Source organism: Phyllobacterium zundukense (genome assembly GCF_025452195.1).
GTDB classification, from domain to species: Bacteria; Pseudomonadota; Alphaproteobacteria; order Rhizobiales; family Rhizobiaceae; genus Phyllobacterium; species Phyllobacterium zundukense_A.
On sequence record NZ_CP104973.1, the window covers coordinates 3,332,176 to 3,388,717 of the forward strand.

At 55.8% G+C, this 56,542-nt stretch carries 56 protein-coding genes, 2 tRNA genes and 2 pseudogenes (2 of these 60 running past the window's edge); 16 read left to right on the forward strand and 44 right to left on the reverse strand.

The window, feature by feature from the left end:
* The 27 genes and pseudogenes from N8E88_RS28690 to N8E88_RS28815 all read right to left on the reverse strand — a co-directional run.
* Positions 1–648: the 5' portion of an ABC transporter ATP-binding protein gene (locus N8E88_RS28690; protein ID WP_114429312.1), read on the reverse strand. 36 nt of this gene lie to the left of the window's left edge; the window shows 648 of its 684 coding nt (coding positions 1–648); it begins with the start codon at positions 646–648; its stop codon lies beyond the left edge, outside the window.
* Between the two features lies 1 nt (position 649).
* On the reverse strand, positions 650–1,936 hold the full coding sequence (locus tag N8E88_RS28695; protein WP_112530907.1) for a lipoprotein-releasing ABC transporter permease subunit: 1,287 nt from the start codon (positions 1,934–1,936) through the stop codon (positions 650–652).
* The gene (gene proS, locus N8E88_RS28700) at positions 1,933–3,273 is read right to left on the reverse strand and encodes a proline--tRNA ligase (RefSeq protein ID WP_262293504.1); all 1,341 of its coding nucleotides are present in this window, start codon (positions 3,271–3,273) and stop codon (positions 1,933–1,935) included. Before proS ends, N8E88_RS28695 begins: the two co-directional genes overlap by 4 nt.
* Before the next feature lie 581 nt (positions 3,274–3,854).
* Entirely contained in the window at positions 3,855–4,124 is a 270-nt protein-coding gene (locus N8E88_RS28705; protein ID WP_262293505.1) for a DUF1467 family protein, read from the reverse strand.
* Between the two features lie 2 nt (positions 4,125–4,126).
* Complete coding sequence (gene mce, locus N8E88_RS28710) at positions 4,127–4,531, reverse strand: methylmalonyl-CoA epimerase (protein WP_262293506.1); 405 nt, start codon at positions 4,529–4,531, stop codon at positions 4,127–4,129.
* A 10-nt stretch (positions 4,532–4,541) separates the two neighbouring features.
* Positions 4,542–6,215, reverse strand: a complete 1,674-nt coding sequence (locus N8E88_RS28715) for a ribonuclease J (RefSeq protein WP_262293507.1) — start codon at positions 6,213–6,215, stop codon at positions 4,542–4,544.
* Between the two features lie 20 nt (positions 6,216–6,235).
* Entirely contained in the window at positions 6,236–7,075 is an 840-nt protein-coding gene (locus tag N8E88_RS28720) for a biotin--[acetyl-CoA-carboxylase] ligase (protein WP_262293508.1), read from the reverse strand.
* Positions 7,076–7,082: 7 nt separating this feature from the next.
* Positions 7,083–8,520 (reverse strand): annotated as a pseudogene (nuoN, locus tag N8E88_RS28725) (NADH-quinone oxidoreductase subunit NuoN).
* Positions 8,521–8,539: 19 nt separating this feature from the next.
* Positions 8,540–10,045 (reverse strand): NADH-quinone oxidoreductase subunit M, encoded by a 1,506-nt coding sequence (locus N8E88_RS28730; RefSeq protein ID WP_262293509.1) that lies wholly within the window; start codon positions 10,043–10,045, stop codon positions 8,540–8,542.
* The gene (gene nuoL / locus N8E88_RS28735) at positions 10,045–12,036 is read right to left on the reverse strand and encodes an NADH-quinone oxidoreductase subunit L (protein ID WP_262293510.1); all 1,992 of its coding nucleotides are present in this window, start codon (positions 12,034–12,036) and stop codon (positions 10,045–10,047) included. Before nuoL ends, N8E88_RS28730 begins: the two co-directional genes overlap by 1 nt.
* Positions 12,037–12,043: 7 nt before the next feature.
* Positions 12,044–12,352, reverse strand: a complete 309-nt coding sequence (gene nuoK, locus N8E88_RS28740; protein WP_112530899.1) for an NADH-quinone oxidoreductase subunit NuoK — start codon at positions 12,350–12,352, stop codon at positions 12,044–12,046.
* Entirely contained in the window at positions 12,352–12,984 is a 633-nt protein-coding gene (locus N8E88_RS28745) for an NADH-quinone oxidoreductase subunit J (RefSeq protein WP_112530898.1), read from the reverse strand. Before N8E88_RS28745 ends, nuoK begins: the two co-directional genes overlap by 1 nt.
* A gap of 205 nt (positions 12,985–13,189) precedes the next feature.
* Positions 13,190–13,693, reverse strand: a complete 504-nt coding sequence (nuoI, locus tag N8E88_RS28750) for an NADH-quinone oxidoreductase subunit NuoI (protein ID WP_112530897.1) — start codon at positions 13,691–13,693, stop codon at positions 13,190–13,192.
* Positions 13,690–14,736: an NADH-quinone oxidoreductase subunit NuoH gene (nuoH, locus tag N8E88_RS28755; RefSeq protein WP_262293511.1), complete on the reverse strand. Its 1,047-nt coding sequence runs from the start codon at positions 14,734–14,736 to the stop codon at positions 13,690–13,692. Before nuoH ends, nuoI begins: the two co-directional genes overlap by 4 nt.
* An 18-nt stretch (positions 14,737–14,754) precedes the next feature.
* Positions 14,755–16,836 (reverse strand): NADH-quinone oxidoreductase subunit NuoG, encoded by a 2,082-nt coding sequence (gene nuoG / locus N8E88_RS28760; protein ID WP_262293512.1) that lies wholly within the window; start codon positions 16,834–16,836, stop codon positions 14,755–14,757.
* Positions 16,836–17,147: a pentapeptide repeat-containing protein gene (locus N8E88_RS28765; protein WP_262293513.1), complete on the reverse strand. Its 312-nt coding sequence runs from the start codon at positions 17,145–17,147 to the stop codon at positions 16,836–16,838. Before N8E88_RS28765 ends, nuoG begins: the two co-directional genes overlap by 1 nt.
* Positions 17,147–17,782: a helix-hairpin-helix domain-containing protein gene (locus tag N8E88_RS28770; protein WP_262293514.1), complete on the reverse strand. Its 636-nt coding sequence runs from the start codon at positions 17,780–17,782 to the stop codon at positions 17,147–17,149. Before N8E88_RS28770 ends, N8E88_RS28765 begins: the two co-directional genes overlap by 1 nt.
* A 9-nt stretch (positions 17,783–17,791) precedes the next feature.
* A complete protein-coding gene (nuoF, locus tag N8E88_RS28775; RefSeq protein WP_114429299.1) occupies positions 17,792–19,093 on the reverse strand; it encodes an NADH-quinone oxidoreductase subunit NuoF in 1,302 nt (433 codons plus the stop codon).
* A gap of 64 nt (positions 19,094–19,157) precedes the next feature.
* Positions 19,158–19,478, reverse strand: a complete 321-nt coding sequence (locus N8E88_RS31620; RefSeq protein WP_315975271.1) for a helix-hairpin-helix domain-containing protein — start codon at positions 19,476–19,478, stop codon at positions 19,158–19,160.
* Positions 19,454–20,326, reverse strand: coding sequence for an NADH-quinone oxidoreductase subunit NuoE (gene nuoE, locus N8E88_RS28780; protein ID WP_315975272.1), 873 nt, complete (start codon positions 20,324–20,326; stop codon positions 19,454–19,456). Before nuoE ends, N8E88_RS31620 begins: the two co-directional genes overlap by 25 nt.
* Positions 20,326–21,516 carry an NADH-quinone oxidoreductase subunit D gene (locus N8E88_RS28785; RefSeq protein ID WP_262293515.1) on the reverse strand — a complete coding sequence of 397 codons (1,191 nt, stop codon included), beginning with the start codon at positions 21,514–21,516 and terminating at the stop codon, positions 20,326–20,328. The genes nuoE and N8E88_RS28785 overlap by 1 nt, the downstream gene beginning before the upstream one ends.
* 43 nt (positions 21,517–21,559) lie before the next feature.
* Complete coding sequence (locus N8E88_RS28790) at positions 21,560–22,168, reverse strand: NADH-quinone oxidoreductase subunit C (RefSeq protein ID WP_262293516.1); 609 nt, start codon at positions 22,166–22,168, stop codon at positions 21,560–21,562.
* A gap of 9 nt (positions 22,169–22,177) precedes the next feature.
* On the reverse strand, positions 22,178–22,759 hold the full coding sequence (locus N8E88_RS28795) for a NuoB/complex I 20 kDa subunit family protein (protein ID WP_114429295.1): 582 nt from the start codon (positions 22,757–22,759) through the stop codon (positions 22,178–22,180).
* Positions 22,750–23,115, reverse strand: coding sequence for an NADH-quinone oxidoreductase subunit A (locus tag N8E88_RS28800; RefSeq protein ID WP_112530887.1), 366 nt, complete (start codon positions 23,113–23,115; stop codon positions 22,750–22,752). The genes N8E88_RS28795 and N8E88_RS28800 overlap by 10 nt, the downstream gene beginning before the upstream one ends.
* Before the next feature lie 407 nt (positions 23,116–23,522).
* On the reverse strand, positions 23,523–24,734 hold the full coding sequence (locus tag N8E88_RS28805) for an MFS transporter (protein ID WP_262293517.1): 1,212 nt from the start codon (positions 24,732–24,734) through the stop codon (positions 23,523–23,525).
* Between the two features lie 369 nt (positions 24,735–25,103).
* Positions 25,104–25,490, reverse strand: coding sequence for a hypothetical protein (locus N8E88_RS28810; protein ID WP_262293518.1), 387 nt, complete (start codon positions 25,488–25,490; stop codon positions 25,104–25,106).
* Positions 25,491–25,648: 158 nt separating this feature from the next.
* Entirely contained in the window at positions 25,649–26,086 is a 438-nt protein-coding gene (locus N8E88_RS28815; RefSeq protein WP_262293519.1) for an SRPBCC family protein, read from the reverse strand.
* 123 nt (positions 26,087–26,209) lie between these two features.
* On the opposite strand from N8E88_RS28815, the gene N8E88_RS28820 reads away from it, so the two are divergent.
* Positions 26,210–27,280 (forward strand): adenylate/guanylate cyclase domain-containing protein, encoded by a 1,071-nt coding sequence (locus N8E88_RS28820; RefSeq protein WP_262293520.1) that lies wholly within the window; start codon positions 26,210–26,212, stop codon positions 27,278–27,280.
* 49 nt (positions 27,281–27,329) lie between these two features.
* Here the strand turns inward: N8E88_RS28820 and N8E88_RS28825 are convergent.
* Positions 27,330–27,406 (reverse strand) — tRNA-Asp (locus N8E88_RS28825).
* A 190-nt stretch (positions 27,407–27,596) separates the two neighbouring features.
* Between N8E88_RS28825 and N8E88_RS28830 the strand changes: the two genes are divergently transcribed.
* Positions 27,597–27,672: transfer RNA gene (locus N8E88_RS28830), tRNA-Val, on the forward strand.
* A gap of 142 nt (positions 27,673–27,814) precedes the next feature.
* Here N8E88_RS28830 and lon read toward each other — a convergent pair.
* The 3 genes from lon to N8E88_RS28845 all read right to left on the reverse strand — a co-directional run bounded on the left by lon (position 27,815) and on the right by N8E88_RS28845 (position 32,678).
* The gene (gene lon, locus N8E88_RS28835; protein ID WP_262293521.1) at positions 27,815–30,235 is read right to left on the reverse strand and encodes an endopeptidase La; all 2,421 of its coding nucleotides are present in this window, start codon (positions 30,233–30,235) and stop codon (positions 27,815–27,817) included.
* A 329-nt stretch (positions 30,236–30,564) separates the two neighbouring features.
* Positions 30,565–31,839 (reverse strand): ATP-dependent Clp protease ATP-binding subunit ClpX, encoded by a 1,275-nt coding sequence (gene clpX, locus N8E88_RS28840; RefSeq protein WP_114429271.1) that lies wholly within the window; start codon positions 31,837–31,839, stop codon positions 30,565–30,567.
* A 209-nt stretch (positions 31,840–32,048) separates the two neighbouring features.
* Positions 32,049–32,678 carry an ATP-dependent Clp protease proteolytic subunit gene (locus tag N8E88_RS28845; protein ID WP_262293522.1) on the reverse strand — a complete coding sequence of 210 codons (630 nt, stop codon included), beginning with the start codon at positions 32,676–32,678 and terminating at the stop codon, positions 32,049–32,051.
* A 178-nt stretch (positions 32,679–32,856) separates the two neighbouring features.
* Between N8E88_RS28845 and N8E88_RS28850 the strand changes: the two genes are divergently transcribed.
* Entirely contained in the window at positions 32,857–33,267 is a 411-nt protein-coding gene (locus N8E88_RS28850) for a UCP034077 family protein (RefSeq protein WP_262293523.1), read from the forward strand.
* Between the two features lie 76 nt (positions 33,268–33,343).
* Here the strand turns inward: N8E88_RS28850 and N8E88_RS28855 are convergent, their stop codons facing one another.
* The 5 genes and pseudogenes from N8E88_RS28855 to N8E88_RS28875 all read right to left on the reverse strand — a co-directional run bounded on the left by N8E88_RS28855 (position 33,344) and on the right by N8E88_RS28875 (position 37,535).
* Positions 33,344–34,492, reverse strand: a complete 1,149-nt coding sequence (locus N8E88_RS28855; protein ID WP_262293524.1) for a hypothetical protein — start codon at positions 34,490–34,492, stop codon at positions 33,344–33,346.
* Between the two features lie 139 nt (positions 34,493–34,631).
* Positions 34,632–34,976, reverse strand: a complete 345-nt coding sequence (locus tag N8E88_RS28860; protein WP_262293525.1) for a cupin domain-containing protein — start codon at positions 34,974–34,976, stop codon at positions 34,632–34,634.
* A 4-nt stretch (positions 34,977–34,980) separates the two neighbouring features.
* A complete protein-coding gene (locus N8E88_RS28865) occupies positions 34,981–36,264 on the reverse strand; it encodes an O-acetylhomoserine aminocarboxypropyltransferase (protein WP_262293526.1) in 1,284 nt (427 codons plus the stop codon).
* 265 nt (positions 36,265–36,529) lie between these two features.
* Positions 36,530–36,963: pseudogene (locus tag N8E88_RS28870) on the reverse strand (CoA-binding protein).
* Positions 36,964–36,986: 23 nt separating this feature from the next.
* A complete protein-coding gene (locus N8E88_RS28875; RefSeq protein ID WP_262293527.1) occupies positions 36,987–37,535 on the reverse strand; it encodes a hypothetical protein in 549 nt (182 codons plus the stop codon).
* Between the two features lie 90 nt (positions 37,536–37,625).
* Between N8E88_RS28875 and N8E88_RS28880 the strand changes: the two genes are divergently transcribed.
* Positions 37,626–38,054, forward strand: coding sequence for a PaaI family thioesterase (locus tag N8E88_RS28880; RefSeq protein ID WP_262293528.1), 429 nt, complete (start codon positions 37,626–37,628; stop codon positions 38,052–38,054).
* A gap of 9 nt (positions 38,055–38,063) precedes the next feature.
* Here N8E88_RS28880 and N8E88_RS28885 read toward each other — a convergent pair whose 3' ends face one another.
* The 4 genes from N8E88_RS28885 to N8E88_RS28900 all read right to left on the reverse strand — a co-directional run bounded on the left by N8E88_RS28885 (position 38,064) and on the right by N8E88_RS28900 (position 41,640).
* Positions 38,064–38,495 (reverse strand): hypothetical protein, encoded by a 432-nt coding sequence (locus tag N8E88_RS28885; protein WP_262293529.1) that lies wholly within the window; start codon positions 38,493–38,495, stop codon positions 38,064–38,066.
* Positions 38,496–38,526: 31 nt separating this feature from the next.
* Entirely contained in the window at positions 38,527–38,964 is a 438-nt protein-coding gene (locus N8E88_RS28890) for a hypothetical protein (protein WP_262293530.1), read from the reverse strand.
* Between the two features lie 47 nt (positions 38,965–39,011).
* Positions 39,012–41,054, reverse strand: coding sequence for a S10 family serine carboxypeptidase-like protein (locus N8E88_RS28895; protein WP_262293531.1), 2,043 nt, complete (start codon positions 41,052–41,054; stop codon positions 39,012–39,014).
* Between the two features lie 154 nt (positions 41,055–41,208).
* On the reverse strand, positions 41,209–41,640 hold the full coding sequence (locus N8E88_RS28900) for a winged helix-turn-helix transcriptional regulator (protein WP_262293532.1): 432 nt from the start codon (positions 41,638–41,640) through the stop codon (positions 41,209–41,211).
* An 89-nt stretch (positions 41,641–41,729) separates the two neighbouring features.
* Here N8E88_RS28900 and N8E88_RS28905 point away from each other — a divergent pair, with 89 nt between their 5' ends.
* Positions 41,730–42,545: an oxidoreductase gene (locus N8E88_RS28905; RefSeq protein WP_262293533.1), complete on the forward strand. Its 816-nt coding sequence runs from the start codon at positions 41,730–41,732 to the stop codon at positions 42,543–42,545.
* Positions 42,546–42,605: 60 nt separating this feature from the next.
* A complete protein-coding gene (locus tag N8E88_RS28910; protein ID WP_262293534.1) occupies positions 42,606–43,607 on the forward strand; it encodes an NADP-dependent oxidoreductase in 1,002 nt (333 codons plus the stop codon).
* Positions 43,608–43,714: 107 nt separating this feature from the next.
* On the opposite strand, the gene N8E88_RS28915 is transcribed toward N8E88_RS28910, so the two are convergent.
* Positions 43,715–44,632, reverse strand: coding sequence for an MBL fold metallo-hydrolase (locus tag N8E88_RS28915; protein ID WP_262293535.1), 918 nt, complete (start codon positions 44,630–44,632; stop codon positions 43,715–43,717).
* Positions 44,633–45,074: 442 nt separating this feature from the next.
* Here N8E88_RS28915 and rplM point away from each other — a divergent pair, with 442 nt between their 5' ends.
* The 7 genes from rplM to N8E88_RS28950 all read left to right on the forward strand — a co-directional run bounded on the left by rplM (position 45,075) and on the right by N8E88_RS28950 (position 49,937).
* The gene (gene rplM, locus N8E88_RS28920) at positions 45,075–45,539 is read left to right on the forward strand and encodes a 50S ribosomal protein L13 (RefSeq protein WP_112551331.1); all 465 of its coding nucleotides are present in this window, start codon (positions 45,075–45,077) and stop codon (positions 45,537–45,539) included.
* A gap of 2 nt (positions 45,540–45,541) precedes the next feature.
* On the forward strand, positions 45,542–46,021 hold the full coding sequence (gene rpsI / locus N8E88_RS28925; RefSeq protein ID WP_112530868.1) for a 30S ribosomal protein S9: 480 nt from the start codon (positions 45,542–45,544) through the stop codon (positions 46,019–46,021).
* Between the two features lie 247 nt (positions 46,022–46,268).
* Entirely contained in the window at positions 46,269–47,225 is a 957-nt protein-coding gene (gene speB / locus N8E88_RS28930) for an agmatinase (protein ID WP_262293536.1), read from the forward strand.
* A 231-nt stretch (positions 47,226–47,456) separates the two neighbouring features.
* Positions 47,457–48,392, forward strand: coding sequence for an N-acetyl-gamma-glutamyl-phosphate reductase (gene argC / locus N8E88_RS28935; RefSeq protein ID WP_262293537.1), 936 nt, complete (start codon positions 47,457–47,459; stop codon positions 48,390–48,392).
* Positions 48,385–49,236, forward strand: a complete 852-nt coding sequence (locus tag N8E88_RS28940; RefSeq protein ID WP_262293538.1) for an aminoglycoside phosphotransferase family protein — start codon at positions 48,385–48,387, stop codon at positions 49,234–49,236. The genes argC and N8E88_RS28940 overlap by 8 nt, the downstream gene beginning before the upstream one ends.
* A gap of 72 nt (positions 49,237–49,308) precedes the next feature.
* On the forward strand, positions 49,309–49,548 hold the full coding sequence (locus N8E88_RS28945) for a type II toxin-antitoxin system Phd/YefM family antitoxin (RefSeq protein WP_262293539.1): 240 nt from the start codon (positions 49,309–49,311) through the stop codon (positions 49,546–49,548).
* Positions 49,548–49,937, forward strand: coding sequence for a type II toxin-antitoxin system VapC family toxin (locus tag N8E88_RS28950; RefSeq protein WP_262293540.1), 390 nt, complete (start codon positions 49,548–49,550; stop codon positions 49,935–49,937). The genes N8E88_RS28945 and N8E88_RS28950 overlap by 1 nt, the downstream gene beginning before the upstream one ends.
* Here N8E88_RS28950 and N8E88_RS28955 read toward each other — a convergent pair.
* Positions 49,934–51,031 carry a COX15/CtaA family protein gene (locus N8E88_RS28955; protein WP_262293541.1) on the reverse strand — a complete coding sequence of 366 codons (1,098 nt, stop codon included), beginning with the start codon at positions 51,029–51,031 and terminating at the stop codon, positions 49,934–49,936. The genes N8E88_RS28950 and N8E88_RS28955 overlap by 4 nt on opposite strands.
* 167 nt (positions 51,032–51,198) lie before the next feature.
* On the opposite strand from N8E88_RS28955, the gene N8E88_RS28960 reads away from it, so the two are divergent.
* A complete protein-coding gene (locus tag N8E88_RS28960) occupies positions 51,199–51,414 on the forward strand; it encodes a DUF2842 domain-containing protein (protein WP_262293542.1) in 216 nt (71 codons plus the stop codon).
* 306 nt (positions 51,415–51,720) lie between these two features.
* On the opposite strand, the gene N8E88_RS28965 is transcribed toward N8E88_RS28960, so the two are convergent.
* On the reverse strand, positions 51,721–52,737 hold the full coding sequence (locus N8E88_RS28965; protein WP_262293543.1) for a polysaccharide deacetylase family protein: 1,017 nt from the start codon (positions 52,735–52,737) through the stop codon (positions 51,721–51,723).
* Between the two features lie 168 nt (positions 52,738–52,905).
* On the opposite strand from N8E88_RS28965, the gene N8E88_RS28970 reads away from it, so the two are divergent.
* On the forward strand, positions 52,906–54,033 hold the full coding sequence (locus N8E88_RS28970) for a GNAT family N-acetyltransferase (RefSeq protein WP_262293544.1): 1,128 nt from the start codon (positions 52,906–52,908) through the stop codon (positions 54,031–54,033).
* On the opposite strand, the gene N8E88_RS28975 is transcribed toward N8E88_RS28970, so the two are convergent.
* Positions 54,030–56,237: a GumC family protein gene (locus N8E88_RS28975; protein WP_262293545.1), complete on the reverse strand. Its 2,208-nt coding sequence runs from the start codon at positions 56,235–56,237 to the stop codon at positions 54,030–54,032. The genes N8E88_RS28970 and N8E88_RS28975 overlap by 4 nt on opposite strands.
* 270 nt (positions 56,238–56,507) lie before the next feature.
* Between N8E88_RS28975 and N8E88_RS28980 the strand changes: the two genes are divergently transcribed.
* On the forward strand, positions 56,508–56,542 hold the 5' end (the start) of the coding sequence (locus tag N8E88_RS28980; RefSeq protein ID WP_162701976.1) for a polysaccharide biosynthesis/export family protein. It continues 487 nt past the right edge of the window; 35 of the gene's 522 nt are visible here — the first part of the coding sequence; its start codon is at positions 56,508–56,510; the stop codon falls past the right edge of the window.

Below are 56,542 nucleotides of genomic sequence, written 5' to 3' on the forward strand. Positions count from 1 at the left end.
CCGCCTGTCCATGCGGCGTGCCAACTCAAAATTATGTGTGGCTATCATGGCTGACAGTCCCGACTGTCTAACAAGTGCTTCAAGTGCTTCGAACACATAAGAAGATGTCACCGGATCAAGATTGCCTGTCGGTTCGTCAGCGAGGAGCACCAAGGGTGCGTTCGCCACAGCACGGGCAATAGCCACGCGCTGCTGCTCGCCGCCGGAGAGTTCGCTGGGGCGGTGTGAGGCACGCGCGCCAACCTTCATATAATCGAGTAGCTGCTGGGCCCGCTCGGACGCCACAGCCGGCTTCATTCCACGAATCAACTGCGGCATCATAACGTTTTCGAGTGCCGTAAATTCGGGCAGAAGGTGATGGAACTGATAGACGAAGCCGATATCGTTGCGACGGATTGCGGTGCGTTCTTCATCGGAAAGCGAACCACAGGACCTGCCATCGAGAATGACATCGCCGCTGTCTGGCCGCTCCAGCAATCCAGCTGTATGAAGCAACGTCGATTTGCCGGCCCCGGAAGGCGCGACAAGCGCCACCATCTCGCCTTTGCCAAGCGAAAAGCTGGCGTCGTTGAGAATGACCAACTCACGGCCAATCTCATCATAACGGCGGCCGACATTCATCAGCTGCAAAATTGGCCCTGCCACCATGTTATTCGTACCTCAAGGCTTCAACGGGATCGAGCTTGGCTGCGCGCCATGCCGGAAACAGCGTTGCCAGAAATGACAGGACCAATGCCATCAGAATGACCGAGAAGGTCTCGTTGAAATCCATTTTGGCGGGCAAGGTGCTCAAGAAATAGAGTTCAGGATTGAACAGCGTGGTTCCGGAAATCCAGGAAAAGAATTCTCTGATTCGTTCGACGTTGAGACATACAACGACACCAAGAACCACACCTGCAATCGTTCCGGTCACACCGATCGCAGCACCCGTCATAAGAAAGATGCGCAAGATCGAATTTCGCGTCGCCCCCATGGTCCGAAGGATGGCAATGTCATGCCCCTTATCCTTCACCAGCATTATCAGTCCCGAGATGATATTGAGAGCCGCGACGAGAACGATCAGCGTCAGAATCATGAACATGACATTACGCTCAACCTGAAGGGCGGAAAAGAACGTCTGATTGCGCTGACGCCAGTCGGTAAGCATGATCGACCGCTGTGCCGCATCCTCGATCGGCTTCTTCAATGCATCGATATTGTCCGGATTATCGGCGAATATCTCGATCGATTGAACCTTGTTTTCCTGGTTGAAATACAGCTGCGATTCATCGAGCGGCATAAGTACAATCGATGCGTCATACTCGGACATGCCGATCTCGAATATAGCTGTAACCGGATAGGATTTGACACGCGGAGCCATGCCAAGCGGCGTCACATCCCCATCCGGAGATATCAGGGTAAGTTTATCACCGAGACCGAGACCCATATTTTCGGCCATACGCGTCCCGATAGCGACGCCGCCAGCCGTGTTGAATCCCTGAAACGTACCCTGGCGCACGTTTTTGGAAACAAGCTGAAGTTTGGCGATATCTTCCTCGCGCAAGCCGCGCACCAAGGCGCCAGCCCCTGCCCCGACATTACCTTTGGCCAGCACCTGACCCTCGACAACCGGAATGGCAAAGGAGACGCCGGGAACAGCGTCGACGCGCTTGATGACCGCATCGTAATCGTCGAAAGGCCGATCCATCGGCTGCATGATAACATGGCCATTGATGCCGAGGATGCGCGTCAAGAGTTCAGCACGAAAGCCATTCATCACTGCCATAACAATGATCAACGTCGCGACACCGAGCATGATCCCGGTAAAAGAGAACCCGGCAATCACGGAAATGAACGTTTCCTTGCGCCGGGCGCGCAAATAGCGCCAGGCGATCATACGTTCATAGGCTGAGAACGGCTTGGAACCGTTCGGCGCGGTGACTGCCTTTTCGCTCATAAAATTCCTGCCTGAACGCCCGCGAGCTTGTTGAGCGCAGCTTCGACACTCAAAGTCTCGCGCTCGCCGGTTGCACGGTCCTTGATCTCGACTTCGCCGGCCGCAACGCCGCGCGGGCCGACTATGACCTGTGTGGGGAGACCGATCAGATCCATGGTGGCGAATTTGGCACCCGGGCGATCATCTGTATCGTCAAGCAGAGGTTCAAGGCCGGCATTGGTCAACGCATCATACAATTTAGCCGAAACAGCGTCGCAGGCTGCATCGCCAGGTTTCATGTTCACGATGCCTGCACCGAATGGCGCAACGGCTTTCGGCCATATAATGCCGTTCTCGTCATGCGACGCTTCGATGATTGCAGCGACTACACGTGACGGCCCGATACCGTAGGAGCCCATTGAAACCGGATAGTCCTTGCCATCGGGTCCGGTTACTTTGGCGCCCATTGGCTCGGAATACTTTGTTCCAAAGTGGAAAATGTGGCCCACTTCGATACCGCGAGCAGCGAGTTGCTCCGAAGCACCGACCTTTTCCCATGCCGCCTCATCATGCATTTCGTCGGTGGCAGCATAAGGCGTGGTCCAACGCTTAACGATATCAGCAATCTGTGCATCATCATTAAAGTCGGTATCGGGACCGGGCACGGGCAAATCGAGATAGGCGCGATCGCAGAATACCTGGCTCTCTCCTGTATCGGCGAGGATAATGAATTCGTGGCTGAGGTCGCCGCCGATCGGACCCGTATCGGCCCGCATGGGAATGACTTTGATACCCAATCGCGAAAACGTGCGCAGATAGGCAACGAACATACGATTATATGCCGCTTTCGCGCCCTCAAAATCCAGATCAAAGGAATAGGCATCCTTCATCAGGAATTCGCGCGACCGCATGACCCCGAAACGCGGGCGGCGCTCATCGCGAAACTTCCACTGGATATGATAAAGATTGAGCGGCAAGTCTTTGTAAGATCTGACATAGGCGCGGAAAATCTCGGTGATCATTTCCTCATTCGTCGGACCAAAGAGCATGTCGCGATCACCACGATCCTTGATGCGCAACATCTCGTCGCCATACGCGTCATAACGCCCGCTTTCGCGCCAAAGATCAGCAGACTGGATTGTCGGCATGAGGAGTTCGATTGCACCGGAACGATTCTGCTCCTCGCGAACAATAGCGCTCACCTTGTTCAGAACCCGCAGACCTGCCGGCAACCAGGCATAGATACCCGCCGATTCCTGGCGTATCAGACCTGCACGCAACATCAGGCGGTGGGAGACGATTTCCGCCTCCTTGGGGTTTTCTTTCAGGATGGGTAAAAGGTAACGGGAAAGCCGCATGGAGAATCACCAAATTGAACATCGCCTGAGTGCTTTAAGAATCAGGCAAAACCAAGTGCAAAGTGATGTTTCTTTACCGGCTTCCCGGTGGATTGGGAACCCGTAACGCCAAATGAAACGGGCAGGTATTTATAAGAGATTCACTGCCTTGCCGGATTTGTAAGCAAAAAATGACAAGAACGAATATTTTTCGTGACATTTCGCAGGCAGTCCGCTATTTTTTTAATCATAAGGAGAAAGTAAGAATATTTCTGCTTTCCTACGCGGTCAAAGTCTTGGGAGGATGTGACCTAGGCGCGGTTTTCCGCAGCCGCCACGCAAGTGGATTTGGTCAGACGCGATCTTTAAAATGCAAGGTGAAAGCCTTGCATTTTTTTTGTCTGATTTTGTCGAATCAATACGTTGCTGTATTTTCTTGAAGTAACTTATCACTCGCCTCTTGGCGCTTCAGCTTCCAACACTGCATTGTAAATAAAATAGCGGCAGGAACGATGTGAGAGATTACTGGCGCGCGCCGTATCCAATTTCATTAGCAAGCTAATCTGATTTTTTTCGTGGCGGGTAATTCTAGCGGGCGAAATTCAGTCCAGTTGCGGAAAAAAAACTGGCAGATCGTTTACTCCGTAACCCAGGATCTCATTCACCACATAGAAGATGGCAAATATGATTGTAGACACAATCGTCGTCAGCAGGAAAACCCGGCCCATGCGGTGCTTGTGCGGTGCGCTCGGCGTTGTTCCCAGTGTCACATCGTCTTCGTCTGCCTGCGTGCGAAGGCCAATTGGCAGCATTGTGAAAAGTGTGAGCCACCAAAATATGAAATACACCGCCATTGCGGTCGCGATTGGCATTCTTATTCTTGCTCCAGTTCAATCAGCGTCCCGTTAAAATCCTTCGGGTGAAGAAAAATAACGGGCTTGCCGTGCGCGCCGATCTTCGGCTCACCATCACCGAGAATGCGCGCACCCTGCTTTTTTAGCCGATCGCGCGCAGCGTGGATATCGGGCACTTCGTAGCAGACATGGTGCATACCGCCTGAGGGGTTTTTGGCCAGAAATGCGGCAATAGGCGAGTCCGCACCCAAAGGTTCCAGCAATTCGATCTTGGTATTGCCAACATCGATGAAGACGACGGTGACGCCATGTTCCGGCAAAGCCTGCGGCTGCGTCAGTTTTGCGCCAAGTGTATCGCGATAAATCACGGACGCTGCCTCCAAATCAGGCACGGCGATCGCGACGTGATTGAGACGTCCGAGCATGGGCGTTTCCTTATGGGCGGGTCACGAAAACCGTAACCACCGGCTTTTTACCCCAGACCTCATTGGCCGCGGCACGAACTGCCCTGCGCACTGCTTCGCGTACCATGGCAATATCCTTGCGTTTTTCGCGGGGAATACTTTGGACCGCACTCACCGCCGCATCGTACAGCAGATCCTCGAGCAGCTCACCTTCGGCGTCATTTTCCGGAAGCCCGATCGGAACGATTTCAGGGTCTTCCATGATATTAAATTTCTCGTCAAGCAGCATCGAAACCGCAACATGCCCGACATAGGAAAGCTTGCGGCGATCGACGATACCAACTTCTTCCTCGTCACCAATCAGCTTGCCGTCCTTGTACCAACGGCCAATCGGAGCTTGATCAATGATTTCCGCCCTACCCGGCGCAAGTCGCAGTACGTCACCATTACGCACCTGTGGCACTTCCGGAATTCCCGCCATCGCCGCCAGCGAACCCTGTCCGACCAGATGCGCGGCCTCGCCGTGCACAGGTACGAGGATGCGCGGACGCACCCACTCGTACATGCGCTTCAATTCATTGCGGCGCGGATGCCCGGAGACGTGCACCAATTGATCGCCATCGGAAATGATGTGGATGCCCTGCTCGATCAACAAGTTTTTCGTGTCGATGATTGGCTTTTCGTTGCCGGGAATCGGGCGCGAAGAATAGATCACCGTATCGCCCGCCGATAATGCAACATTGCGCATTTCGTCGCGCGCAAGCTTGGCAAGCGCCGCGCGTGGCTCGCCTTGGCTGCCAGTCAAGACGATCACCATGTTTTCGCGCGGTATATAGCCGTAGTCATCTTCGGACAGGAATTCGGGGACTCCATCGAGATAGCCAAGCTCGCTCGCCACATCGATCATGCGCTTCATCGACCGGCCAAGAACCAGGGTTTGCCTGCCGGCGTCGCGCGCTGCCAAAGCTATCGAGCGAATGCGCCCGACATTCGATGAGAAAGTCGTTACCGCAACGCGGCCGCGGGCATTTTCTATGATCTCGCGCAGGCTTTCGCCGACTTCCCGCTCGGACGGCGACTCACCATCGCGCAAAGCATTGGTGGAATCGCACATCAACGCCAGCACGCCCTCGTCGCCGAGTGCGCGAAATCGGGCTCCATTGATGAGTGGTCCGAGCGATGGTTCCGGATCCATCTTCCAGTCGCCCGTGTGAATGACAGTACCCAACGGTGTCTTGATCGCCAGCGAAACCGGTTCGGGAATCGAATGGGTAACGGCGATGGCTTCGAACTCGAATGGCCCCACGTTAAACGTCTCACCTGCACGGTAGATCGTTACAGGAATATTCGGCGCTCCGGGTTCCGACTGGCGCTTGGCAGCAAGCAGACCTGCCGCGAAGGGCGTCGCATAAACAGGAACGTTCAGTAAGGGCCAAAGGTCAAGCAACGCGCCGTAATGATCCTCGTGGGCATGCGTTATGACGATGCCCTTGAGATTGTGGCGTTCCGCTTGCAGGAAACGAATATCCGGCAACACCAGATCAGCGCCTGGAAGATCCGGGCCGGCAAAGCTCACCCCCATATCGACCACAACCCATTCGCGTTTATGCGCAGGACCATAGCCATACATGGCCAGGTTCATCCCGATCTCGCCGACACCACCTAGGGGCAGGAAAACAAGTTCTGCTTGGTCGGAACTAGCCATTTATACTCCTAAACTAAAATCTACTCAGCACGTGCCGACGCCACCGCACCAAAATGAACGTCGCCAGCGGCAATCTTTATCCGTTCGCCTTCATTGTCGCGAATGACAAAACGGCAATCTTCATCGATAGTTTCGAATATACCACGCAGCACAGCTCCGTCGACTCGGACGGCAACTTCGCTACCCACGCCCGCCGCCCGTGCGAGCCAGCGCTTGCGAATCTCGGCTAGCCCTCGGCCTTCACGCCAGATCCTGCTGTTTTCTTCCCATGCATCTGACAAAGCCAGAAAAAGTGTTTCCGCGTCGCAATTTGCGCCGAGCTTCATCAGCGAAGTGGCCGGGTAAGGAACATCATCAGGGTAGACGACTACATTGACACCGATACCAACAACGATCGCCAAACGATTGTCTGGCAGTTGTGTCGATTCCAAAAGAATGCCCGCAAGCTTTGCACCGTCTGCCAAAAGATCATTCGGCCATTTCAGCTCGACGCGCATAGGGGATTTGCCGCCCCGGCTATCTCCCGCTCCATCGATTCCTACTTTGAAGGCCGCCGCTGGACAAACAGCATCCAGGGCATCGGCGAGGGACAGCCCAGCGACGAAGCCAAGTGTGGCGGCGGTTTTCAGCTCGAAGTTTCCGGTCAAGAGCAGCGAAGCAGCGAGATTGCCATGCGAGGTTGTCCAGGCTCGGCCGCGTCGTCCACGACCGCTCTCCTGCTGTTTGGAGACGATCCAAAGTTTTCCGGGATCGCCCGCCTGCGCACGTTCCAATGCCACGGCGTTGGTTGAGCCGATCGTATCGAATGCCTCCAGCCGAAAGCCGTCTTGCTCTGCCAGAGGCGAAAGTGAGAATCCCATCGGGCTCCTAGAAAAACGTCTTGGCGGCAGCGTTAGCAAACGTGCTGACCGGGCCGCCCACCAGGACGTAGAATAGCACCAGCAGGCCTGACACTCCAAGGACCAGGCGCAACTCGCCCGCCATGGGAACGAAAGCGCCGACGGGTTCGTCGAACCACATGATCTTGATGATGCGCAGATAGTAAAACGCACCGACGACCGAAGCCACGATACCAATAATAGCCAGCGCATAAAGATTGGCCTGCATTGCTGCAAGGAAAGTATACCATTTGCCCCAGAACCCAGCGAGCGGCGGAATACCGGCCAACGAGAACATCAGGATCGTGAGGATGGTCGCCATGATCGGATCTCGTCCGTGACAGGCCGGCAAGATCACCGATCGACTCGACATTGCCCTCCTTGCGACGCATGGCAAGAATAAAGGCGAATGTGCCAAGTGTCGTGACCAGATAGATCAGCATATAGATCGCAACACCCCGCACACCGACGAGTGTACCGGCTGAGAGCCCGACAAGGGCGTAGCCCATGTGGCTGATCGAGGAGTAGGCCATGAGACGCTTGATATTCCGTTGGCCAATGGCGGCGAATGCCCCAAGGACCATGGATGCGATCGCGATAAACACGATGATCTGTTGCCAATCATGGGTGATGGGCTGGAAAGTCTCAACGGCAACACGTGTAAACAATGCCATGGCTGCCATTTTCGGCGCAGTCGCGAAGAAAGCGGTGACCGGCGTAGGCGCCCCCTCATAAACGTCCGGCGTCCACATGTGGAACGGCACCGCCGAAATCTTGAAGGCAAGACCCGCAAAGATGAATACGAGACCAAACACAACGCCAAGCTGCCGCTCGGAACTGCTCAGTGCCTGTGCAATTGCTTCGAAACCGGTGTGGCCGGTAAAGCCGTAGACCAAGGAAATTCCGTATAGCAGCATGCCCGAGGAGAGCGCGCCTAGAACGAAATATTTGAGGCCAGCTTCCGTCGAGCGCGCGCTGTCACGGTTGATGGCAGCGACGACATAAAGCGCAAGCGACTGTAGTTCCAAACCGAGATAAAGCGACAAGGTATCATTGGCAGAAATCATCAGCAGCATGCCGAGCGTCGCCAAAAGGGCCAGGATCGGGAATTCGAACTTGTCGAACTTCTCTGATTTGGCAAAACCGACCGACATGACAAGCGTCACTATAGATCCGACCAAGGTCAGGACCTTCATGAAGCGAGAGAATGGATCGGTGACGAAAGCGCGACCGAAGACATGACCGTCCTGCGGGAACAGAACGACAAGCGCCAGCGCCACGAGCAAGATGGCTACCGTTAGACTGTTGACAAGCGAATAGGCCCGCTCCCCAGAAAACGCCCCGATCATCAGTAGCGCCAGTGCGCCCACCGTGATCAGGAGTTCAGGAGCCATGAGCGTCAGGTTGGCAATCATATCGGTTTGCATCGGCCTTGGCCTCTTCCTGCTATTTCAACGCCAGTGTGGCCGCTGAGGACAGCGCGTTATTATATTGGTTGATCAGAGCGTGTACGGAGCTTGCCGTCGCATCAAAGATCGGCATCGGATATACGCCGTAGAAAATGGTGAGGATTACCAACGGGTAGATGACAGCCTTTTCACGCGGCGACATATCCAGAAGCGACTTCAGGCTTTCCTTGTCCAACGATCCGAATATGACGCGCCGATAGAGCCACAGCGCATAGGCCGCCGAGAAAATAACGCCGCTGGTCGCGAAAAGGGCAACCCAGGTGTTCACGCGGAAAACACCAAGCAATGTCAAAAACTCACCGATAAACCCCGAAGTGCCAGGAAGACCAACGTTGGCCATGGTGAAAATCATAAACACAACTGCATATTTCGGCATGTTGTTGACAAGACCGCCATAGGCAGCGATTTCGCGCGTATGGGTCCTGTCATAGACGATACCGACGCAGAGAAACAGCGCGCTGGATACCAGGCCGTGCGACAGCATCTGGAATATTGCGCCCTGAATGCCCTGCTCGTTGGCTGCGAATATGCCCATCGTGACATAGCCCATATGAGCAACGGATGAATAGGCAATCAGCTTCTTTATGTCTTGCTGCGCCAGCGCAACCAGCGAAGTGTAGATGATGGCGACGACTGAAAGCGTATAGATCAGCGGTGCAAAATCGGCCGATGCGATCGGGAACATCGGCAGCGAGAAACGAATGAACCCATAACCGCCAAGCTTCAACAGGATGCCGGCCAGGATGGCCGACGCTGCTGTCGGCGCTTCAACGTGGGCATCCGGCAACCATGTGTGCACCGGCCACATTGGCATCTTCACCGCAAACGAGGCGAAGAAGGCGAACCACAACCAGGTCTGCATCGACGCGGGAAACTTGTAGGCAAGCAAGGTCGGAATATCCGTCGTACCGGCCTGCCAGTACATCGCCATGATGGCAAGCAGCATCAGCACGGAGCCGAGCAAGGTATAAAGGAAGAATTTGAAGCTGGCATAGACGCGCCTCTTACCACCCCAGACGCCGATAATGATAAACATCGGCACGAGAACGGCTTCGAAGAACACGTAGAACAGCACGATATCGAGCGCGCAGAACACGCCAATCATCAGTGTTTCGAGAACCAGAAACGCGATCATATATTCTTTGACGCGTGTCTGGATCGCTTCCCAGCTCGCCAGAATGCAAAGCGGCATCAGGAACGTGGTGAGGATGACGAACAGCATGGAAATGCCGTCGACGCCCATGTGGTAGGAAATTCCGGAGTCGAGCCAGTCAGCCTTCTCGACAAACTGGAAGCCGGCTTGGCCGTTATCGAAATAGTACCAGATCGGCAGTGAGAGCAGGAACGTGATGATCGTCGTCCATAGGGTCACATTGCGGATGTTGCGGCGTGCAGCATCGCTGTCGTCCCGGATCATCAGAACGAGAAGGGCACCGACCAATGGCAGGAAGGTAACAGTCGAGAGAATTGGCCAGTCGGTCATCAGAAATTGCTCCCGAGCATCATCCACGTGACGAGTGCGGCGACCCCGATGAGCATCGCGAACGCATAGTGATAAAGGTAACCGGACTGCAGGCGAACCACCCGGTTGGTGACGTCAACCACGCGTGCGGAAATTCCGTCCGGCCCATGCCCATCGATCAGCCAGCCATCCCCCTGCTTCCAAAGGAAGCGACCAAGAGCCTTTGTCGGACGTACGAACAGGAAGTCATAGAGTTCGTCAAAGTACCACTTGTTGAGCAGGAACTGATAAAGGCCAGGATGCTGTGCAGCGAGCCGCCTCGGTGTCTCGGGCGAGCGAATATAGAAGTACCAGGCAACGATGAATCCAACGGCCATCGCCAGGAAGGGTGACATTGCAACGAGGAACGGCACGTGATGATGTTCTTCAAGGATTTCGTTCTCCGGCCCCGTGAAGATCGCGCCCTTCCAGAATTCCGCATACTCATGCCCGAAGAAATATTCGCGGAATATGACACCGGCGAACAGTGCTCCGGCAGCCAGAATGAACAGCGGAACCAGCATGACATAGGGCGACTCATGCACATGATGCATTACGTCGTGGCTGGCGCGCGGCTTGCCATGAAAAGTCATGAAAATCAGGCGCCATGAATAGAAACTCGTGAAGATCGCGGCCACGACAAGAAGGATAAACGCGTAACTGGCCATTGGGCTGTGCGATGCGAACGCGGATTCGATAATCATGTCCTTCGAGAAGAAGCCTGCCGTGCCGATAAGTGTTCCTGGAATACCCAACCCTGTCAGGGCAACAGTCCCGACGATCATCATCCAGTAGGTTTTGGGGATCAACGTGCGCAAACCGCCCATGTGGCGCATGTCCTGTTCATCGGAAACGGCGTGAATGACGGAACCCGCACCAAGGAACAGCAGCGCCTTGAAGAATGCGTGTGTGAACAGGTGGAAGATGCCAGCACCATAAGCACCAAGACCCAAGGCAACGAACATGTAGCCGAGCTGCGAACAGGTTGAGTAAGCGATCACGCGCTTGATGTCGTTCTGCACGAGGCCAACAGTTGCGGCAAAGAACGCTGTCGTCGCGCCGATGAATGTCACGAAAATCAACGCCGTATGCGACAATTCGAAGATTGGCGATAACCGCGCAACCATGAAAACGCCGGCCGTCACCATCGTCGCCGCATGGATCAGTGCCGAGACCGGTGTCGGGCCCTCCATGGCGTCCGGCAACCAGGTGTGCAGCAAAAACTGCGCGGACTTGCCCATCGCACCCATAAAAAGCAGCAGGCACGCAATGGTGATCGCCCCCTGTTTGTCGAGGGTGTAGCCAAGGAAATTTAGTACGGTCTGACCACTCTCTGCGACGCCCTCAGCCGGAAGATACTGCGCAGCGGAAGCAAAAAGCGTGTCGAATTGCACCGTATCGAAAAGCACGAACAGCGCGAAGATGCCGAGCAGGAAGCCAAAATCGCCGACGCGGTTGACCACGAAGGCCTTAATGGCGGCTGCATTTGCGGAGGGTTTCTTGACCCAAAAGCCGATCAGAAGATAGGAAGCAAGGCCAACACCTTCCCAACCGAAGAACATCTGGACCAGATTATCACCGGTCACCAGCATCAACATGGCGAAAGTGAAGAGCGAGAGATAGGCAAAGAAGCGCGGTCGATTCGGATCATGATGCATGTAACCGATCGAATAGGTATGAACCAGCGCCGAGACAGTATTGACGACAACCAGCATTACCACGGTCAGTGTATCGATACGCAGCGCCCAGTCGAAGCTTAATGAACCCGACTCGACCCAGTGCGCTACTGGAACCTTGAACGCTTCACCATGACCGAGTGCCACGGTTGCAAAAGCAATCCAGGAAAGGACCGCGCAAACGATCAACAGTCCAGTCGTAACATACTCGCTCGCCTTCGCACCGATCGATGAGCCGAAAAGGCCAGCAATCAAAAAGCCAAGCAGCGGAAGGAAGACAATCGCCAGATACAGCATGCCCCCGTCAACCTTTCATCATGTTGACGTCTTCCACGGCAATCGACCCACGATTGCGATAGAACACGACGAGAATAGCAAGACCGATCGCTGCTTCTGCAGCGGCAACGGTCAAGACAAACAGTGCAAACACCTGGCCGACCAAATCGCCCAGTGCAGCGGAGAACGCCACGAAGTTGAGGTTAACGGCAAGCAGGATCAATTCGACCGACATCAGAATGATGATGACGTTCTTCCTGTTGAGGAAGATGCCGAAGATCCCGAGCGTAAACAGCAGGGCAGAAACAGTCAGATAATGTGCGATACCGATTTCCATCATGACACCTCTGTCAGGCCCTTGCCTGTTTCAACCTGTTTGACCTCGATGGCCGTGGCCGGCGTACGTGCGACCTGTTCTGAAACGTTCTGTCGCTTGATGTTCGGTTTGTGACGAAGCGTCAATACAATCGCGCCAATCATCGCAACCAGAAGGACGAGACCAGCAATCTGGAAAAAGTAAACATAGTCCGTATAGAGAATATCGCCGAGCGCGGCTGTATTGGTGCGCGTCGCCACGTCGGGCGTTGGCTGGAATGCCACAGTCCCAAGTTTCGGTGCAAACACCGATCCGCCCAGAACGATAATCAGTTCAGCAGCAAGGATCAAACCGACGAGCGCGCCAATGGGCGCATACTGCAGCGCGCCGCTTTTCAGTTCAGCGAAATCGACATCGAGCATCATGACAACGAAGAGGAACAGAACCGCAACCGCGCCGACATAGACGACCAAAAGGATCATCGCCAGGAACTCGGCGCCGGTCAAAAGGAACAAACCTGCCGCATTGAAAAATGCGAGGATCAAGAACAGTACGGAGTGCACGGGATTGCGCGCCGCAATCACCATGAACGCACTGGCGACGGTTATGAAGGCGAAGAGATAAAAAAACGCCGCCGCGATACCTGTCAGCATGGGTTCCCCCGATTTCCATTTCCGGCAGGACTTCCCTGCCAATTTCTAACTTCGTCTTGCAGCAATTTTGGGCGGGAAACCGGTTCCCACTTTCCCTGAAATTGCTCTGATGCAATTCACGCGATTTCCGCGCGTTCGCAGCCTCTTAGCGCATGTTCCGGTCCGATAGAAGCTATCGTCCAAGGACACAAGCGCGCACGCATTTTTACCGGTAAGGCGCGTCCATGGCGATGTTGCGCGCCAGTTCCCGCTCCCAGCGATCGCCGTTAGCAAGCAGCCGGTCCTTGTCATAGTAAAGCTCCTCACGGCTCTCCGTGGCGAACTCGAAATTCGGCCCCTCGACAATGGCATCAACCGGGCACGCTTCCTGGCAAAAACCGCAATAGATGCACTTCACCATGTCGATGTCATATCGCACGGTGCGGCGCGTTCCGTCGTTGCGGCGCGGGCCTGCTTCGATCGTGATAGCCTGCGCAGGGCAGATCGCTTCGCAGAGCTTGCAGGCGATGCAACGCTCTTCCCCATTGGGGTAGCGACGCAGCGCATGCTCACCGCGAAAGCGCGGGCTGAGCGGACCCTTCTCGTATGGATAATTCAACGTTGCCTTCGGAGCAAAGAACTGCCGCATCGACAGAAAGAAGGCCCCGACAAATTCCAGAAGCAGGAGGGATTTGGCAGCTTGTGCCAAGGAACCAGTATTAGAACTCATGGCGTAAGACCCGTGATTTTAAGGAAGGCCGCCGTCGCAATGACCATGAAGAGCGAGATAGGCAGGAACACCTTCCAACCCAGGCGCATCAATTGGTCATAGCGATAGCGCGGAACGAATGCCTTCACCATGGCAAACATGAAGAAGCAGAAGAACAGCTTGAGTAGAAACCAGACTACCCCCGGCACCCAATTAAGGAACCACACATCAACTGGCGGCAGCCAACCGCCCAGGAACATGATGGTCGTCAGCGCGCACATCAATGTAATCGCAACGTATTCGCCAAGGAAGAACAACAGGAAGGCAGTAGACGAATATTCGATCATATGACCGGCGACCAGTTCCGATTCCGCTTCAACGAGATCGAAGGGCGGACGGTTGGTTTCTGCCAGTGCCGAGATGAAAAAGATGATGAACATCGGGAACAGACCGAGCCAATGCCAATCCAGAAATGAACTCGGCAGCCCGACGATCGTGCCCAAGCCGTCCCTCTGTGAATTGACGATATCGGTCAGGTTCAATGAACCGACGCATAGAAGAACAGTGACGATGACGAAGCCGATAGAAACCTCGTAAGACACCATCTGCGCCGCGGAGCGTAAAGCGCCAAGAAACGGATACTTCGAATTCGACGCCCAGCCGGCCATGATCACGCCGTAAACTTCAAGCGAAGAGATGGCGAGGACATAAAGAATGCCAACGTTGACGTTGGCGACCGCCCAGCCCTCGTTGACCGGGATGACCGCCCACGCTGCCATGGCAAGTACCGACGAAACCAGCGGCGCCAGCAGGAAAATTCCCTTGTTGGCGCCGGATGGAATGATCGGCTCCTTGACGACGAACTTCAGCAGATCGGCGAACGACTGCAGCAAACCAAATGGCCCAACAACGTTTGGGCCCCGACGCAGCTGAACTGCTGCCCAGATCTTGCGATCCGCATAAAGCAGATAGGCGATGATCAGCAGCATCACGACCAGCATCAGAAGTGATTTTCCAAGAATGATCAGCAGCGGCAGGATATAGGTTGCGAAAATTTCTTCCATGTCAGTTTTCTTCTCCGCCTACTCGGCCGCCTGCTTGAAGCCACTCTTGGCAAGCGCGGAACATTCGGCCATGACGGCTGAAGCGCGTGCTATCGGATTGGTCAAGTAGAAATCCTTCACCGGCGATACAAAGGCAGTTTTCTCGATGGAACCAGATGCATTTGCCAGCTTCCTGATGTCTGCAGGATCGCCGGCCTCGATCTGATCGATCGCGGCGAGATGCGGATAATCCGTGTAGAGGACGGAACGCAAGGCTGCCAGCGAGTCGAATGACAATTTCTTGCCGAGAACATCCGACAACGCCCTCAGGATGGCCCAATCTTCCTTGGCGTTACCCGGAGCAAAGCCAGCACGATTGGTCATCTGCACGCGGCCTTCCGTATTGACGTACGTACCAGACTTCTCGGTATAAGCCGCACCTGGCAGGATCACGTCGGCGTTATGTGCACCTTGATCGCCATGAGTACCAATATAAACTGTGAAGGCCTTGCTTCTCTTTTCCCAATTCAGTTCGTCAGCGCCAAGAAGGAACAGCACGTCGAGCGCACTCTTCATCTCGGCTACTGTCTTGCCGTTTGTCCCCGGCACAAACCCGATGTCGAGCGCACCAACCCGGCTGGCAGCCGTATGAACAACACCAAAACCGTTCCATTCGACGCTGAGTGCGCCTGTGTCGGCGGCAATCTTGGCCGCAAGACCGAGCACGGATGCGCCGTCGGCACGGGATAGAGCGCCCTGCCCTATGATAACCATTGGGTTCTGGGCTTTCTTCAGTACAGACAGGAACTTCAGGGAACCATTGGCGAGATCTGCCAATGTTTCGGGTCCGCTTCCGAGATACTCGTATTTGTAGCGAAGGTCAGCTTGCTCTCCTATCACGCCAATTGGCGTCCCAGCAGCCCGCCAATGCTTGCGGATGCGAGCATTAAGCAACGAAGCTTCGAAACGTGGATTGGAGCCGATAATCAGAATCGCATCAGCGAGTTCGATGCCATCGATTGACGGGTTGAATATATAGGACGCGCGTCCATTGGCGGTATCGAGGACAGAACCTTCTTGCCGTGCATCAATGTTTTCGGATCCAAGCGATTGCATCAACAGCTTTAGAGCGTACATTTCCTCGACAGTTGCCAGATCACCGGCAATAGCGCCGATCTTGCTGCCCTTCGTCTTGGAGACGGCGGCTTTGATGGCCTCAAAGGCTTCTGGCCAACTTGCAGCAACAAGGCGGCCGTCCTTGCGGACGTAGGGTCGATCAAGACGCTGGGTACGCAAACCGTCCCAAATAAAGCGAGTCTTGTCGGAAATCCATTCCTCGTTCACCTGTTCGTTGACGCGCGGTAGGATGCGCATCACTTCTCGGCCCCGCGTATCGACCCGGATAGCTGAGCCAACGGCATCCATCACATCGATGGACTCGGTCTTGTTCAGCTCCCATGGGCGCGCCTGGAAGGCGTATGGCTTGGAAGTCAGTGCGCCAACCGGGCAAAGGTCGATCACATTACCCTGTAATTCCGACGTCATTGCATGTTCGAGATATGTGGTGATCTCGGCGTCCTCGCCGCGACCGATCAGGCCAAGCTCGGAGATACCTGCAACCTCTGTCGTAAAGCGGACGCAGCGCGTGCAGTGAATGCATCGCGTCATGATCGTCTTGACGAGCGGCCCAATGTACTTGTCTTCAACGGCACGCTTGTTTTCCTTGTAGCGCGATGAATCGACGCCGAAGGCCATTGCCTGATCCTGCAGATCGCATTCGCCGCCCTGATCGCAGATCGGGCAATCAAGCGGATGATTGATAAGCAGAAACTCCATCACGCCCTCACGGGCCTTCTTGACCATCGGTGTATTGGTGAAAATCTCCGGCGTCTCACCATTGGGACCAGGACGCAGGTCGCGCACGCCCATCGCGCAGGATGCAGCCGGCTTGGGCGGCCCGCCCTTCACTTCGATCAGGCACATGCGGCAGTTGCCGGCGATCGACAAGCGTTCATGAAAACAGAACCGTGGCACCTCTGAACCCGCCGTTTCCGCAGCCTGCAGAAGCGTGTAGTGATCCGGTACCTCGATTTCTTTACCGTCGACTTTGATCTTCGCCATTATTCTTCTCCGGCACGGTTGGCCGATTCATAAGCTTCAAACAGGTCTTTTACAGAAACACCATTGATGACCATTCCTGCGAGCAAGGCGCCCTCAATCTTCACATTGCTCATGTTAACATTTCGGAGCAATGTATTGGAAAGATTGGCATCTTCAATCTTTGAATTGCTCAAATTCACTTTTTCGACCACGGCAGCCGACAGATTGACGTTATGAAAACGGGTATTCGATAGATTCACGTCGTCAAATGTGGAACTGGCAACACTTGCGTCGCGCACGTCAAGTACGTCACGTGTCGCATGGATCTCCATCACTCACCTGCCCCGTTGGACATCACAAGAACATTTGCCTGTCCCAGCCAGTCGTCACGAGAAATCCGCCCGCCAAGTTTGAGTTGATCATCAACCTTGGCTAAATCGTCGGCCGTCCACGCCGCTATTTGATCATAAGTCCTAATACCCATGGCATTCAGAACCTGCTCAAGCTTGGGGCCTATGCCGGAGATGCGCTTTAGATCATCCGTTGCAATCTCTGACGCGGTCGCGACGGTATGATCCAATGAATTGATTGCGACCGAAGTGTTGATTTCCGTTGCGGGCATTTTCTTAGCGGCGGGCATTTTGCCGGTCAGAACGGGTGTCTTTTTTTCAACCGCTCCAGCATTCTTGCGGATAATCGCCTTCAGCGCATCTAAATCAGGCGAAGGTTGCGGCTCAACTACACGCGAGTGGCTGGATACAGACGTCAACCTCGTATTCATGTCGAACGCACTTGCCATTGCACCGGCCCAGAAACCCCACATCTGACTGGCAACACCGAGGCCAAGCGCGGAAGCCGCTGCCACAGCGCCGAGCTGAGGTGTCAGTAAATTCGCCGCTGGCAATACGTGCTTCGGCATCAGTGCCGCCAAATCAGCGCTGGAGTTCTTGGTGCCGCTATCTGACATCGCTTTCACCTATTCCGCAGCGACAAGCACTGGGCTTGCCGCAGCGTTGCGTGAAAATTCATCGATCCGGCGTTCGATCTCCGGACGGAAATTGCGAATGAGACCTTGGATAGGCCATGCAGCCGCATCACCAAGGGCGCAGATCGTGTGACCTTCGATCTGCTTGGTAACGTCAAGCAGCATGTCAATTTCGCGCTTCTGAGCGTTGCCTGTAACCATGCGTTCCATCACGCGCCACATCCAGCCAGTTCCTTCACGGCACGGCGTGCACTGACCACAGCTCTCATGCTTGAAGAAATAGGACAGACGCGCAATTGCGCGGACAATATCGGTGGATTTATCCATGACGATGACAGCGGCGGTGCCGAACGACGATTTGACGTTGCGCAGTCCATCGAAATCCATTGGGCAATCCATAATGTCTGCCGCTGTTACCACAGGGCAGGATGCGCCGCCGGGAATAACCGCCAGCAGATTGTCCCAGCCGCCGCGAATGCCGCCCGCATGCTTCTCGATCAGCTCACGGAACGGAATGCCCATGGCCTCTTCGACGGTGCAGGGGTTGTTGACGTGTCCGGACACCATGAACAGCTTGGTACCGACATTGTTCGGACGACCAATGCTGGAGAACCACGCCGCACCGCGGCGCAGGATCGTCGGAGCCACTGCAATGGACTCGACGTTATTGACTGTCGTCGGACAACCATAAAGGCCCATATTGGCCGGAAATGGCGGCTTCAGGCGCGGCTGGCCTTTCTTGCCTTCAAGGCTTTCGAGCAGCGCGGTTTCCTCACCGCAAATATAAGCGCCAGCTCCATGATGGACGAAAATATCGTAGTCCCAGCCATTCTTGTTATTCTTGCCGAGAAGACCGGCGTCGTAGCATTCGTCGATAGCGGTCTGCAGTGCTTCACGCTCGCGAATATACTCGCCGCGCACGTAGATGTAGCAGGTATGGGCAGCCATGGCGAAACCGGCAATCAGGCAGCCTTCGATCAGCGTATGGGGATCGTGCCGCATTATATCGCGGTCTTTACAGGTGCCGGGCTCGGATTCGTCGGCATTGATGACGAGATAATGCGGACGGCCGTCGCTTTCCTTGGGCATAAACGACCATTTCAGACCCGTCGGAAAGCCGGCGCCACCGCGCCCGCGCAGGCCCGAGGCCTTCATTTCGTTGATGATCCAGTCGCGGCCCTTGGCAATGATACCCGCTGTGCCATCCCAATGGCCGCGTGACATCACGCCCTTCAACGACTTGTCGTGAATGCCGTAGATATTATTGAAGATGCGGTCCTTATCAGCAAGCATTTCGCACCGGTCCTACTCTCTTCGTCCATTCTTGCGGATGCGAAATCTGCATCCACCAATCCATTTATCTCGGCTTCTTGCCGAAAACCTTGATGTACTCGGCTTCGCCGCCCTTGGCCAAGGCTTTGGCTTGCTTGACCCAGTCGTCACGTTCGATACGGCCGCCGAATTTCATATAGCTGTCGACCCAGTCGCGCTCGGCCTTCTTCCACGCCGCAACCTGTGCAAAGGTGTAGATGCCAAGCTCGTGCAAGAGGATTTCTAACCTTGGGCCGACGCCGGAGATCATCTTGAGGTCATCGACAAGCGCCGGCTTTTCGATACCCGCGGGGCGATCTTTGTCCTCCAGCGAAACCAGATTCACCGGAGCCTTGATCGTCTGCACTGAAGGTTTCTCGCCCGGCGAACCCTCCGCCAGGGGGGATTCTTGATTGACCGCGCGGCAGGTGCCGCAGCAGCTGCTGGTTTCGAAGTCACCTCTTCAGCCACTTTGGTCGTCTTCACCTTGGAAGGTGATTTGATCGCGGCATTGGTAGCTTCATCATGCGTAACAGGTTTAGCGGCATTCGAGGGCGGAACAGTTGCCTTGTCCGAATTGGCAGCTTTCGCGCGCTTGGGTTTTTCATCGCCATTCAGTGAAGTCAGACCCGTCTGCGGTGCAGAGAAAATACGCTTGATCTGCGGGCCAACCGGAATGGAATCGCCCTTCCCGGCATCGAATGCATCGATGATTTCCTCGAGCCGTTCGGGTGTCAAATCCTCGTAAGTATCCTTGAACACCATGATCATCGGCGCGTTGACGCAGGCGCCGAGGCATTCGACTTCTTCCCAGGACAGAGTGCCGGACTCGTTCAGCTGAAATTGTTCATGATGGATCTTGTGCTGGCAGACCTTCTTCAGATCTTCCGAGCCACGCAGCATGCAGGGCGTCGTGCCGCATACCTGGATATGGGCGCGGGTACCGACCGGCTTCAGCTGAAACTGCGTATAAAAAGTCGCGACTTCAAGCACCCGGATCAGGGGCATATCGAGCATGGTCGCGACATGTTCAATTGCTGCCTTGGTAACCCAACCATCCTGCTCCTGTGCGCGCATCAACAGTGGAATAACCGCGGACTGTTCACGGCCCTTTGGATATTTCTTGATTGCAAGCTTTGCCCAAGCGCTGTTTTCGCGATTAAACGCGAATGCAGCTGGCTGAATGTTATCTTCTGCGAGACGGCGGACGGACATTAACGATCAACCTCACCAAATACGATATCGAGCGAGCCGAGGACTGCAGAGACATCGGCAAGCATGTGGCCACGGCACATGAAATCCATGGCCTGAAGATGGGCAAAGCCCGGAGCGCGCAACTTAACCCGGTAGGGTTTGTTGGAACCATCCGAAACGAGGAACACGCCGAACTCGCCCTTAGGCGCTTCGACGGCGGCATACACTTCGCCCGCTGGCACGCGATAGCCTTCTGTGTAGAGCTTGAAGTGATGGATCAAAGATTCCATCGAACGCTTCATCTCGCCGCGTTTTGGCGGCACGATCTTGGCGGAGGTGTTCGAAACGGGTCCTATACGCTCTTTCCCCAGCAATTGCTCCACACATTGGCGCATGATGCGAACGGATTGGCGCATTTCTTCCATACGGATCAGATAGCGATCATAACAATCGCCATTCTTGCCGATCGGAATGTCGAATTCCATTTCTGAGTAGCACTCATAGGGCTGCGACTTGCGCAAGTCCCATGCGGCACCGGAACCACGAACCATGACGCCGGAGAAGCCCCAAGCCCACGCATCTTCCAGCTTCACGACGCCGATATCGACGTTACGCTGTTTGAAAATGCGGTTCGGCGTAATCAAGTCATCGAGATTTTTGACCGTCTGCAGGAATGGATCGCACCATTTGCCGATATCCTCGATCAGTTGGTCCGGCAGATCCTGATGGACGCCGCCCGGACGAAAGTATGCGGCGTGCATACGAGCGCCGCAAGCGCGCTCATAGAACACCATCAACTTCTCGCGCTCTTCGAAACCCCAGAGCGGTGGCGTCAGCGCACCAACGTCCATGGCCTGCGTGGTCACGTTCAAGAGATGCGACAAGATACGGCCGATTTCCGAAAACAAGACACGGATTAGCTGTCCGCGCTTCGGCACTTCTATCTCAAGCAGTCGTTCGATCGCCAGTGCATAAGCGTGCTCCTGGTTCATCGGCGCGACATAATCGAGGCGGTCGAGATAGGGCACAGCCTGCAAGTAGGTCTTGGCTTCCATCAACTTCTCTGTGCCGCGGTGCAAGAGGCCGATATGCGGATCGACACGCTCGACAACTTCGCCATCAAGCTCGAGCACAAGACGCAAAACGCCATGCGCCGCGGGATGCTGCGGGCCGAAATTGATATTGAAGTTGCGGACGCTATGTTCAGTCATTGTTCGCTTCCTGGCGTGATGCCGATAGGGACATCATCAACGCTCAATTCACCTTTGCCTTTTCATCACCCGGTAGCACATAGTCGGTGCCCTCCCAGGGGGACTGGAAGTCAAAATTGCGGAACTCCTGCCTCAGTTCGACCGGTTCATAGACAACGCGTTTGACCTCGTCGTCATACCGAACCTCAACGAAGCCGGTAAGCGGAAAGTCTTTACGCAACGGATGACCCTCAAATCCATAATCTGTGAGGATACGGCGGAGATCCGGGTGGCCCGAGAATAATACGCCGTAGAGGTCATACGTCTCGCGCTCGTACCAATCAGCGCCCGGATAAACCGGCGTTGCCGAGGGGATCGGCGTATCCTCATCGGTTGCTGTCTTGACGCGGATACGTAAATTCTGGCGCGGCGAAAGCAGGTGATAGACGACGTCAAAACGGTTGAGGCGCGAGGGGTAATCGACACCACTTATATCGATCAGCGAAATGAATTGGCATTTCGCATCGTCACGCAAGAACGTCAGCGTTTCCAGCAAGGCGTCACCTTCGACCTCGATCGTCAACTCGCCATAGGCAATGGCGACGGATTTCAAGGTCAAATTCGGATTCTCCTTGAGATACCCGAAGAGCTCGTCCAATGCTTCAACAGACATCGCCCTCTCCTATCGTTCGATCGTGCCGGTGCGGCGGATTTTCTTCTGCAGCATCAAGACACCATACAAAAGCGCTTCTGCAGTTGGCGGGCAACCCGGGACATAGATATCGACGGGAACCACCCGGTCGCAGCCCCGGACCACGGAGTAAGAATAGTGATAGTAACCGCCGCCGTTGGCGCAGGAACCCATAGAGATGACATAGCGCGGCTCGGGCATCTGGTCATAGACCTTGCGCAAAGCTGGCGCCATCTTGTTGGTCAGCGTGCCGGCAACGATCATCACGTCCGATTGCCGCGGTGAAGCGCGCGGGGCAAAGCCAAAGCGTTCGCCATCATAGCGCGGCATGGAAGTATGCATCATTTCGACCGCGCAGCATGCGAGGCCGAAAGTCATCCACATCAGCGATCCGGTTCGCGCCCAGGTAACCAGTGCATCAGCCGAGGTGACGAGAAATCCCTTGTCGGCGAGCTCATTGTTGATCTCGCCGAAGAAAGCATCGTCGGAACCAACCGGCTTGCCGGTGTTCGGATCAAGAATACCCTTTGGTTGTGGTGCTACGAGGGTAGTGTTGCTGTCGGTCAATCCCATTCCAGCGCTCCCTTTTTCCACTCATAAATAAAGCCGATCGTCAGGACGCCCAAGAAGGCCATCATCGACCAGAAGCCAAACCAGCCAATCTTGCCGAAAGAGATTGCCCACGGGAAAAGGAAGGCCACTTCCAGGTCGAAGATAATGAACAGGATCGAAACGAGATAAAAGCGTACGTCGAACTTCATACGAGCGTCGTCGAAGGCGTTGAAGCCGCACTCATAGGCCGACAATTTCTCAGGGTCCGGTGCACTATATGCGACCAGAAAAGGCGCAACCAACAGTGCCAGACCGATTACCAGCGCTACCCCGATAAAGATAACGATGGGCAGGTAGGAACTCAACAACTCGTTCATGATCCGTCTTTTTCCGCCTTGTGAACTCAGGCTGACAAGAATGCCATGTTATGCACATGACTGCCACAAATACGCGACAGATCACACCATTCTTGAAGCGGGTGCGACAGGCCGAGGGTTAGCGCGTTAGCGCCATGCGCGCAAGTGCAACAAAAATCGTGACAACGTCCATATATTGACTTCATGGGCTACCTGATTTGTCTGCAAACTGCCAAAATATGGCGTTTTTTCCCGTATTACTCTTCAAAATCGCGTCGATTTGCTCTTTAGAACGATATTAATCTGCAGTAGCCATGCGGAGACCTCCGACACGAGCCTCGACTGCGACATTCGGTCCTACAAACGATTTAGGTAGAGAATTGCGTGCCTTTCAGCGCCACTCGTTTTGGCTGAGCAATGCCATCGCATCAGAGACCAGCGAGCGGCTCGAGGCTGAGCCTTTCCCCTTCGTCGAAGGCGAGCCTGGCTTGCCCCGCCCTGCGGTCCAAAACCCACGAGCCAACAGCAACCAGAACGGCAATCACGGCGAGCGCCGATCCAACAAAAGGCAGGTTCTGGTAAGACACGCCCCAAGTCAGCGCCGCCCCGCCAATCCATGCGCCGGACGCATTGCCAACGTTGAACGCTCCCTGATTGAGTGTTGCCGCCAGATTTGGCGCCTCTTCAGCCGTCTCGACCACCCGCATTTGCAGCGGCGGAACGATGACAAAGGTCAAGACACCCCAAACGAATACAACAACGATTGCTGCAACGGCATTCCCGCTGACTTCGGCAAAAATTGCGTGGATGAACATGAGCGCGACGAGCGTGCCGATTACAGTCGGCATAAGTTTCCAATCAGCAAGTTTTCCACCGATGATGTTGCCAACCGTCATACCTGCGCCAAAGAGCAAGAGCACCCACGTGACCGCCGATGTCGAAATGCCTGAGACGTCAGTCAGGATCGGCTTTATATAGGTGAACACGGCAAAGAGGCCGGCGGATGCCAATGCCGAGATAAGCATGGCCAGCCAGACCTGCAATTTCCCAAGCACCCTGATTTCACTTATGAAGCCCCCGCCCTTCTGTTCTTCTCTGGTCGCGGGGACAAGCAAAACGATAGCTATTACAGCGGCAATACCAATCGCAACTACCGCGTAGAACGTTGCGCGCCAACCGTAGATCTCCCCAAGCGCAGTTCCTGCTGGCACGCCGAGGATGTTGGCCAGAGTCAAGCCTGCAAACATCAATGCAATAGCGCTGGCCCGCTTATGGCGGGGAACAAGATTTGCAGCCACCACCGAACCAATTCCGAAGAACGCACCATGGCCAAACGCGGTCACCACTCGTGCAACCATGAGCATCCAGTAATTGGGCGCAATCGCGCAGAAGAGATTGCCGACGACAAACAGCATCGCCAACCCGATCAGCACTGATTTACGCGGCAACGATGCCGTGGCGATCGCGATGATCGGGGCTCCGATGACAACGCCGAGCGCATATCCGGTAACCAGGAGGCCCGCACCTGGAATGGACACGCCGAGATCGGCCGCTACTTCCGGTAGCAAGCCCATGATCACGAACTCGGTTGTACCTATACAGAATGAGGCTATGGCAAGGGCGAGAATCGGTAGGGGCATGAGGCGACCGCGCGTCTGGAGAAAAAACGATGCTGCATAGAGTTGAAATGTTTCACAAATGATTTTTGTGCAACGCAGCAATGCATTTACGCGGGTTCTCGCTGATGGGATATGAATGCGTTTTAGTTATGATCTTAGCAAAATCCTCATCCTTCAGATGGACACTCATGTTAATCTAACAGCCAGGTGCTCCATGACCCGTTACTTGCTGCCATGCCTAGTGTCGTTTTGCCTGACGTATGTGCTGCTCTATCTCGTGAGCACATACGGCAATTCCCTGTCCGGCAAAAACGGCAAAAGGTGAACCGTTACGGAAAAGCCGTAGTTCCCTCGAGGAATGGCACCGCAATAGCGCAACAGCGCCGCGATCTATGGCTTTGATCCGCAATATTCCATGAGTACGCGCTTATCCTGCAACTCTGCGTTCATGATGCCTTCAAAAGCGCGGATGTGCCGATCAACTACTCTCTGCGGCAGTGATGTCTCTTCGAGCGATTGCCGATAGCTGCTATATACCAGACTCTTCGGAAACAGGTGATCGCCGCACATTTCGTACGAACCACGAGCCAGGGCAGCATAAGCGATGTAGTCGGCGTTCTTACGAGTGATACCGTCTGCAACCATCTCCCGGATATGGACTTCGAACTTTTCCTTAAACAGGATTTCAGCGTAACTTCCAGCGTGAGCAACGCCGGAAAGGGCGACGAACGCGCCAAAGCCAAACACCGCATGTCGTACTTTAATAGTTGTTGCCATTGATCGCTCCCTTCCGGTCAGGCCGAGCTTGCAAGTGCTTCTGCCGCATATAATATCACTGCATGGCAATTACATGGAAAAAACCATCATCGGCGGAGAGACTGCCAGAATGATCGGAGCTTCTTTGACCATTCTCCATCTGACCGGACTTGTAGCCCTCATGCCTCGGGAGATGTATCCGGGCCTGGGTCGCCGCCAGCCGCTGCTACGGCCAGTCTGCGCAAATAATGGTTCCAGCCCTTTTCGTGGCTGGCACGTTCCTTCTCGTCGGGCAGTCCGCCATGGGTGAAGCGCACAAGCGTGCCCCCATCCTTCTCGACGAGGTCGATCTCGATCAGGCCCGAACCCGGCGGCACATTCTCGTGGTCCTCCCAGCCGAAGCTATAGGCCAGACGATGAACCGGAATCACTTCCGTGAAGTGGCCCCGGGCAGTGTGGGTCTCGTTCATGCTGAGGAGATAAATGCCGCCGGGATGAGGCTCGACCGTCGCCCTCGTGCCCATCCAGCGTATAATCTTGTCGGGATCGGTGAGGAAGGCGAAGACTGTCGCTTGTGGAGCTGCGATTTCAATCTCACTGTGAAACGTCTCGGTCATCGGCGATTCCTCCCGCGCGCGGCTCGATATCATTCCGGCTTTGGCGCAATTTAAGCCAATCGAGGTTTCGCGCAAGAAACAAAAGCTCGTGACAGGTACCTGATATGGCTGCATGATTGCACTATGCAGCTGCCGTCCGCTCTCTCCTTTCTGGTTGACAAAGCGCTTGACGTGCCAGACGGCGACGTCTTCCTGGCCACGCTCGCAGTGCGACTCATCGCGGACGGTGTGCCGCTGTCTGGCGGCGCGCTCACCCAAGCCGCGCCGCACCCGGTCATCGAGCGACGCACCTGGCTGTGGCGCGCCGATACAGGAAGAGTGATAGAAGCGCTGGCTTTGGCCAGACCTGCCGATCTCGAGCACGCCCATGTCGCTCGCAACTGGCTGGCTGGCATCGGCACCGGTACCATACAGGAGGATTTCTCCGGCGGCCCATCTGACGGCGCCGTGCTTGGCTGGACTGGTAGCCGGCCGTTCAGCCAATCCGAATCGGAGTTGCTGCATGAGGTAGCGCGGTTTGCCGCTGCACCGCTTGCCTTGCTGGCCGCACGTTCGACCCTGGCCGCACTGCTGACGACCTATCTCGGCCGGCGCAGCGCGGCGCAGGTGCTGGCCGGCCGTTTGCGGCGCGAGCCTGGTGAGACCATACGGGCGGCCCTGTTGTATGCCGACCTCCGGGGTTTCACCGAATTGTCGGAGTCGACCGAGCCGCAGGAGGTAATCGCCGCTCTCGACGCCTGGTTCGACCGCATTGCCGGTGCCGTCCATGCCTTCGGTGGTGAAGTATTAAAATTCATTGGCGACGGCGTGCTGGCGATCTTCCCGATCGGCGAGCGCGATGCTGCTGCTGCATGCGATGCGGCATTACGCGCAGTCGCCGCTGCCCGCGCTGGGATGGACCACCTCAATCGCGCTCGCGCTGCGCAAGGCATGCCACCTTTATCGTTCGGCACGGCACTGCATCTCGGAGAAATGCTTTGGGGCAACATTGGCACTGCCGATCGCCTGGATTTCACAGCAATCGGCCCCGCAGTGAATCTCGTGAGCCGACTGGAGGGCCTGTGCCGGCCGCTTGGCCGCACGGCATTGCTCTCCGGCACCTTTGCGGCGGAAACGACGCAGTCGCTGATCCCGCTCGGCGAGCACAGGCTGCGCGGCATCGCTGCCCCGTGCGCGGTGTTTGCGCTGCAATAGTCAGCGGTCCCCAAAGGGAATTATCTGCTTGAAATCACTGAGGGAAAAGTGGCGCGAGTGACGGGGCTCGAACCCGCGACCTCCGGCGTGACAGGCCGGCACTCTAACCAACTGAGCTACACCCGCGCACTTTCGTACCGTACTATTTGTACGGCGTGAGCGGTCGTTTAAGGGGTTCGCGGGGGTGTGTCAAGCACAACTGGAGAGGAAAGATGCGATTGTGAAAAACTCATCCGACAAATCATAAAAGTGTCGCATCCCCTCTTGCCAATATCGGCGGAAACGCATAAACGCTCCGGAACGCACCCTTTGCGAAGGGCGATTAGCTCAGTTGGTAGAGCGCTTCGTTTACACCGAAGATGTCGGGAGTTCGAGTCTCTCATCGCCCACCATTCCCTCATCAATATACATTTTGATTTCCGACGCGCAGGCTCGCCACCATAAGCATGGTGCCGCGTGGGCGCATCATCAGCGCACTGGTACAGATCAAAAAGGCCGGGCAATTTCTTGCCCGGCCTTTTCCTTCAACGCTGTTCAATGAGCGATCTGAGCGCCTGCTTCATCCTCGACGGCCGAAGATGGCACGTGGGCCGGTTCGGTCCATTCGATTGGCTCCGGCTGGCGCACCAGTGCGTGCTTGAGCACCTCATTGGCGTGGCTGACTGGAATGATCTCAAGGCCGTTCTTCACATTGTCCGGAATCTCCACCAGATCCTTGGCGTTTTCTTCCGGGATTAGAACCGTCTTGATGCCACCGCGCAGTGCGGCGAGCAGCTTCTCCTTCAGACCACCGATGGGCAGCACCCTACCCCGCAGCGTGATCTCGCCTGTCATGGCGATATCCTTGCGGACCGGAATGCCCGTCAGTATCGAGACGATGGCTGTGACCATCGCAACGCCGGCTGATGGACCATCCTTGGGCGTCGCACCTTCCGGCACGTGCACGTGAATGTCGCGACGATCGAACAGTGGCGGCTCGACGCCGAAATCGATAGCACGCGAGCGGACATAGGATGCCGCTGCGGAGATCGATTCCTTCATCACGTCGCGCAGATTGCCTGTTACCGTCATGCGACCCTTGCCGGGCATCATGACGCCTTCAATGGTCAGCAACTCGCCACCCACTTCGGTCCAGGCGAGGCCCGTGACAACGCCAACCTGGTCTTCGCCATCGATCTGTCCAAATCGGAATTTCTCAACCCCGAGATATTCATCGATGTTTGCATCCGTGACCTTCACCGACTTCTTCTGAGTCTTCATGATTTCGGTGACGGCCTTGCGAGCCAGCTTCATCAATTCACGCTCGAGGTTACGAACACCGGCCTCTCGCGTATAGTTGCGAATGATGGCGCGGATAGCATCCTCGGATACAGAGAACTCCTTCGGCTGCAACGCATGATCGCGGATGGCCTTTGGCAACAGGTGCCGCTTGGCGATTTCCAGCTTCTCATCTTCCGTGTAACCGGCAATACGAATGATCTCCATGCGGTCCATCAAGGGACTAGGGATATTCAGCGTATTGGCTGTCGTCACGAACATCACATTCGAGAGGTCGTACTCGACCTCGAGATAGTGATCCATGAACGTGGAGTTCTGTTCCGGATCGAGCACCTCCAGCAGAGCTGATGACGGATCGCCGCGGAAGTCCTGGCCCATCTTGTCGATCTCATCGAGCAGGAAGAGCGGATTCGACTTCTTCGCCTTCTTCATCGACTGAATGACCTTGCCGGGCATCGAACCGATATAGGTCCGGCGATGACCGCGGATCTCGGCCTCGTCACGCACGCCGCCAAGCGACATGCGAATGTATTCGCGGCCGGTAGCCTTGGCGATCGAACGGGCGAGCGACGTCTTGCCGACACCGGGAGGACCAACGAGGCAGAGGATCGGGCCTTTGATCTTGGTCGACCGGGCCTGCACCGCCAGATATTCGACAATGCGGTCCTTGACCTTGTCCAGGCCGTAGTGCTCGGTATCCAGAACTTCGTCAGCGAGATTCAGATCGTTCTTGATCTTCGACTTTTTGCCCCACGGAATGGACAGCAGCCAGTCGAGATAGTTGCGAACGACAGTCGCCTCGGCGGACATCGGGCTCATCTGGCGCAGCTTCTTCAGCTCCGCATTGGCCTTTTCGCGCGCTTCCTTCGACAGCTTCGTCTTCTTGATGCGGTCTTCCAGTTCGGCGGACTCGTCGCGGCCATCTTCGCCATCGCCAAGTTCCTTCTGGATCGCCTTCATCTGTTCATTCAGATAATATTCGCGCTGCGTCTTCTCCATCTGGCGCTTGACGCGCGAGCGGATACGCTTTTCGACCTGAAGAACGGAGATTTCCGACTCCATGAAGGACATGGCCTTCTCCAACCGCGCACGCACGGAAAGGATCGACAACATATCCTGTTTCTCAGGAATCTTGATCGCGAGATGCGACGCGACTGTATCGGCCAGCTTGGAATAATCCTCTATCTGTCCGGCGGCGCCGACAACTTCAGGCGAAATCTTCTTGTTCAGTTTTACGTAGTTTTCAAAATCCGACACGACCGAACGGGCCAGTGCCTCGATCTCGACCGGATCTTCTTCCGGTTCTGTTAGCGTCACGGCAGAGGCTTCGTGATAATCTTCGCGTTCGCTGAAACCGGTGATCTCAGCGCGGGCGATACCTTCAACCAACACCTTGACCGTACCATCCGGCAATTTCAGCAATTGCAGGACGTTGGCAATAGTGCCGACTGTATAGATCGCGTCAGCCTGTGGATCGTCGTCCGCAGCGTTCTTCTGTGTGGCAAGCAGGATTTGCTTGTCGACGCCCATAACTTCCTCAAGCGCGCGAATGGATTTTTCACGGCCAACGAAGAGTGGAACGATCATGTGGGGGAAGACAACAATATCGCGCAACGGCAGAACGGCATAAAGCCCGCTCTCGCCACCCGCCGGTGTCTTCTTGCTTGCAACCGTCATTTTATGTCCTTTCTCAGGCCAATCGGCCAGATCGCCACGTCCGGGTACCCTTTAAGCTGCATGGCCAAATCCAAAGATCCATTTTGGGGGCGCATGCATTGAGCGGCGTACTACCAGTTATGCAGCTTAACACTTACTTGGAGTGGAAGTCCGCTTGTTTCAAGCACCCATACTCCAAGCTCATTCACAGAATCGTAATCTATCCTGCGCTCACGACAGTCCGAGTGCAATCGCTTGCAATGCCATGCACAGAATTCGACCCTAATACAAAACAGAAAAGCTCCGCGAGACGCGGAGCCTTGCCGTTACAGTGCCCTATTTCCGATGCCCTACGCGGAAACATTGCCTTTTTCTTCCTTACGCTCGGCATAGATATACAGAGGCCTCGAGCTGCCTTCCACGACGTCACCGGAGATCACCACCTCCTGGACGCCGTCAAGCGTTGGCAACTCATACATCGTGTCGAGAAGAATCTTCTCCATGATCGATCGCAGTCCCCGCGCACCGGTCTTTCGAGCAATCGCCCGCTTGGCAATGGCCTTCAACGCATCCTCATGGAACGTCAACTCGACGTTTTCCATGTCGAACAAGCGCTGATACTGCTTGACCAGAGCGTTCTTCGGTTCGGATAGAATCTGCACCAGCGCGACCTCATCGAGATCCTCGAGTGTCGCGATCACGGGCAGACGACCAACGAATTCGGGGATAAGACCGAATTTCAGCAAATCTTCGGGTTCAAGTTCGCGGAAGATCGCGCCGACGCGGCGATCGTCTGGGGCCTTGACCGCAGCACTGAAGCCGATGGACGTCTTTTCACCGCGGGCCGAGATGATCTTGTCGAGACCCGCAAAAGCGCCACCACAGATGAACAGGATGTTCGTCGTGTCCACCTGCAGGAATTCCTGCTGGGGATGCTTGCGACCACCCTGCGGCGGCACGGAAGCAACGGTGCCTTCCATGATCTTTAACAGCGCTTGCTGAACGCCCTCGCCCGACACGTCGCGTGTAATGGACGGATTGTCCGATTTACGGCTGATCTTGTCGACTTCGTCGATGTAGACGATCCCGCGCTGTGCCCGTTCGACGTTGTAGTCAGCCGACTGCAGCAGTTTCAGAATGATGTTTTCGACATCCTCGCCGACATAACCCGCTTCCGTCAGCGTCGTCGCGTCTGCCATCGTAAACGGCACGTCGATGATGCGCGCAAGGGATTGTGCCAGATATGTCTTGCCGCAACCGGTTGGCCCAACGAGAAGGATGTTGGACTTCGCAAGTTCGACTTCATTGTTTTTCGACGCGTGGGCCAACCGTTTGTAGTGGTTGTGCACCGCGACGGAGAGAACACGCTTGGCATGGTTCTGCCCGATGACATAATCATCGAGAACAGCCATGATTTCCTGCGGCGTCGGGACGCCTTCACGGGATTTCACCATCGAGGATTTATTTTCCTCGCGGATGATGTCCATGCACAATTCGACACATTCATCGCAGATGAAAACAGTCGGGCCCGCAATCAGCTTGCGAACTTCATGCTGGCTCTTCCCGCAAAACGAGCAATATAGCGTATTCTTGGAATCGCCGCCGCCGTTGCTGACTTTGCTCATTGCAGTTTCCTTTCAGTATCGGTCCCGCTCTCCCGGGTCCGCCACTTCCTCAGGTGGAAGTGAATAGTCATTCGTAGAATAGGCTTCTCTAACTCACCAATGGCTTAACGTAACGTCTGCTCCGCTCTATGCAAGCCGCATATGTGGCAGAAAGTCCGCATCAGGGTCAAAAAAACTTCATTTTTGACCCCGATGGACGATTTAGCCGGTTACTTAGTGTCACCTTCGAGCACAGCACGCGATTCAAGCACCTTGTCGATCAGGCCGAACTCGAGTGATTCCTGCGCAGTCATGAAATGATCGCGATCGAGAGTACGTTCGATCGAGTCGTAGTCGCGGCCGGTATGCTTGACATAAATCTCGTTCAGGCGGCGCTTCAACTTGATGATATCCTGGGCATGACGCTCGATATCTGACGCCTGTCCCTGGAAGCCACCCGATGGCTGATGCAGCATGATGCGAGCATTGGGAAGAACGAAACGCATGTCCTTCTCGCCGGCGGTCAGAAGCAGCGACCCCATGGATGCAGCCTGACCGAAGCAGAGCGTCGACACGGCCGGCCGGATAAACTGCATCGTATCGTAGATTGCCATGCCGGAGGTGACGACACCGCCCGGCGAGTTGATATACATGTTGATTTCTTTTTTCGGATTCTCCGACTCAAGGAAAAGCAGCTGCGCGCAGACAAGCGTCGCCATGCCGTCCTCGATCGGTCCGGTTATGAAGATGATGCGTTCTTTCAGCAGGCGCGAAAAAATATCATAGGCCCGCTCGCCCCGATTGGTCTGTTCGACGACCATTGGCACGAGATTCATAGCTGTTTCGATTGGGTCTCTCATCGGTGGGCCTCAGCGTTTTGGAGAATAAGGGGCTTAACCGCCCCAGATTCGTGGAAGACTAACCGATACATAGGGCGTCGCCACCCGGTTTCGCAAGATGTTCAAACGCATGAACCTTGTCTTACCAAACTTCCGAACCTAGCATGGTGTTTTGAGGCGCACGTTTCGGAGGTGTATCTTGTTCATTTTCAATGGCAGAAAGTTTGGATTTTTAGTTCTGGTTTGTATAACGCTGAGTAGCTTATCGACGAATGCTATTGCTCAAGACTCCGAGTGCGACAAACGGCAAGCAATCAATTCCCTTGATGAAATGTGGTCCGCACTTTACGCCTGTTGGCAGCCACCGGCTGACAGCAACGGGATGGCGATAACGTTGCGATTTTCTTTGCGTCGCGATGGAACTTTGATCGGGAAACCTGTGGCGACCTATTCGAATTTGTCAGGCGATGATTTCAAAAAAAGAGTTTTTGTTGCGTCAGTTATCGAGGCGTTGGACAAAGTTGTTCCTCTGCCACTAACCGATAGTATGGGAGGGGCGATCGCTGGACGACCTTTGGCGCTTTTATTCACGTCCGCGAGCGAAAGCTGACGCTTGGCTTATAACCTGATCACATATTCCTTTGCGCGTCGTCTCGAGCACTTCCCAGGTTCCGCGGGAATCAGCCTTATTGCAGCAACTGTATCGCTTGCCCTGTACCCTCGAACGGAATCGGACATTTACCTGTCCACTTTCGCAACACTGCTGAATTCGAACCGTTCGGAGCAAGGTAAAACCTGCCATCATCCAATTTAGCCATGCCGTAGGCTCCATCAGAGTCCATGCCGAAGATTCCGGTTTCCTTGTGGTAACGTCCTAACGCTGCCAGTGGCAGTAATTGACCTTCTTCCTCTTTTCCATTGACTTTGGGCTGACCGGAAATGACCGCCACCGTGGGAACAACATCGCCGTCGATGAGGAAAAGCTTGTAGTTCGGAAATTTTGGTTTCAGCCCCTTATATACAGCCAAGAACCAGTAATTTGTAGTTTCGTCATATTCCAAGTTCTGCACTCCGAAACTCGTATTTCCGGTGTAAACGAAATATTTGCCATCAACGTTTTCGGGCCCGCTCTCGTGAGGTGCAGATTGCTTGAGCGGCCGGGCATAATCGTCCCATTTCGTCACGTCATATTGCAACAAAACTTGGTGATCATTGTCTTTGCGCCTGACATTGCTGTATACTCCATAACCAACGGTAAGCATGGTCTTTTTCACACCGGCCGACTCAACGGCTGCCGGGTCAAACGCTGGGCCAAAGGCAACACCATCAATCCCACTGCACCCATATCGATGATCGGGACTGTCGGCTTTATCCGAGAAATCAACAGGCGTTTTGTTCTCTGGAGTCAAATCTGTAGTGAAGTCTTTCACGACCTCCTTCAGATAGACGGTTTTCATTACGTCGTCAGTCTCGGCATTCATACCGATCTTATCGATCAAATTGGCATCGAATATCGCAATGTAGAAGGATTTTTTTGCCTTATACTCCAAAGATCCATAAATTTTTCCGTTATAAAAGGCTATATCGCCCAAATGGCCAGTCAGACCGATCACGCTTCCCAGGATTTTACCTTCAAGGTCGGTCTTGACCAGCGCATTTGTAAATGAGCGATATAAGACCTTGTTGGCAGCGTCGACCGCCAGCCCCTGAAGGTGGCCGGCATTGGCGGGGAGTTTGCCGGAAGGAATTTCCGAAGGCCAGTCTGCTGCTCTTGCAAAGGAACCAGAAAAGAAGATGGTGAGGGCAAACAGTAATCTATAAATAATATGGCGCATAATATGTAATATAATCCAATATAAATGGTAAACTCTTGATATGAATATACCAAACGTCTATAATTTAAATACTTCAGTTTTCCATACAATGATCACCCGATATATGAAAAATATGAAGCCTGTATGACAAGTGGCCGGATCAAAGCCGGATCACATATTCCTTGCGCGTCGTCTCGAGCACTTCCCATGTTCCGCGGAAACCGGGGCGCAGCACGAAACTGTCACCCGCCTCGACATGCCGTTCGTCGCCGCCCTCCTCCGTGATGATCGAACGCCCGGAAAGGATGTGGCAGAACTCCCATTCATCATAGGCGATACGCCATTTGCCGGGCGTAGCCTCCCAAATTCCCGCGTAGATTCCGCCTTCGGCTTCATCGCAATTCCATGTTCGGAATTTCGGATCGCCCGAAACAATGCGATCCCGAGCTGGCTCGCCATGCTCGGGATCAATGCTGCCGAAATCGATTTTCACTATATTTGTCATAGGCTTATACTTTTGCCAGTGCCTGATCCAAATCGGAGATTATATCGGCGACGTTCTCGATGCCGATCGAAAGCCGCACCACATCGGGACCAGCTCCGGCCGCGATCTTCTGGTCGTCGCTGAGTTGCCGGTGCGTCGTCGAGGCAGGGTGAATGACGAGCGATCGCGTATCTCCGATATTGGCAAGGTGCGAGAAGAGTTCCAGATGCTCGACGAGCTTGACGCCGGCGTCGTAGCCACCCTTCAAACCAAAGGTAAAAACTGAGCCCGCACCCCTCGGCGAATACTTCTGCTGCAGCTCGTTATAGGGATCGTCTGCTAATCCCGCATAGCTGATCCAACCCACTTTATCATTTTGTTTCAACCACTTGGCGACCTCAAGCGCGTTGTCACAATGGCGCTGCATGCGCAGCGGCAAGGTTTCGATGCCGGTCAGGAGCTGGAAGGCATTGAACGGCGAGAGCGCTGGACCGAGATCGCGCAGACCGAGCACGCGGCAGGCGATGGCAAAGGCGAAATTGCCAAAGGTTTCGTGCAACACCACCCCATTATATTCGGGACGCGGTTGCGACAGCAGGGGGTAGTTTCCAGATTTCGACCAGTCGAACGTACCGCAATCGACAATGATCCCACCCATAGAATTGCCGTGGCCGCCGAGGAACTTCGTCGCGGAATGTACAATGATATCAGCGCCATAGTCGATTGGTCGGATCAGATATGGCGACGCCAGCGTATTGTCGACGATCAATGGAAGGCCATGCCGATGGGCGATTTCTGCGATGGCTTCGATGTCGGTGATGATGCCGCCGGGGTTGGCGATGCTCTCGACGAAGATAGCGCGGGTCCGGCTATCGATCTGCGCCTCGAATGCTGCGGGATCACTTCCGTCTGCCCAGCGCACATGCCAATCGAATGACTTGAAGGAATGGCCGAACTGGTTGATAGACCCGCCATAAAGCTTGTTGGACGAGACGAAGTTATCCCCAGGCTGCATCAATGTATGGAATATCAGAAATTGTGCCGCGTGACCGGATGCAACCGCCAGCGCGGCGGTTCCACCTTCAAGTGCCGCGACACGTTCTTCCAATACCGCATTGGTTGGATTGGTGATTCGGCTGTAGATATTGCCGAAAGCCTTCAGGCCAAAAAGAGACGCCGCATGATCCGCGTCATCGAAGACGAACGCCGTCGTTTGATAGATCGGCGTTACCCGCGCGCCCGTTTCAGGGTCGGGCCTGGCGCCGGCGTGGACCGCCAATGTTTCGATTCCGGGGGCCCGATGCGCCATGTTTGTCCTCCTGTTGCCAACCTTACCGCTAGGCTATGGGATAGCGATGCTGGGGCCAAGAGCGCATTTTCGCAACCAAGGACAATCTAATTACAGCTGACGATTGAGATTCTTGTGCCAGTTTCGGGGTTTCGTGCATAGGGATCGACACTTCTTGCATCAGAATCGCCGAAAATCGTTCAACTCTTGTACCGGAACGGCACCCAGGCATTTCATTTTTCAGCGCCCGACGAAAATGAAACGACCGGGGCGGGAAAATCCCTTCCTAGACACGCATGCCAAGCCGGGGAATTTCGATGGCCGGGCACCGGTTCATCACGACCTGGATCCCGGCTGCTTCCGCCTTGCGCGCCGCGGCCTCATCCCAAACACCGAGCTGAGTCCAGATCACCCGCGGCAGCGGTTCGAGTGCCAAGGCCTCACCACACCCGGAACGGCAGACGAGTTGCGGAAGACATCCACCATGTCGATCGGCTCTGGAATGTCGACGAGCCGTGCATAGACCAGTTGGCCAAGAATGGTCTTTCCCGCCTGCCCCGGATTGACCGGGATGACATGATATCGCTGGCCGAGAAGAAATCTCATCACCGAAAAACTCGGCCGCATTTCGTTAGGCGAAGCGCCGGTCAAGGCGATGGTTCTGACCGAAGAGAGAATCTCGCGAATATAGTCGTCGGAATAGTAGTCATGTTCCTGCATCAGCACGAATTTCCTGTTTCCGTTTACCCGGGCGGCGCCGCCCAAAGTTCATAGAATGGTTTCAGCGTGCGCAAATGCTTCTGGACAATCGCCATGTTCTCGGGTGTGGGTTTTGCATTCTCAACCTTGGCCAGCCCGGCTTTCAATCCCGCGATCATATCAGCCTTTTCCTGATCGGAAAGATTTGACATGGAAGGAATTGCGGCGATCGCTTTCTCCACGTCGGCGCGCGGATCGGGGTTGGTCGCCCAATGATAGGTCACCATGATCGTATTGGTCGTATTCACCCAATCCGAGAAGCTGGCAAAACCATATTCGGCTGCTTTCACATCGAGAACCACCGTTCGCTCCGCGGCCTCCCCCCTGCCGTCCACTTCGCGTACTGTCGCAGCCACGGGCGCAAAACCAAAAAGGAAACGTTTGATCGTATCCTCAGTCAGAGACACCGGCCGCTCCGGGAGACTGAACGTCTGAACAGCTTGTATCGGGGTTGGTGTCGTCTGTGTCGCGATAGTTCCCGCATAGGCAAGCGCAAAAACGCAGCATGCTGCGACCAATCCAGGCGGTTTCATAACGTCCTCCGTCTTGAAAAGACGATGTGGAAATAGGAGCGGCGAGTTTAACATTTAAGTGTAAAGAAAAAACAGCAAGGGATGGATTTTATGGCTATAGCGATGGACGTACGGGCGTTGACCTCCTTTCTGGAACGCGAATTTCCACAGGTGAATGCCGAAGGAATGGCCTTCACGGTGACTGGCGCCGGCGAAGGTTTTGCGTCCATGCGGCTCGATCCGTCAGACCGGCATTTGCGGCCGGGCGGGACGGTCTCCGGGCCAACATTGTTCGCGCTGGCCGATATCACCGCCTATGTCGCGATCCTCGCGCAGATCGGGCCGGTGGCCCTCGCCGTGACAACGAACCTCAATATCAATTTCCTGCGCAAACCGGAATCGGGACCTGTCGATGCCAAGGCAACAATTCTCAAACTCGGCAAGCGTCTCGCCATTGTCGAGATTTCCATGACAGGCGGTTCAACAAGCGAGCTTGTAGCGCACGCAACTGCGACTTATTCGATCCCGCCGAGAACATAGCAACGGGCCTCATTCAACCAACCGAATGGATTTTTCCGCGGCTTTCCTTTTCACCGGCGAGCGGGCATCGAGGAAGGCCGAAATCTCGCTCAACGTGGCATAGCCATCCTTGTTCTTGTCAATCCCGGCAAAATGATCGGCAACGAAGCCCCAACTCGCCGCGTGAGCGGTTTTTGCGGTCAACAGGTGGTTGGAGCGGGCGGTTGCCGCATCGAAACGCGCTTGCAGTTTTGCATCGATGATTTCCTGCACCGGAGGTTGCGTAGTCTCCTTCGGCAGAGGAAATCTCGGTCCGTCTCCTATCCGCAACAGATTTTGCTGCTGCGGTATTGCGCCTTGCACGCCAACCGGTCCTGTCGGAAAGGCTTGAACAGACGTTACAAGTGCTGTCACGGCGAAGGCACTGACCAAAAAGGCCCATGATCGATAATATTTTTTCATTTTCAAATCCGTTTTCTGAAGATTGGTTCGATCAATTGGTCGCCGCTGTTGCTGGAACACGCGCATAAAATTCGTCGAAGACTTTTTTGAATAGCGGACGGGCAGCCTCCACATAGTAGTTCATATGCCCGCTCGCAAACACATGTACCGGGATGACCTTGTCCAATCCGGCAAGCTGCAATTGTGTTTCGGTAGTAAAGAAGGGCGTCGCCATATCATAATAGCCATGCAGCGCCATGATCTTCAAATGCGGATCGGCGCTAAGCGCGGAGGTAAGGTCGGCAACGCCGCCTTTACCACGCGTGCCGTCAGATATGTACGTGCCGTACACTATATAGTCCTTCGCGGTACCGTCCGCCTTGTCCGAACCTCTGGAAAAATAATTCAAAAACGTTGGAAGCAGGCGCTTCACGCCGTTACCCAGAACGGTATCGTCAAAATAATCAGGGTCATAGTCATCGGCGAGCATCCGGGTATCGAATCTCTTGTTGCTGTATCGAGCCGCAGGCACGTTGGTCAAATGTTACCGGAAGCAAAATCGCCCCATGTCAAAATCTGATTTGCGGCGATATTACGAAATTCGTCCAACGCCGGTTGCAGTTTTGCCAATGAACCGGGATTGCCCTTGGCTTCAAGATAGGCTTTGAGGTTGGGCGTGTAAGTCGTTGTAACGAACTGTCTTATATAGTCCGCATATTGATCGATAGTGCGGGCACCCCGCCAACTCGTTTCCGGTTTTTGAAAAAACTCCGAAGTCATTGCCTGCGTTGGGAGATTGGTGCTGCAAGCGCAGGAGTTTCCCGACAATGAAGGTGCCCCGAGCATGACCCCAGAAAGCACTTTTACCGGCTTTCCCGTCGGATCCGGATCGTAATTGCTCGTCCCCGCATCCTCCATCAATGCGGCTGCAAGTGCAACACGGGCACCACCCCAGGATTCGCCGTAGAGATATTTGGGCGAGCTCTGCCGATTGTTTTTGTTGGAATAACTGGTGACGAAATCCCGTACGATCTCGGCATCCGTTTGCGCATCGGAGAAATCCGCGTTTTTGTGCGGGGCGATGGCAGTGGAAAAACCGGTCGTAACCGGATCGACAAAAACAAGATCGCTACCATCGAGAAGCGTCTCCTGATTGTCTATCAAAGGAAATGGGTTATCCGCCAACTTGCGTGCCATGAAGGGTACGTTGATGACGATCCGTTTTGGTGCATAGGCCGCCATGTGCAGGAAGACAGAGGCATAGCCGGGGCCACCGTTGAACAGGAATGTTACGGGGCGGTTTTCATGCGGCAGGTCATCACGCGTATAGGACATGTAAAAGATCGCGGCCTTGGGATCCTTCTTGCCGGTCACCGGGTCTTTCTGGCCATAAGCGATAGTGTGGCCGGCTTTGGCCGTAAACCAGACTTTTTTGCCGTTCAGGGTCATCGAATGCCGCATGACGGATGGGGTCTCGCTCACCTGCGGACTGGAAGGCAATGGGTGATCCTTGGCGTTGAACTTATAATCCTCCGGCGCATAGAGCTTGTAGGCATCTTCATCCCTGCCAGCATTGGTAAATATTTCGGCGGCCTCGCTTATTAGCCCGATCTCTTTGAGAACCGATGCTGCCTCGGTGACCTTGCCTTGCGTTTTCAGATCCAGAGCCTTGGCCCGCGCTGTCTGCAGCCGCAACGTCTCGCGCAAGGCCTCGCTTTTGTCTGTCAGAACGGCAAGTTCGTCCCGGGCCTTGGCGATCAGCCCCGGATTTTGTGCGGTGCCATTGCCCAAAAGCGCAGCCAACCTATCCTCGGCCGCCTTGACCGCGGTCTCGGCGATTGTGAGTTTCGCCAAGGCTTTGCCAATGTCGCCGGGGTCTTTTTCAGTTCCGTCACCGCTCAGCTTTGCCAGTCGCCGCTCTGCATCGTCCAGGATACCGGCGATCTTGTTCGCATCCTCCGTCAGCTTGGTGAGTTTGGTTCTCGCCTTCTGGATCGCGCCCGAGTCATCCGCCGCATCGAGCGCCGCCAGGAGCGAGGTCAGTTTGGCAATCCCCGGCCTTTCGGGCGTACCCTCGCCCGTCAGCAGCGTCATTTGATCTTGCGCATTGCTCAAGCCGTCGGTGGCCTTCTTCAGCTCGGCCTTGAGATCATCGAGCCGCTTTTCCGCCCCGGCAATTGTCGCAGGGTCCGCCTTTTCACCGATCAACTTGGCAAGGGCACCCCTCGCCTCGGCAATCTCGCCCGGCTTTTCCGTCGTGCCATCGCCGGAGAGGCGCAAAATGGTCTGACTTGAGGCGTTTGCGCTGTCGCTGAGGCCCTTGACCTGCGCGGTAAGCGCGTCAATCTTCGCCGAGACTGGACCTATCCCGGCATCCGTAGAACCAATCCGGCCGTTGAGCTGGTCGAGCTTTGTCTGGGAGTCGGCGAGCTTTGTACTGAGGCCGGTAACCTTGTCGTTCAGCGCAGCTAGCTGCGCATTGGCAGCATCGGAGAACGTGTTGTCCGCCACATCGGTCGGAGTATCATTACAAGCCGCCAGCCCAAGAAGTGCGAATAGCACTAAATATTTGAAATTCATTACGCCTCACAAAAATCCGCAAAAATTGCGTTATGCGGATTTGAGAGAGACTTGGTCAATTCAACGAAAGTCGCGAACTGCCTATTATCTCATCAAGAGTTGATGCTGATTCTTTATTAAGCAATGCTGTGCCAGCATCCCATCGGGGCAGCGACTATTCGGCCAGGACAATGCGAATGGCACGCGTTCCGACCGGGGCGCCGGTCTCGCGGTCGATGGTGACCGGATCGATTTCCGTTCCGGTCTCGGCGTCGAAGAACCGGGTCACCTCGCCCCCGCTACGATGCTTGCGTCCCCACGCGCCAATCGCAAACAGGACCGGCAGAAAGTCGCGGCCGGCTTCCGTCAGCACATATTCGTCCCGTGGCGGACGCTCGGAATAGCGGCGTTTCTCCAGTAGTCCATCCTCGGTCAGAGCTGAAAGCCGCGCCGTCAGCATCGTTGGCGCGATCCCGAGACTCTTGCGGAATTCATCAAAACGGGTGAGGCCCGTATGGGCATCGCGCATGATCAGCATACTCCATGCATCCCCCACAAGGGCGAGGCTGCGGGCGATCAGGCATGGCTGGTTTGAAAGTTTTTTCATGTCGATATCTTTTTGATAGTGACTTACTACTAAATTCATAGTAACTGATCATGCATAAATGTTCCACGACAAAATGAAAGAAAAAGGCAATGAGCAAGACACACCCTCGCATCGCCCTGGTAACGGGCGCTTCCTCCGGCATCGGGCTGGTAACGGCAAAAGCGCTGCGGCGCGATGGCTATCGCGTATTCGGTACAAGCCGGAAACCGATGTCCGATACCCCGGACGGGATCACGATGCTGATCTGCGATGTAACCGATGACGCATCGGTACAGGCGGTGGTCGATGATGTTCTAAGCCGCACCGGACAGATCGATCTACTGGTCAACAATGCCGGGATCGGGCTGCTCGGCGGCGCTGAAGAGTCTTCTGCGGCTCAGGCGAAAGCTGTGTTCGACGTGAACGTGTTCGGCGTCCTGCGAATGACGAATGCAGTGCTGCCCGTGATGCGACGCCAGCAGAAGGGGCGAATTATCAACCTGAGTTCGATACTCGGGCTCATTCCCGCTCCCTATAATGCCCTCTACGCATCGACCAAACACGCCATCGAGGGCTATTCGGAATCTCTCGACCACGAAGTTCGAACCCAAGGCATCCGCGTTGTGCTTGTCGAGCCGGGTGCGACCCGTACATCCTTCGAAGAGAACATCACCCGGCCGGACCAGCCGCTTCCCGTCTATGAGACTATCCGCGCCTATGCGGAGCAGCAGATGCGCGACGTCATTGAAAAGGGTGATGCACCCGAGGTGGTCGCCGCAGCGGTGGTAAGGGCCGCCAATGCGATATCGCCCAAAAGACGCTACACTGCAGGCAAAGCAGCGGCGCAAGTCCGGTTTATACGCCGCTTCCTGCCGGAGTCTTTCGTAGACAAGAACTTGCGAAAATTCAGCCGGCTTCCTGCGTGAGCGCCGACAGCGTCGCCGTTCGGCTTCGCCCGCCTACTATCGAGACGAAAGTTAGTTCCTATGAAATCATTCCTGATCGATCGCTATGTGAAGGATGGGGCACTGCGTTTCACGGAAAGTCCGGAGCCGGAGCTGCGGGAGAATGACGTGATGGTGGAGATTCACGCGGCCAGTGTGAATGTTCTGGACACCAAGATCAGGGATGGAGAGTTCAAGCTCATCCTGCCATATCGGCTTCCGCTGATCCTCGGTAACGATGTAGCGGGCGTCGTGGTCCGCGTCGGCGCCAATGTCCGGCGGTTCAAGCCCGGTGACGAGGTCTATGCACGCCCGGCGCAGGATCGCATCGGGACATTTGCAGAGTATATTGCCATGGACGAGGCCGATGTAGCGCTGAAGCCGAACAACCTGACCATGGAAGAGGCCGCATCCATTCCGCTTGTCGCGCTGACAGCTTGGCAGGTGCTTGTCGAGCGGGCCGATTTGCAGAAGGGGCAGCAAGTCCTGATCCATGCGGGCTCGGGCGGCGTGGGCACGATTGCGATCCAGCTTGCCAAGCATCTCGGGGCATATGTGGCGACGACCACAAGCACGGTAAATATCGATCTCGTCAAAAGTCTCGGTGCAGATGTCGTGATCGACTACAAGAAAGACAACTTCGAGGAGATCCTGCGGGAGTACGACGTCGTACTGAACAGCCTCGGAACGGATACGTTGAAGAAATCCCTTGGCGTGCTGAAGCCGGGCGGGAAACTGATCTCGATTTCCGGTCCGCCGGACCCGGATTTCGCAAAGGCGAACGGTTTCGGCTGGCCGCTTCGACTGATCATGCGGCTGCTGAGTTTCGGCATCAGGAGAAAATCGAAACGCCAAGGCATCAGCTATTCGTTCCTCTTCATGACGGCCAACGGCGCGCAGCTTGGTCATATCACGTCGCTGATCGAGGCAGGTGCCATACGACCGGTGGTGGATAGGGTCTTCCCGTTCGAGAAGACCAATGAGGCGCTGGCGTACGTAGAAACGGGTCGTGCAAAAGGGAAGGTTGTCGTCGCGATGAAGTGACGCCAGCGACGGTTTGGGTCTCCCGAAGCCTACTCTGAAGGAAACCAAGGCGTGGACCCATTAACGCTATGGGTACGCGCCGCGGTGTGCCCTAACCTGACAAGAGGTCAGTAATCCCAGAAGATCGGCACCCAACGAAAGGCGTCACCTTCAACCGCCACATGGCCGACCGACGGGAATGGCAGGTGGGTGGCCACCAGCAGCTCGCCGGTCGCCGCCAGCTCTTGCAAGAGACGGACCCGAACGCGGGCAGCCTCCTCGGGGTCATGTTCGAAGCCGTTGAACCAGTCGGGATGCTCGAACCCGACCGCGAACACGGCGTCGCCGGCGAACATCAGCCGGTCGTCGCCGGACGCGAGGCGCACCACGCTGTGTCCGGGGGTATGCCCGCCGGTGCGGGTGACGACCACCCCCGGCGCAACCTCGTACTCCTCCTCGAATGTCTGCAGATTGCTGCGGTACTCTTCCGCGAACCGCTTGGCGGCGGCCCGAAGCGCATCCGGGAACCCCTGCGGCATGGACACATGAGAGAAATCGGGATGTGTCCAGAACTCGACCTCGGCGGCCGCCACGTGGATTTTCAGGTCAGGACGCAGCTGGTCCTTCACCCCGTCGACGAGCAGCATACCAATGTGGTCCATGTGCATATGGGTAAGCACCACGTCCGTCACAGACGCAAGATCGATGCCGGCGGCCTCCAGCCGATGGGCCAACTGCCCGGCCCGCGGCAAGTTCAAGTTCGGGTCGTCTCCCAGCCCGGCATCGATGAGGATGGTCTTGCCGCCGCTACGCACCACAACCACGTTCAGCCCCCAGTCGAGCTTATCCGTCGGCAGGAAATTGTAGTTGAGCCAAGCCGCCCGGTCGGCGGCATCGGCGTTGTGGCCCAACATCTTGCCTGGCAACGGTAGCACCCCGTCGCTGATCACCATTACGTCGATCTCGCCGATCTTCAACGCATAGCGCGACGGAACCAGCTCGTCGGGGCCCGATCTAGCGGGGTGTGAAGTTTGTTGCAGGTTCATGTTTGCCTCCTGTGTTGCTGACCGCCGCCTTACACACGGCGTCGACGAAGCTACGTTGAGGCGAGTTCGCGGTAAATTGGGGTCGAGGCATAGGGCGAGCCATACCACAGTATAGGTCGTGCCATTCAGTTTGCGGAAAGCGTCCAATAACCGGAGTGGATGCCGGGGATGGCGGGCTGATCAGCCGATTCAGTTGCAGCACGCTGCCGAAAAAGGTGTGGTAATATAATACCTTTTCAATAAGTATTTGTATTTGCTTCGTTATTTCTGGTACGCAGCAAATTTCGTCACTTGACGCGAGCGCATGGCCCCTTTATTGAAACCCTCGACTGCGGTGGGTTTCCCGCCGTTTTTCATTGTTGTGCGAATTTTCATCGATCCGCATAACCCAAGCAACAAGAAAAGCCTTCTTTTATGAAGGATGATCTCAAGGACGAACACAATGGCTACCTTCACACAGAAGCCGGCAGATGTGACGAAAAAGTGGATCCTGATCGACGCCGAAGGTCTCGTCGTCGGCCGTCTTGCTTCCATCGTCGCCAACATCCTGCGCGGCAAGCACAAAGCAACCTTCACCCCGCACGTGGACGATGGCGACAATGTCATCATCATCAACGCCGACAAGGTTGCGCTCACCGGTAAGAAATTTACCGACAAGGTTTATTACTGGCACACCGGCCATCCCGGCGGCATCAAGGAACGCACTGCCCGTCAGCTGCTCGAAGGCCGTTTTCCGGAACGCGTCGTTGAGAAGGCTGTCGAGCGCATGGTTCCCCGTGGCCCGCTCGGCCGTCGCCAGATGAAGAACCTGCGCGTTTACGCCGGTTCCAACCACCCACATGAAGCTCAGGCACCTGAAGTCCTCGACGTCGGCGCGCTGAATTCCAAGAACAAAAGGAGCGCATAAGAATGGCTGAGCTCAACTCGCTCGCAGAACTCGGTACCTCTGCCGTCGCCCCGACGCAGGCCGCTGCACCGGTTCATGTCCAGAAGCTCGATGCCAAGGGCCGTGCCTACGCAACCGGCAAGCGCAAGGATGCGGTCGCCCGCGTCTGGATCAAGCCAGGTTCCGGCAAGATCGTCATCAACGAAAAGGAATACGGCAAGTATTTCGCCCGTCCGGTTCTGCAGATGATCCTGCAGCAGCCTATCGTTGCTGCCAACCGCGCCGGCCAGTACGACGTTATCGCTACCGTTGCCGGTGGTGGTCTGTCCGGTCAGGCCGGTGCCGTTCGTCACGGTATCTCCAAGGCCCTCACCTATTTCGAACCTGCACTGCGCGGCGTTCTGAAAAAGGGCGGCTTCCTGACACGCGACAGCCGCGTCGTCGAACGCAAGAAGTACGGCAAGGCGAAAGCCCGTCGCTCGTTCCAGTTCTCGAAGCGCTAATATCGCTTTATATGGACACGAACAGAAAGCGGGCCTTCGGGTCCGCTTTTTTGTTGCGCTGACGAGAGTTTGCGATAGCTTCGCCGCCGTGCGTGGTTCGACAAGCTCACCATGAGGGAGTTGGGTTGATTGCAACGATCGTCGCCAACGTTGCATCTCTGCTTCCTGCAACCAATGACGTCCCTCATGGTGAGCTTGTCGAACCACGCACAGCTGAAGATGCAGGAATCCCCGGAGCAGAAATCCAATGCCATCGAAGTCCATCGATCATGCCTTTACAGCGCGCAATCTGACCAGCGCAGCCACTGATCCGACCCATGCAGGCGCCCTCTCCTTCATGCGCAGGCGCTATACGAAAAGCCTGAACGGTGCCGAGGCCGTCATCTGGGGCATTCCGTTCGATGCGGCAGTCTCCAACCGGCCCGGCGCGCGGTTTGGTCCGCAGGCGATACGGCGAGCGTCGGCGATTTTCGACAATGATCCGCAATATCCGTTCCAGCGCGATCTGTTTGCCGATCTGGCTGTGATCGATTATGGCGATTGCCTGCTTGACTACGGCAATCACCAGAAAACCCCCGCGACGATCGAGCGGGAAGCCGCAAAGATCGTCAAATCCGGCGCGTTCCTTCTGTCGCTAGGCGGCGACCATTTCGTCACGTGGCCGATCCTCAAGGCGCATGCGGCCAAGCATGGTCCGGTGGCGCTGGTGCAGTTCGATGCGCATCAGGATACCTGGTACGATGACGGCAAGCGCATCGACCATGGATCCTTCGTTGGCCGCGCCGCGCGCGATGGGGTGATCGACCCTGCTCATTCGATTCAAGTCGGTATTCGCACCCACGCTCCCGACGACTGCGGATTGAAGATCGTTTATGGCTACGAGGTCGAGGAAATATCGGCGGCGGAGATAGCCAAGCAGATCATTGCGCGGACAGCGGGCAGAAAGGTGTATCTGACCTTCGACATCGATTGCCTCGACCCGGCCTTCGCGCCGGGCACGGGCACACCGGTGGCGGGCGGACCTTCCTCGGCAAAAATACTCTCAGTGCTGCGGCATCTGACAGAACTGAACATTGTCGGCGCCGACGTGGTTGAAGTTGCGCCCGCCTATGACCATGCCGATGTGACCGCGATCGCCGGTGCCACAATAGCGATGTATTATCTGGGTATTCTGGCAGAAAAGAAGGCCAAGCTAAAACGATGATGATCTTGGCAATGCTGCTGTGCGTGGTTCGACAAGCTCACCATGAGGTGGAACGGTGGGTTGCAAGATAAACGCCAATCTCCCAAATGAGGGGTGGTAACGTTGCAAGGTTAGTTCCCTGCAATCAGCCAACCTCCCTCATGGTGAGCTTGTCGAACCACGCACAGCAGCCAAGGCCAATAGAAAAAACTGAGATAACCTCCTGAATTCAAAGCTTCCAAGGGCATTCCCATGAAACCGAAAATCTTCATCGACGGCGAACACGGCACCACCGGCCTGCAGATCCGCACACGGCTTGCGGGCCGCGACGATCTCGATGTGCTTTCGATTCCGGAAGCCGAGCGGCGCAACAAAGATATGCGCGCGGACTTTCTCAAGGAATCGGATGTCGCCATCCTCTGCCTGCCCGACGATGCGTCGAAGGAAGCGGTATCGATTCTCGAAGGGCACAACTCGACGAAGATCATCGACACCTCGACCGCGCACCGTGTGCATCCGGATTGGGCCTACGGCTTTGCCGAGCTTGATCGCGACCAGCGCCAAAAAATCGTCGATGCGCGGCTCGTCGCCAATCCCGGCTGTTATCCGACCGGCGCGATTTCGCTGGTTCGCCCCTTGCGCGATGCGGGCATCCTGCCCGGCGATTATCCGGTTACCGTCAATGCGGTCTCGGGCTATACCGGCGGTGGCAAACAGATGATTGCGCAGATGGAAAATCCGGATGCGCCTGATCATATCGACGCAAACCACTTCCTTTATGCAATGCCGCTGAAGCACAAGCACGTGCCGGAGTTGCAGGTGCATGGGCATCTGGATCGCAAGCCTATCTTTTCGCCTAGCGTCGGTCGTTTCGCGCAGGGGATGATCGTGCAGGTGCCGCTGTTTACCGCGGACCTGGACGGCAATCCGTCAATGGCGGATATCCATGCAGCGCTCAGCGCCCATTATGAGGGCCAGAACATCGTGCAGGTGGTGCCGCTGGCCGAAAGCGCCATGTTGCCGCGCCTCGATCCGGAAGAGCTGCGCGATACGGACATCATGAAGCTCTATGTCTTTGGCACCGAAGGCAGCGGTCAGGTCAATCTCGTCGCCCTCCTCGACAATCTCGGCAAGGGCGCATCCGGGGCTGCCGTGCAGAATCTCGACTTGATGCTTGGAAATGCTTGATGCAATAGCGGAGACTTTCCCACCGGAATGGAAAGTCTCCTCCCCCGAACTCGTCGCCGAGACCGCCACCAGCCGGATCGTCAAGGTGCGGCTGGAAGATGGCGAGCCCGCAATCATCAAACATCTGACCCCGCTCGGTGTGCGGGAAGAGTTGGGTGGCACGCGCTATCTGGACTGGCACGATGGCAATGGCTGTATTCGTTTGCTGGCGCAGCGGGGTAATAACCTCCTGCTTGAATATGCCGGCGCGCGCACCCTGCTTGATCATCTCAACGAACATGGTGACGACGACGCGACGCAGACCTTTGTCAATGTGTTCCTGCGCCTCATGCAGTCGAAACTGCAAAACCGGCCCTTCCCCTCGGGACTCATACCGTTGCGGATGCATTTCGCCAGCCTGTTCAAGAAGGCTGAGACGGACCGGACACGTGGGGTGAACAGCCAGTTCGTCGAAGCGGCGGCCGTTGCAGACATGCTCCTGAACAATCAACAAAACGTCCAGCCGTTGCATAGCGATCTGCACCACGAGAATGTACTGCACGGGAAACGCGGCTGGCTGGTGATCGATCCCAAGGGCCTGATCGGCGATCCGATGTTTGACACCGCCAACATGTTCTACAACCCGCTGGATCGCGACGATTTGCGGATGAGCGAAAGCCGTATCGAGAAGATGGCGCGGACTTTCTCACTCGCGTTCGCGCGCGATATCAAAACCATTCTGGGCTTTGGCATGACCCATGCCTGCCTCTCGGCCTCATGGCATGACGAGGACGGCAATTTCGACGAGTCGAAGCGCAGCCTTGGCGTGGCGGAGGCAGTCCGGCGTGTGCTGCAGACAATTTAGGCCGATATTGACCAAGTTGACCAAACGGCGTGCCTCATGCTATCTTTGGTCTACTTGGTCAAGGAGAGAATTGTGAACCAGATCAATCTCTATGATGCGAAGACCAACCTTTCAAGTTTGGTGGATCGCGCTGCGTCCGGCGAAGAGGTCATCATTGCGAAGAATGGTATCCCGCTCGCAAAGCTCGGCCCTTTACCGAAACAGCAGGAACCGCGCAAGCCTGCTCATGCACTCGGGATCTCCTATATCGCCGAAGACTTCGACGCAGTAGACCCGGACATCGCAGCCCTGTTCAACGATGCCACATTGTAATGCATCTGCTGCTCGACACGCATGTTCTTCTCTGGTGGGATGAGGGCGCCGATAAACTCGGCGCTGTAACCCGCGACGCAATTGCCAATCCTGACAACCAAATCTACATCAGCGCGGCATCGATCTGGGAAATTGCCATCAAAAGTGCCAAGGGCAAGTTACGATTTTCCGGCTCTCCCCATGCAGCCATCGAGCGAAATGGCTTTTTGCCGCTTTCCATATCGTCGCATCATGCCGAACTTGCGGGGCACCTTGCATGGTCACATCCAGACCCCTTCGACCGAATGCTGATAGCGCAGGCGCAGCATGACGGAATGATCCTAGTCCACGCCGACAGCGTGATTTATACCTACAAAGAAGTGCCCCAGCTTTGGGCGCGCGATACTTAGCGTTCAGCGACGACTTCTGTCTCACGCGCATAAGCGCCCTTGGTGCCGCGCCAATGGGCGACGGAAAACCCGAGAATGACAATGGCGAAAAACTGATGCAGCAGGCCGAGGCCGATCGGCACCTGCATCAAAAGCGTCGTGATGCCGATCGCCGCCTGCAGGGTTACCAGAAGAACAAGAAGCACGGCGCGCCGTGCGTGGGTTGTGCCGGGGTCTTGCCGGACTGTCGATACGGCCTGCCAGATGGCGACGATCAGCACGAAATAAGCAAAGCAGCGATGCACGAATTGCACTGTCTTCGGGCTTTCGAAGAAATTGTGCCAGATCGGCTGGATCGGAAAGAGGTTGCCGGGAATGACTGCCCCGTCCATCAGCGGCCAGGTATTGTAGGAAAGGCCTGCGTCAAGGCCGGCGACCAACGCTCCGAGATAAATCTGGATGAAGACGAGAAGCACGAACCAGCCAGCAAGGCGCTGGATGCGGCGATTGGCCGGCGCTTCGGAATAGACGGCAAGGCCGCGCGCGACATACATGACCGCCGCGAAAATGATGCAGGCGAGCGTGAGATGCGTGGCGAGCCGGTACTGGCTGACGTCGACGCGATCAACGAGTCCTGAAGCAACCATCCACCAGCCGACTGCGCCTTGCAAAGCGCCAAGCGCCAGAATGAAGATCATGCGCGGCTTCAACCGGCGCTCCAGCCTGCCGGTGAGCCAGAAGAAGGCGAGCGGCACGGCGACGAGAAAGCCGACGCCCCGCGCGAGAAAGCGGTGCGCCCATTCCCACCAGAATATCTGCTGGAACTCCGCAAGGCTCATGCCCTTGTTCAACCGCTGATATTGCGGGATCTGCCGGTATTTATCGAATTCCTCCATCCATTGATCGTGGCCGAACGGCGGTATGATGCCATGGATAGGCTTCCATTCGGTGATGGAAAGGCCGGAGCCGGTCATGCGTGTTGCACCGCCGACAAGGACGATGGTCGCCAGAACGATCAGCACCAGATAAAGCCAGATGCGGATATATTTGCGGTTGCGCGCTTCGCGGTCCTGAACCGAGACGACCATGCCCTGGGATAGTGTGTTGGCAGCCATGCAAGACGCTCCTTATTGCGCCGATAGGTGCAGCATAAGCGGTTGCATGACAAGCGCAGTTCACGCGACACGCCGTCGCGTTTATACGTCAGGCCGACCTTTTTTGCTTTGCCTCGATGGGTTTAACGCGTAGAGGATGGCCGGAAAATGTAAGACTGGATAGCGCAATGCCTGTAAGGCTGAAGAAACTCATCGGAACATTTCTGCTCGTGACGCTCGTCTGCGTCTATGCAATCGTCGCAACGATATTTGCCGTCGCTCTGCTTGGCAATTCCGGCCCGTGGGTTCATCTGCTTTATTTCTTCGGGACAGGATTCCTTTGGGTAGTACCGGCTATGTTTATCATCAGCTGGATGGAAAGGGCACCGAAGAAGAAGGCCTGACGGAATAAGCGCACTTCCCTCTCCGTCATCCTCGGGCTTGACCCGAGGACCCACGCCTGAGGAGCCCAAACTTATCCACCATTTCGACGTGATCCAGCTTGACGAAGGTCACGAAGCAGCCTGTCATTTGGGAATGCACCGTACTGGAATGCCTCGCGCAAACTTTTAACTTCGCGCTCCTCTGCCGTGGGTCCTCGGGTCAAGCCGAGGATGACGGAGAGGTAGAGGATTCGGGACTACGGAAAGGTGGAATTCCATCATGGCGGTTAAGTCGATTGATAGATTTAGCCGAGAGGCAAGCCAATATTAAGCCTGGACCACTCGCCTTCCCGCGTTGGCGATCGGCGTCGTCACGCCGCTCATCATCGTCCTGGCGTAGACCAGTTTCTGGAAGCGGCCGTTGATGGAGATGCGGGGCAGCGCCCACATATTTGCCCGGTGTTCAGCGTGGATGGTGCCGTGCCGTGTCGTGACGGCGGAGACAAAACCTTCCGCCGCGGCTATCGTGGCTTCGCGTCGTCCCGCGGCTTTTGAAGAGCCGTAGGGATAGGCGAAATGGGCGGGCCGCTTGCCGAGCTCTGCTTCCAGCATATCGGCGGACAGGCGCATCTCCTGCGCGACCATTTCTGGCGTCAATTTCTTCAAATTGTAGTGATGGATCGTATGCGCGCCGATCGTGCATAGCGGATCGCCCGCGATCTGGCGCATTTCCTTCCAGTTCATCACGTCCTGATTGGCGGGCACGCCGCAGATCATGCCCTGTTGCGCGCACATTTCACGAAGGACCGGCAATTGCTCCAGCTCGGTCAGCGTGAACGAAAAATAGCGCATCAAGGAATGAAAGGTTGCGCGTTTTTGAAACAGAGTCCCGCAACGCCATTCCGGTCCGCCGGGGATCCTTATGGAATCTGCCTTGGCAATGAGTTTTTCGGCGATCTCCCACCAAAGTACCGCAGCGCCTTCGATCAGGCCAGGCGCCGCATATATCGTGAACGGCGCATTGTGTTTCTGGAAAACCGGATAGGCGTGATTGAGGTTGTCGTTATAGCCGTCGTCGAGCGTGATGGCGACAAAGCGCCGTTTGCCCGGCAATCCAGCTTTGACGCGCTCGGCCATCTCGTCCATGGAGACGATTTCCGTGCCTTCGGATTTCAGCGACACGATGATTTGATCGAGAAAGGCGGGCGTGATCGCCAGTGAACGGGTGACGCCGAGCGGGCTGATACAATCCGGACGGACCCGGTGCAGCATGATGATGGAACCGAGCCCGCCAAAGCGGTCGCGTGTGCTTGAGGCAAAGCCGCTATGCCAAGCCAGTCTCATCACGGCTTTTCGTATCAAGTCAGCCGCGTGGACCATTCCTTCACCAATTCGCGTTATTTGAAGATATCGAAGGGATTCTGTTCATCAACTCTTGCGACTTAAACGTTTATATATGGTTGATCAACAAAACCTCGCCGCCTTTCGCATCTCCTCCAATGGAACGCAAGAATGTCGATCACTTCACGACAAGCAAAAATAATTGCACCGCTTGAAGCCAAAGCATTGTGGAACGAACTGGGCGAGGATTTTCTTGCCGGTCCAGCACAAACCGCCAACTGGTTTTCATTCTGGCAGTCATGCGTCAATGCAGACTGTCTTGTCGCGGCGCTCTTTGAAGCTGAAAGGCCGATTTTCCTTCTGCCGTTGGAGGTTGTGAAAAGGGGTCCCGTCCGGATTGCCGCGTTTCCCGGCGGGCCGCACGCCAATTGCAACTTTCCGGCGCTGGCGGCTGATGCTCAAATTACAGCGGCAGATCTCACCACTTTATTCAAAGCATTGCATAAAACCCGGCCGGATATCGATCTTGTCTCGCTCGTACGGCAATTGGGTGAGCTCGACGGCAAGGCAAATCCGCTGATGGAGCTGCAAAGTCGCGAGAATGCCAATATCAGCCTGGGAATTATGTTGGACCGGGATTTTGAAACGGTGGTGGGACGTCACAATGCCAAACGCAAGAAGAAGAAGCATCGTCAGAACACGCGGCGGTTCGAGGAGGCCGGCGGATATCGCATCGTGACGGCGACGACTCCCGTCGAGACCAACGCGATGCTCAACAACTATTTCGAGTGCAAGGCAGCGCGGCTCGCCAAGGCCGGCATCAAGAACACCTATGAACCGGCGGGAACCATGCAATTCTTCCAGCAGCTGTTCGCCCACGAAGTTCAATCGGCAACGCCGCGCTTTCAGCTCAAAGCGCTTGAAGCGGGTGGGCATTATCGCGCGGTTCTCGGGAAGTCTTATGCGAGACAGCAGACGTTCATCGATTTCATCGGTATCACAGAGGATGAACTGGTCAGCGCCAGCCCCGGCGAGTTCCTGTTTTTCGAAGACATTCAGGACAGTTGCAAGACGGATCTCGCCGTTTACAGTTTTGGCATTGGCGACGAACCCTACAAGCGCAGCTGGTCCGATCTCGAGATGCCGAGCTATGACACCGACGTCAGCCTTACGGCGAAGGGGCGAATGTTTGCAGGATATCTCGGTGCGCGCGGCAAGCTCGTGCGCCGTATCAAGAAAAACGAAACCGTCTGGGCGGCCGTGAAAAAGGCCCGTTCGCGCCTTTTCGGAAAACGTTAGGCCGAGCGTACAATCCGGCCAGAATCGAGACGCAGATGCTCTTTTTCGAAGGGCGTCAGCAATTCGGGCTCAAGCAGCTTCGCGTCGTAAACAGCCTTGGCTGTCGCGGCTACGTCGGGGTCGTCAGGGTCGACAACGCCGAGAATCAGTTCCGTTCCGTCGGCAAGCAAATGCTTCAGCTCGACAACAGTCGCCGGACCTGCATCGACAACAACAAGATCATAGGCCGACTGCAAGGCATTGAGGATCATCGGCAAACGGCCAACGGACTGCATGGCTTTCGCAGGATCGTGATTGCCGAGCGGGATGATCTCGGCTTGCGAATAGTGATCCGGATGGATGACGTCGCTGAAGTGCTTTTCCGAAACCAGAAGATTGGTGATGCCAGGAAGGTTCTTGTCATCCAGCATGGAACGGCCGATTTCACCCGATCCTGTCATGTCGACGAGGATGACCCGCACGCCTCGGTCGGCCAATTCGCGCACGAGCAGGATGGTCAAGGCCGAGGCTTCGTCGCCTTCCGGCGAGACCACGACGGCACGCGCTGCGCCACTCGCCATCAAACGTGTCGCGACATTCGCAATGCCTGAATGATCGGTGGGGATTGCCGGCGCGTCCGCTGGAGCCGCTGCGATGGGTGTATCCATTTCGGCCAGTTGCGCTTTCGCTTCGGAAACCGCCGGCTCTTCCGGCATTTCACGGATGTCAATGGCAAGGGGCGCAATGGGTTCTGCCATTGGCCGAGCAGGTTCGACAACAGGCTGAACCGGTTCAGGGATACTGCGAACGGCCACCGGGGGTGCTATTTCTTGCGTGACGACTGGCTGTGGACTGGCCGGACGAAGCGCTTGCCCGCTGAACAGGGCCCGCAGCAAAGTGATGATGCTGAGTAGCAGCAGCGATGCAACAAATGCGGCAATTGTCATCGGGATTTTTTTCGGGAAATACGGCTCGATCGGCCGGTCGGCGCGGGAGAAGATGCGCGCATCTGCCGGCAGATAGCCGCGATCCGTGCGGGACGAAGCTTCGCGATAGCGGGTCAGGTATGATTCGAGCAATTGCCGCTGGGCGGTGGCTTCTCGCTCCAGTGCGCGCAACTCCACCTCTTCTTCGCCCGCTTTTGAAGATTGCTCCTTCAACTCATTGAGCGAGCTCGTCAATTGGCTCTCACGCAAACGCGCGGTTTCCGCTTCGGCTTCGAGGCTGCCCAGAACCTTGCGCGCCTCGAGACGTATCTGGTTGTTGAGATCGGCAAGCTGCGAACGCAGCGCACGGATGCGAGGATGGCCACTGAGCAGGGATGCCGAAAGATCGGCGATATCGTTGTTGAGCTGTACCTGACGCTCGCGCAGGCGCTGGATCAGGGGCGATGCCATGACAGCGGGCAGTGTTTCGACAGGCGCTCCCTTGGCCAGCGCAGCGCGGACACTCTGGGCGCTTGCCTCGCTTGCGGCCCTGTTTGCCCGTACACGCGACAGTTCCGTGGAGAGTTCCGAAAGCTGCTGGGTGGCGAGAACAGCATTGTTCTGGCCGATCAAAAGGTCCGAGGAACTGCGGTACGCCGCTACCTTCGCCTCGGCATCCTTGACGCGTTGGCTGAGATCGGCGATCTCCGGCTGCAGCCAGCCGGCAGCATCGGTATTGGCCCGGGATTTCGCCGATTGCTGCGTGGCGACATATTCGTCCGCGATGGCGTTGGCAACCGATGCGGCAAGCGCTGGATCCTTGGAGGAGAACTGAATGACAATAACGCGCGAAGTCGCGACATTATAAACGAGCAAGCGATCCCGTACCGACTGGAGAATATAGTCGTCGCGTGTCTCTGCATCCGGATTGTTGCCGATACCGACAGCGCCAAACAGACGCGACAGCGCCGATGGTTCTGCGCCAGCGGAAAGTTCGGGGTTCTTCGCGAGGTCGAGCTTGACGATAACGCGTTTCAGCAGATCGGACGAACCTATGAGTTCGACCTGGCTCTTGATGCCCTCCGGATCTAGCACCGGCCGGTCATCCGCCTGCTGGTTTGCCGGACGGGTGAAAACCGATTCCCCCGTTTCGATGAGGATGCGGGTCTCGGCTCGATATTTTGGCGAAACCAATGACATGAGCAGGAATGCAAGCGCCGTCAAAAGCAGCGACCCGACGAGTATTCGCAGCTTGTTGCGCCACAGGCTGGCAAACAACGCGCCTATATCAATGTCCACATCGTTTCCGACAGAGCTCGCGGGCATTCCAGAACACTCCAATACGATCACCATAATGGTAAAGATGCATGGTAACCAGCGAGTTAAGAAGTTGCAGTATTCAACCACAGCGTGCAGTTACCTGCCTGTCACCGCTAAACTTTACCAGCCATTAACCCTAATGAACTGATAATCGCCGCACAGAATCGAGAAAACTTCTCCGCAACGTTTGTTAGGGTTCGTGACGTGTTCAGCAAGCAGATCTTTCTGGTGGCCATTGGCGTTGTTTCCATGACGCTGGGTGGATGTGCCAGTTACCGCCCGGC

Coding starts and splice junctions, on each gene's coding strand:
- N8E88_RS28695 (WP_112530907.1), bottom strand. CDS start 1,936: ATGAGCGAAAAGGCAGTCACCGCGCCGAACGGTTCCAAGCCGTTCTCA.
- proS (WP_262293504.1), bottom strand. CDS start 3,273: ATGCGGCTTTCCCGTTACCTTTTACCCATCCTGAAAGAAAACCCCAAG.
- N8E88_RS28705 (WP_262293505.1), bottom strand. CDS start 4,124: ATGCCAATCGCGACCGCAATGGCGGTGTATTTCATATTTTGGTGGCTC.
- mce (WP_262293506.1), bottom strand. CDS start 4,531: ATGCTCGGACGTCTCAATCACGTCGCGATCGCCGTGCCTGATTTGGAG.
- N8E88_RS28715 (WP_262293507.1), bottom strand. CDS start 6,215: ATGGCTAGTTCCGACCAAGCAGAACTTGTTTTCCTGCCCCTAGGTGGT.
- N8E88_RS28720 (WP_262293508.1), bottom strand. CDS start 7,075: ATGGGATTCTCACTTTCGCCTCTGGCAGAGCAAGACGGCTTTCGGCTG.
- N8E88_RS28730 (WP_262293509.1), bottom strand. CDS start 10,045: ATGACCGACTGGCCAATTCTCTCGACTGTTACCTTCCTGCCATTGGTC.
- nuoL (WP_262293510.1), bottom strand. CDS start 12,036: ATGCTGTATCTGGCGATTGTCTTCCTTCCGCTGCTTGGCTTTTTGATT.
- nuoK (WP_112530899.1), bottom strand. CDS start 12,352: ATGGAAATCGGTATCGCACATTATCTGACTGTTTCTGCCCTGCTGTTT.
- N8E88_RS28745 (WP_112530898.1), bottom strand. CDS start 12,984: ATGCTGACAGGTATCGCGGCGGCGTTTTTTTATCTCTTCGCCTTCATA.
- nuoI (WP_112530897.1), bottom strand. CDS start 13,693: ATGAGTTCTAATACTGGTTCCTTGGCACAAGCTGCCAAATCCCTCCTG.
- nuoH (WP_262293511.1), bottom strand. CDS start 14,736: ATGGAAGAAATTTTCGCAACCTATATCCTGCCGCTGCTGATCATTCTT.
- nuoG (WP_262293512.1), bottom strand. CDS start 16,836: ATGGCGAAGATCAAAGTCGACGGTAAAGAAATCGAGGTACCGGATCAC.
- N8E88_RS28765 (WP_262293513.1), bottom strand. CDS start 17,147: ATGGAGATCCATGCGACACGTGACGTACTTGACGTGCGCGACGCAAGT.
- N8E88_RS28770 (WP_262293514.1), bottom strand. CDS start 17,782: ATGTCAGATAGCGGCACCAAGAACTCCAGCGCTGATTTGGCGGCACTG.
- nuoF (WP_114429299.1), bottom strand. CDS start 19,093: ATGCTTGCTGATAAGGACCGCATCTTCAATAATATCTACGGCATTCAC.
- nuoE (WP_315975272.1), bottom strand. CDS start 20,326: ATGTCCGTCCGCCGTCTCGCAGAAGATAACATTCAGCCAGCTGCATTC.
- N8E88_RS28785 (WP_262293515.1), bottom strand. CDS start 21,516: ATGACTGAACATAGCGTCCGCAACTTCAATATCAATTTCGGCCCGCAG.
- N8E88_RS28790 (WP_262293516.1), bottom strand. CDS start 22,168: ATGTCTGTTGAAGCATTGGACGAGCTCTTCGGGTATCTCAAGGAGAAT.
- N8E88_RS28795 (WP_114429295.1), bottom strand. CDS start 22,759: ATGGGATTGACCGACAGCAACACTACCCTCGTAGCACCACAACCAAAG.
- N8E88_RS28800 (WP_112530887.1), bottom strand. CDS start 23,115: ATGAACGAGTTGTTGAGTTCCTACCTGCCCATCGTTATCTTTATCGGG.
- N8E88_RS28805 (WP_262293517.1), bottom strand. CDS start 24,734: ATGCCCCTACCGATTCTCGCCCTTGCCATAGCCTCATTCTGTATAGGT.
- N8E88_RS28810 (WP_262293518.1), bottom strand. CDS start 25,490: ATGGCAACAACTATTAAAGTACGACATGCGGTGTTTGGCTTTGGCGCG.
- N8E88_RS28815 (WP_262293519.1), bottom strand. CDS start 26,086: ATGACCGAGACGTTTCACAGTGAGATTGAAATCGCAGCTCCACAAGCG.
- N8E88_RS28820 (WP_262293520.1), top strand. CDS start 26,210: ATGCAGCTGCCGTCCGCTCTCTCCTTTCTGGTTGACAAAGCGCTTGAC.
- lon (WP_262293521.1), bottom strand. CDS start 30,235: ATGACGGTTGCAAGCAAGAAGACACCGGCGGGTGGCGAGAGCGGGCTT.
- clpX (WP_114429271.1), bottom strand. CDS start 31,839: ATGAGCAAAGTCAGCAACGGCGGCGGCGATTCCAAGAATACGCTATAT.
- N8E88_RS28845 (WP_262293522.1), bottom strand. CDS start 32,678: ATGAGAGACCCAATCGAAACAGCTATGAATCTCGTGCCAATGGTCGTC.
- N8E88_RS28855 (WP_262293524.1), bottom strand. CDS start 34,492: ATGCGCCATATTATTTATAGATTACTGTTTGCCCTCACCATCTTCTTT.
- N8E88_RS28860 (WP_262293525.1), bottom strand. CDS start 34,976: ATGACAAATATAGTGAAAATCGATTTCGGCAGCATTGATCCCGAGCAT.
- N8E88_RS28865 (WP_262293526.1), bottom strand. CDS start 36,264: ATGGCGCATCGGGCCCCCGGAATCGAAACATTGGCGGTCCACGCCGGC.
- N8E88_RS28875 (WP_262293527.1), bottom strand. CDS start 37,535: ATGAAACCGCCTGGATTGGTCGCAGCATGCTGCGTTTTTGCGCTTGCC.
- N8E88_RS28880 (WP_262293528.1), top strand. CDS start 37,626: ATGGCTATAGCGATGGACGTACGGGCGTTGACCTCCTTTCTGGAACGC.
- N8E88_RS28885 (WP_262293529.1), bottom strand. CDS start 38,495: ATGAAAAAATATTATCGATCATGGGCCTTTTTGGTCAGTGCCTTCGCC.
- N8E88_RS28890 (WP_262293530.1), bottom strand. CDS start 38,964: ATGCTCGCCGATGACTATGACCCTGATTATTTTGACGATACCGTTCTG.
- N8E88_RS28895 (WP_262293531.1), bottom strand. CDS start 41,054: ATGAATTTCAAATATTTAGTGCTATTCGCACTTCTTGGGCTGGCGGCT.
- N8E88_RS28900 (WP_262293532.1), bottom strand. CDS start 41,640: ATGAAAAAACTTTCAAACCAGCCATGCCTGATCGCCCGCAGCCTCGCC.
- N8E88_RS28905 (WP_262293533.1), top strand. CDS start 41,730: ATGAGCAAGACACACCCTCGCATCGCCCTGGTAACGGGCGCTTCCTCC.
- N8E88_RS28910 (WP_262293534.1), top strand. CDS start 42,606: ATGAAATCATTCCTGATCGATCGCTATGTGAAGGATGGGGCACTGCGT.
- N8E88_RS28915 (WP_262293535.1), bottom strand. CDS start 44,632: ATGAACCTGCAACAAACTTCACACCCCGCTAGATCGGGCCCCGACGAG.
- rplM (WP_112551331.1), top strand. CDS start 45,075: ATGGCTACCTTCACACAGAAGCCGGCAGATGTGACGAAAAAGTGGATC.
- rpsI (WP_112530868.1), top strand. CDS start 45,542: ATGGCTGAGCTCAACTCGCTCGCAGAACTCGGTACCTCTGCCGTCGCC.
- speB (WP_262293536.1), top strand. CDS start 46,269: ATGCCATCGAAGTCCATCGATCATGCCTTTACAGCGCGCAATCTGACC.
- argC (WP_262293537.1), top strand. CDS start 47,457: ATGAAACCGAAAATCTTCATCGACGGCGAACACGGCACCACCGGCCTG.
- N8E88_RS28940 (WP_262293538.1), top strand. CDS start 48,385: ATGCTTGATGCAATAGCGGAGACTTTCCCACCGGAATGGAAAGTCTCC.
- N8E88_RS28950 (WP_262293540.1), top strand. CDS start 49,548: ATGCATCTGCTGCTCGACACGCATGTTCTTCTCTGGTGGGATGAGGGC.
- N8E88_RS28955 (WP_262293541.1), bottom strand. CDS start 51,031: ATGGCTGCCAACACACTATCCCAGGGCATGGTCGTCTCGGTTCAGGAC.
- N8E88_RS28960 (WP_262293542.1), top strand. CDS start 51,199: ATGCCTGTAAGGCTGAAGAAACTCATCGGAACATTTCTGCTCGTGACG.
- N8E88_RS28965 (WP_262293543.1), bottom strand. CDS start 52,737: ATGAGACTGGCTTGGCATAGCGGCTTTGCCTCAAGCACACGCGACCGC.
- N8E88_RS28970 (WP_262293544.1), top strand. CDS start 52,906: ATGTCGATCACTTCACGACAAGCAAAAATAATTGCACCGCTTGAAGCC.